Raw genomic sequence first — 57064 nt, 5'->3', positions numbered from 1 at the left:
GACGCCGAACTCGACGCGGGCAGCTATTCGCCCGACGTGCGCGAGCGGCTGATCTGGGGGCGCGACCTGGTCCAGGGGCTCGTCGACCCGGCCCGGCAGGCCGGCCTGTCGCTGACCTGCACCGGCCACACGCCGGTGCGTGCGCCGCAGCGTATCGGCGCGCAATGGTTCATCGACACCGGCGCGTTCGCACCGTCGGGACGCCTGACGATCGTCGAGCCGCGCACGGGCGACACGTGGTCGCTGACGCAGGCCGACGCGCGCGCGCGTCATGCGGGCGACCTGCCGCTGCCTTAGGCCCACGTTCACGCCGATAACGGGCCTGCGCAGGCCGCGGGCCGGCAACCCTCGGCGGACTCACGCTCACGCGCGCGCGTTTGCGTGCGCGAGCACTGCGCTAACCCACCTGGTTCAGCTCGAACACCGCGTCGATCGCGGATCCGTTCCAGTTGTATTCGAGATACGCAGCGTGATGACAATCGCGCAGCAGCGTCGTGCGAAACGCCGCGAGGCACTCGCCGCGCGGGTCGCGCACCGACGGATAGACGATCCCCGCGCCGCCCGCGTTGCGCACCGCGCGGCCGAGTGCCTGCCCCGCGCCGTAATCGAGCGGATCGAGCAGCGCCGGGCTGCGCTGCGGCCACGTGCGCACGTCGGCGACGTCGCCCTGCGCATACACCGTGTAGAGCCGCATCTGCTGACGCATCGGCGCCTCCTTCGTCGCGGCCAGGAACAGCCCGCTGTGATAGCGCGTTTCGGCGATCGCCGTATCGCGCGACCGCCCGCAGTAGAACACGCCGTAGCTGCCGTCCGAGAAGCGGCTGCCCTGCGGATTCAGATGCGTGAACGCGGCCATGATCGGCCCCCAGCCCGTGCCGTAGCGACGCTCCGCCGGCGGCACGAGTTCGAGCGTGCCGACTTCGTTGCGGATGCGATCGTTGGTCAGCGATTCGAGCGCATAGAGCGCATCGAAATCCTCGGCGGACGCGACGCGGTCGAACAGGTTGATGGCTGGAAAACGAGTGGGAATCACGCGATAGGCAGGTGCCCAGTCGACGACGGTCATGGGCCAGTGCTGTACTGCTTCGATCGGCATCGTCACGCCCAGCCACCCCGCATCGCGTCGAGATATTGACGGACGGCGACCAGGTCGCCGACGTTGCCGGCGAGCATCCGGTCGAGCGCGCGCTTGCCGCCGAACGGCGCGGCGTCGTTCGGCCGCTTGACCCAGGTGTCGGCCGCGGCCGGCTGCGGCAGCAGGATCTGCAGCGCCTTGTAGATGCCGAGCAGCAGCGATAGCCGCTCGAGCGTATCGCGCGGCAGGCGCGCCGATTCGGGCGACGCCTTCCACTTGAAGAACGTCGAGCGGCCGGGCGAGCCGAGCAGGACGATCTGTTCGTCGATCGTCAGTTCCCAGTCGCGCGCGATGTTGAAGAACGCGCGCAAGCCGGCCGCCGACATCTGCGCGACCGAAGCCTGCCGCGGGGCGGAATGCGGATCGAAGGCGGGCTGTGACATGATCGTTAGTCTCGAAACGAATTTACTAACAAGATTAGTCCATTTTCGTATTTTTGCAAGGGTCGTCCCCCGACGTGCCGGCATTCCTCCCGAAGGATCGATATTTTTTGTCCATTCTGGACTGCGATTTTATTTTCTGCGTTAATGTCCGTGCGGACAGCGCACCGGGACGCGGTGCGTCCCCGCAGCAACCGTGTCGCCCAGAACCGGATAGACCACGCCAAGGAACCACCATGAAGAGACTGATTGCCGCCGTTTCGATCGCCCTGCTCGCGGTATCGACGGGCCCCGCCGTCGCGAAGGACTGGACCACGCTGCGCTTCGGCACCGACGCCAGCTACGCGCCGTTCGAATCGAAGGCGCCCGACGGCAAGCTCGTCGGCTTCGACATCGACCTCGGCAACGAGATCTGCGCACGGCTGAAAGCGAAGTGCGTGTGGCTCGAGAACGATTTCGACGGGATGATCCCGGCGCTGAAGGCGAAGAAGTTCGACGCGGTGCTGTCGTCGATGTCGATCACGCCGCAGCGTGCGGAACAGATCGGCTTCACGACGAAGATCTACAACCAGCCGACGCGGCTCGTCGCGAAGAAGGGCTCGCCGCTGCTGCCGACGGCCGAATCGCTGAAGGGCAAGTCGATCGGCGTCGAACAGGGCACGACGCAGGAAGCGTATGCGAAGGCGTACTGGGCGAAGCAGGGTGCGAACGTCGTGTCGTACCAGAACCAGGACGGCGTGTATGCGGACCTGACGTCGGGCCGCCTCGACGCCGCGCTGCAGGACGAGGTGCAGGCCGCGATCGGGTTCCTGAAGTCGCCGCGCGGCGCGGGCTACCAGTTCGTCGGGCCCGAACTCGTCGACGAGAAGGTGCTCGGCATCGGCGCCGGTATCGGGCTGCGCAAGGAAGACGCCGACCTGAAGGCGAAGATCGATCGCGCGATCCTCGACATGGTCAAGGACGGCACCTACAAGCGGCTCGCGTCGAAGTACTTCGACTTCGACATCTACGGCGGCTGAAGCGGCGCCGCGCGCGCACGGGTGCGATGCCCGTCGCGCGCGGCCCGACCGCCCCTCCCCTGCTCGCCGGACGGCGACGCCTCCCTGACGTCTGCCGTCGCACCGGTTTCATCGTCCGTATCGCGCAACCGGATGCCGCACATCATTCGCATGGCAAACGGATCGCCTGCGCTGGCGACCGCAGGCGCTCGACGTCGTCAATAAGCGAAGACCGGGCGCCGGGGTATCGGCGCCCGCGTGCACATCCCCATGCGGACCGGATTGGCGAGCGGGAAAGCACCGGCCCGGCGCGGATGACCGGGTATCAGCCGGATCCGCCTCGCACCGGGCGCGGAGAGGTGGCCTGTCGACGCGTGCCGGCCGGCAGCAAGGTGCGCGGTCGACCGGCGATGGGTCGAATCACTGCGATCGCGGCCTGCCGGCCGCGGCGTGTTGAGATCGTTCATTTTTCTACCCCGTATTCGAGTCGTTGCTTGTGCCGGCAACCGGACACCGCCGGTGCTCCGACGATCCGACGACGACGGCCCATGCCGCCCGGAACGGGGCCATGTTGCCCGTCCGGCCGTCATCCCCGCGGACTGCGTCCTAGCCGGTTCTCGAATGGTTCGCTGCCGAACCGGCCGGACGTCGCGTCGTCGACTCTCGCACCCCAACCTGTGCAAGGAGCGCGCCAGCTTCGTTCGGGGCCGGCGGCACAAGCCTTTCATCGGACCAGTGTGCGGCCCGGACGGGCAGGACATGCCGGACGTTGCGAAACTGAAACATGCCGGGCGCGAGCGGCCTCGGTCGCGTGGCGGCAACGCCTTGCCGGACAAGGCGCGCGGACGAGCCGGAAAATTTTCCCGGCCCGGGCCGCGCGTCGCCGCCCGCGTTTGCCGGGGCTTTTTGCACAGCCGCCGGCAGGAAACGTTTCACGCCCTTTACATGCCGCCGGACGCCCGCGCACGGACCGGCCGCGGACGCTTCCGGGCCGCCTTCAGCCGACTCGCTGGTGGTCGGCGTCGTCGGGCGGCGAGCCGTCCTTCCCGCCGTTGTCGCCGGTGTTGTCGTGGTCGTTGAGTCCGTGCTCGATCATCATCCGGTACAGCGTCACGCGCGAGATGCCGAGTTCGGCGGCGGCCTTGTTGATCCGGTGATCGTTGCGCAGCAGCGCGTTCTCGATCGCGACGCGCTCGGCGAGCGAACGCGCCTGCTCGAGGGTCACGGGCTCCGTTTCACCCGGAACCTCGAGCCCGAGATCGTGCGGCGTCAGCAGCCGGCTCTCGGCCATCACGATCGCGCGGCGCACCCGGTTGATCAGCTCGCGCACGTTGCCGGGCCACTCGTAGCGGCGCATCGCGTCGAGCGCGGCCGACGTGAAGCCGCTGATCTTGCGGCCGCTGTCACCCTTGAATTTCTGCAGCACGTAATGCGCGAGGATGTCGATGTCCTTGCCCCGCGCGCGCAGCGGCGGCTCGTGAATGCGCAGCACGCAGAGCCGGTGATAGAGGTCCGCGCGGAAGCGGCCGGCTTCGACCGCGCCGTCGAGGTCCACGTGCGTCGCCGAGATGATCCGCACGTCGACCGGAATCGATTCCTGGCCGCCGAGCCGCTCGATCTTCCCTTCCTGCAGGAAACGCAGCAGGCTCGCCTGGCTTTCGACCGGCATGTCGCCGATTTCATCGAGAAACAGCGTGCCGCCGTTCGCCGATTCGATCCGGCCCGCGCGCCGCTGGTTCGCGCCGGTGAACGCGCCGCGCTCGTAGCCGAACAGTTCCGACTGCAGCAGGTGATGCGGGATCGCGCCGCAGTTGATCGCGACGAACGGCCCCTTGCCGCGTGCCGAGCGCTCGTGGATCGCGAGCGCCGTCAGCTCCTTGCCGGTGCCCGACTCCCCGGAGATGAACACGCTCGCGTCGGTTTTCGCGACCTTGCGGATCGTGCTGAACAGCTGCTGCATCGCTTCGCAGTTGCCGATCATCCCGTGCTCGCCGATCGATGCCGCGTATGCGGCGCCGTCGACGCGATCGAGCGCGGCCATCCCGCGCGCGTGGCCGAGCACGTGCGAAATCCATTCGTACGGCAGCGGCAGCGTCACGTAATCGAAACAATAGCTGCGGATCAGTTCGCGCACGGCAGCGCCGATCGTGATGCCGGCCTGCGCGATGGAAATCCAGCCGATCGCCGGCTGGCTCAGGCACGCCTTCAGCGCGGGATAGTCGCGCGACGTGAAGCCCGAGAAATCGATGAGCCCGGCGGCGACGTTCACGCCGGACGTCATGTTCTGCGCTGCGCCGGCCGTCTTCGCGACCGAGATATCCCAGCCGAGCCCGCGCAGTTGCGCCAGCAACGGCTCGTCCGGCGAACGCATGATCACGAACAGCTTGCGTCCGGCCTCGGGAGCGGTGACGGATACGAGCGGCGTCTCGGACGCCGCCGTCCCGCTTGCGTCGGGTGACCTTGCAACCATCGTTGTTCCCCGCTTGGCGTTGGTATCGTGCGCTGGCTCGCCGCCGCGTCCGACGGACGTCGATCGAACCGACATATTGGCCGCATTTTCGTCCGAATAAAATCCCCCCGGGGAATAATCGCGTGCCGGGCGAACCCTTTCATGAACGGTATATCGACGCCGCCGACGCGCGGCTAGATGGGTGTTATCCCGGTGGCGCGGCGGGCGCGAAGCGAGGCCGGACCAATCGCGAACACCCGACGCCGCGCCGGTGCTGGCGCGCGGGGACGGCACGCGAGGCCGGGCACACGGGATCGGACCGGCGTCACGGGCCGGCACGCCCGGTCGGCCGCACCGGCCCGGTACCCGCAACCGTTTCCGCTTGATGCCGGTCAATCGTCGGATAAAACGGGGATGATGCAGGAATGCAACACGCGCCGGGCAGCGCGGCGAGCGGCTCAGCGTCCCGATGCGAGCGGCGCGAGCGCGTTGGCGCGACCACGGCCGGCCGACGCGCCGTCGTGTTCGCCGTACGCGGCGACGAGCGCGTCGACCCGCGCGAGGTGATGGCGGTTGTCACGGTCCCACGGGTGGAAGCCGGGCCGGAAAAAGCTCAGCCACTCGCCCGCGATCCGCGGAAACAGCCCACGACGCGGCCCGTACAGGAACGCGAGCATGCGCAGCATGCCGCGCACGCGATGCTCGATGTCGCGATCGCGCGACAACAGCGTCGCGTGCAGCAGGAACACAGTCGGCCAGAACGTCAGCGTCGTCAGCAGATAGACGCCGATGCGGATCAGATAACGGCGCAGGCCCGGCTTCATCGCGACGTTCCAGACGTCGAACGACACGGCCTTGTGTTCGGTTTCCTCGAGCGCGTGCCACACCCACATCTGACGGTAGCCGTCGACCGAGCCTTCGAGGCGCGTCGGATCGCGCAGCAGCCAGTCGGCGAGCATGGCCGTGTAGTGCTCGGCGGCGACCGTATGCGCGAGCTGCACCGAATGCGGCAGCTTGCGCTTCATGTAACCGAGCACGGTCCAGATGCGCTTGTCGAGCTTGCGCGCGGGCAGGCGGTTCGCCTGCATCAGCTCGTTGTATTCGACGTGCTCGCGCGTATGCATCGCCTCCTGCCCGATGAAGCCGAGCACCTGCCGCTTCAGCACCGGATCGTCGATCCGGTCGCGATAGTGGCGCACGGAATCCATGAAGAATCGTTCGCCGGCCGGAAACAGCAGCGACAGCGCGTTGAAGAAGTGCGTCACGTGCGGGCCGAGCCCGTGCCAGTCCTTCGCGCGTTCGACCGGCAGGTCGAAGCGCAGGTCGCGGCGCACCGGCATCACCTCGGCCGCGGTGGCGGAAGCGGCTGACTTCATGTTCGTCGTTCTCCTTGTTTCCGGGCGGCCCGGCCGGCCGTTGCGGCCATTGCGACGTACCGGCGCGGCCCGGGCAGCGCATCGCGCAACGCCCGGATCTTGACATCGATAGCTGTAAAGATAGGCGCCGGCGAACGCCGCGCGCAAGCCGCGCGGTAGATGCGCGCTTCCAAACAGGGCACGTTCGGCAACGCGACAAAAGCGGCGTTCGGGTGGCGTTCGGGCGGGTCGCGATTCGAACGCGCGCATCCGTGCGCAACCGGCAGGCGGGCGACGCGCGCGCGAATCGCAATCGGCGCGCAAGCCCCGTGCGACGGGCGTTTGCGGCGTCGCGCGACGTTTTTTCGACGCGACGCCGAGCGGCCGGATAGCGCCGATTCATACGCGCGCGACGTTCGCGCGGCGCAGCCCCTTCGAGCCGGTCCGCGAACGATTCAAACATGCGTTCCATTCGCGTGTCGCGCGAGATGCGTGAGCACCGCCGCGACCGGCGCGCGACAGGCGCGCGGCCGTGCCCTCGCCGCCTGCGGCGGCCCCCTGCGCGCTCGCCTACAATAGCGGTTTTACCCAACCCCTTTCAGGAGAAGTCATGTCTGTCACCACGACCGCATCGGGCCTCAAGATCGAAGAGCTGACCGAAGGCACCGGCGCGGAAGCGCAAGCCGGCCAGACCGTCAGCGTCCACTACACGGGCTGGCTGACCGACGGTCAGAAATTCGACTCGAGCAAGGACCGCAACGACCCGTTCGCGTTCGTGCTCGGCGGCGGCATGGTCATCAAGGGCTGGGACGAAGGCGTGCAGGGCATGAAGGTCGGCGGCGTGCGTCGCCTGACGATCCCGCCGCAACTCGGCTACGGCCCGCGCGGTGCAGGCGGCGTGATCCCGCCGAACGCGACGCTCGTGTTCGAAGTCGAACTGCTCGCCGTCTGACGACGCCGTCGGCCGACGTCCTTCCGATGGAACGCATCCCGTCTCCCGCCATCGCGCTGCGCCGTTACGACACGTGCGAAGCGTCCGACGTGCACGACTTTCACCAGGTCGTGCTCGGCGTCGACGGCGCGATGGTGATGGCGGTGGACGGCGTCGGCCAGCGCATCGACCGGCACGCGGCCTGGCTGATTCCGGCCGGCTCGCGCCACGATTACGCGGGCCTCGGCGACAATCGCCAGCTCGTGCTCGACCTGCCCGCCGCGTCGCTCGCGGTGCCGCAGCGGCTGTTCGACAGCGCGCGTGCCGTGTCGATCGACCCGGCGCTGACGTCGCTCGTCGCGCAGGTCGCGACAGCGGCCGCGCAGCTCGACGGCCCGGCCGGCGACACGCGGCACGCGCATCGCTTCCAGTGGCAGGCCGCCGCGCGTCTGTGCGACGCGCTGCTCGGCGACGCCAGCCTCGCCGCGCCCGCGGCGGGCCTCGATTTCGCGCGCATCGACCGCTGGCTGCGCGCGCGGCTCGCGGAGCCGCTGCGCATCGCCGATCTCGCCGCGCACTGCGGCTACGGGATGCGCCGGTTTCACCAACTGTTCGTCGACGCGTTCGGCGAAACCCCGCATCGCTACCTGCAGCGGCTGCGGCTCGACGCCGCCGTCGTGCTGCTCGCCGACGGCCGCCATCCGCTCGTCGACATCGCCGGCATGGTCGGCTTCGCCGACCAGAGCACCTTCACGCACGCGTTCACGAAGCGCTTCGGCGTCGCGCCGGGGCGCTGGCGCGGCGAACGGCACTGAGCGGCCGGACGCCACCCGTTTTCCTGCAATAGCGAACGCGACTGCGCCGATCGCGCCCCTGCGTCATGGCCGGATGGTTTTCGACAGTCGTTGTCATCGCGCGCCACATCGTGGCGCGCATGAAAGCGGTGCGCATCGGGCGGGGTCTGCAGCCGCTTGAACGGGACTCTCGGCCGCCACCGGGCGCGCGACCGATGCGGCGACGCCGCGCAACGGTAAAGACACGGCCCTTGCGTCGCACGGCGTCCTGGGCACGGCGTCCGGGGTCATCACGCCCGGGGCATCACGTCCGTATCACGCCCGCTCGTCGCCCACTTTCCGCACGACCGTATCCGCCGCCTTCAACGGCCGACCATCGTCGTGCCGCAGCGCGAGCTTGCGGATCGCACGCCCCGTCTTGCGCTCGACCAGGACCGAATGCGGCTCGCCGCGCTCGAACAGGTTCGCCTCGCCCCACTGCCGCAGCATCACGATCACCGGAAACAGCCCCTCGCCCTTCTTCGTCAACGCGTACTCCTGATACGCGCTGCCGTCCGACGCGGGCACGACGTCGAATACGCCCGCGTCCACCAGCATCCTGAGCCGGTCCGACAGGATGTTGCTCGCGACGCCGAGGCTCGCGCGGAAATCGCCGAACCGGCGCACGCCGTCGAACGCGTCGCGCACGATCAGCAACGCCCAGCGATCGCCGACGATATCGGTCGCCCGCGCCACCGGGCACGGCGAATCCGCAAGACTTTTCTGCCTGGCCATGTTGTTCTCCGCTGTCGCGCCGGTCGCCTTCGCGCGCGCCCGGCACGTCGGTGCGCGGGCCCGTTGCCCGCCGCCTCACAAGTTGCATTTTAAAACCACTTTTCCTACACTCACACTGGTTTCAAATTGCAACTACTTAAGCGAGTGCGAGGCAACCCATGGAATCGTCTTGTCGTTCGGAAACCGTCGTGTCCAACGCGACATCGGGTGGCGTGCGCCGGGCCGATGGCGCGCGCGTATCCACGGCGCTCGTCGCGCTGCTGGCCGTCTGCTGCGCGGCAAGCGTCGCCAACGTGTACTACGCGCAGCCGCTGCTCGATTCGATCGCCCGCGATTTCCGCGTATCGCAGGCGACGGTCGGCGGCGTCATCACGGCGACGCAGCTCGGCTGCGCGCTCGCGTTGCTGTTCGTCGTGCCGCTCGGCGACCTGCTGAACCGCAAACGCCTGCTCGCCGTCCAGCTTCTGCTGCTGACGGCGGCCTGCATCGGCGTGGCCGCCGCGTCGACGCGCGTCGCGTTGCTGGCGGGCATGGTCGCGGTCGGGCTGCTCGGCACCGCGATGACGCAAGGGCTGATCGCCTGCTCGGCCGCGCTTGCGGGGGCCGGCGAGCGCGGCCGCGTGGTCGGCGCGGCACAGGGCGGCGTCGTCATCGGTCTGCTGGCCGCACGTTCGCTGGCGGGTGTCGTCACGGATATCGCCGGCTGGCGTGCGGTCTACCTGGTGTCGGGCGCACTTGCGATCGTGATGCTGATCGCGCTGGCGCGGCTGTTGCCCGATGCGGACGCGCCGCGCGAGCGCATCGGCTACGCAGCGCTGCTCGGTTCGATGGTCACGCTGCTGCGCAACGAGCGCGTGCTGCGTGTGCGCGGGGCGATCGCGCTGCTGATGTTCGCGGCGTTCAGCATCTTCTGGAGCGCGCTCGTGCTGCCGCTGAGCGCGCCGCCGCACGTGATGTCGCATACGCAGATCGGCGCATTCGGGCTCGTCGGCGCACTGGGTGCGGCGGCCGCCGCGCGCGCGGGCCGGCTCGCGGATCGCGGGCTCGGCGAAGCGACGACCGGCGCCGCGCTCGCACTGCTCGCATGCTCGTGGCTGCCGCTCGCGTTCACCGGTACGTCGATCGCACTGCTGGTCGTCGGCATCGTGCTGCTCGACGTCGGCGGGCAGGCCGTCCATGTCGTGAACCAGAGCATGATCCTCGGCGCGCGGCCCGATGCGCATGCGCGCCTCGTCGGCTGCTACATGCTGTTCTATTCGATCGGTAGCGGACTCGGCGCGATCGCGTCGACGATGACGTATGCGCACGCGGGATGGATCGGTGTCTGCGGGCTCGGCGCGGCGGTCAGCGCGGCCGCGTTCGGCGTATGGGCCGTGACGCTCGGGCGTGCCTGAACGAAGCGTGTCGAGCACGGAGCGCGGGCGCCGCATGCCCGGCTTCGAACGACAAAAGGCCGGCTCGCCCGGATCGGGCGGCCGGCCTGCGAACCGGACGTGTATGCCGGCTCGACCGTCGCGGCGACGCGCCGCGTTCGCTTACCCCGCCGCCTGGATCGCCTCTTCGTACACGCCGGCGACGCGTCGCGCGATCACCGCGTTGTCGAAATGGTCGCGCGCGTAGCGCTTGCACGCCGCTTCGTCCGGCAACGCGATCGCGCCCGACAGCGCGCCGCCGAGCCCTTCCGCGATCGCGTCCGCGCCCGTCGACGGCAGCACGAGGTCGTTGGACAGCCCGGCGACCGCCTCCGGCAGCCCGCCGACCGGCGTGACCAGCACCGGCGTGCCGGACGCGAGCGATTCGACGGTGATCAGCCCGAAGCCTTCGAGCGCGACGGTCGGCACGACGCTGACCGTCGCCGCGCGGTATAGCGCCGCGAGATGGTTGTCGGGCACGAAACCGAGCAGCTTCACGTTGTCCTGCAGCCCGGCTTCGTCGATGCGCTGCTGCAGTTCCTCCCCGATCTTGCCCTTGCCGGCGATCAGCAGCAGCACGTCCGGGTGACGATGCTTGACGAGGCCGATCGCGTCGATCAGGTCCTCCAGCCCCATGCGCCGCACGAGCCGGCGCACGGCCAGCACGATCGGCCGGTCCTGCGGCAGTTGCAGCTTGTGCCGCGCCTCGGCCGGCGTGAGCGGCGTGTCGAACTGCGCGGTATCGACGCAGCCGGGAATCACGCGCACGCGCGACGGATCGATCCCGTAGCGGTTCGTCAGGATCTGGCCGAACGCCTGCGACAGCACGATCAGGCGCGACGAGCGCGTATAGACGGCCTGTTCGAGATAGCGCTTCGCGCGCTGCCCGAGCGATGCGGCGCCCTCGACCTGGCTTTCGTCGGCCCACGGCCCCTGGAAGTGCGACACCTGCGGAATCCCGCGCGTGACGTCGAGCCCCGGGAACGTGTACAGCGCGAAGTGCGACGAAATCACGTCCGGCCGCTCGCTGCGGATCTCGTCGCGCAGCGCGCGGCGCGCGGCGAGCATGCGGCGCGCGAGCGGCTGCGACGCAGGTCCGAAGCCCTGGATCGCACCGCCCGTGTCGTCGGCGACCTTCGGCGAGCCGGCGACGAGCCCGCGCACCGCGACGCCCGCGCCCGGCAGCGCGCCGACGAGCGAGTAGTACATCCGGTCGAGGCCGCCCGCGCGTTCGGGGAACCAGTGCATGCCGATTTGCAACGATTTGATCGGCCGGGAAGATTGAGACGTCACGGTTGCTCCTGCGTGATTGCATGCTCGACCCGCTCGAAGGCGGACGGCTGCGTGGGTTGGCCGATGCGCCGGTAAAGCGCGACGTACTGGGCGCCCATGTGGGCCCAGCCGAAACGGGTCATCAGTTCGCGGGCCGCGTCGCCCATCGCGCGACAGGTGTCGCGCGACGCCGCGAGCGAGCCGATCGCCTGCGCGAGCGCGGCCGGATCGTCCGGGTCTTCCAGCACGATCCCGCAATCTCGCGTGATGATCTCCGCGCCGCCGGCGGTGCGCGCGGTGACGACCGGCAGCCCGGCCGCCATCGCTTCCAGCAGCGACAGGCTCATCGCTTCGTAGCGCGAAGGAAACACATACGCGTCGACCGAGCGCATCAGCGTCGGCATGTTCTTCACGAGCCCGAGGAAATGCACGCGCGACGCGATGCCGAGCGCGCGCGCCTCGTCCGGATACGGGCTGCCGGGCAGATAGCCGGCCACCGCGAGATGGACGTTCGCCGGCAGTTTCGTCAGCGCCTTCAGCACGGTGCCGAGGTTCTTGCGCGGCGTGCGCAGGTCGCCGACGAACAGCAGCAGGAACGCGTCGTCCGGCAGCTTGAACGCAGCGCGATCGGGCTGCGCGCCCGCGAACGCGCTGCCGTCGACGCCGTTGTAGATCACGCTGATCTTGCGGCTGTCGATGCCGAGCCCGGCGATCTCGTCGGCCACCTTCTGCGACACGGCCGTGATCGCGCGCGAACGCTTGTACGCCCAGCGCTCGAGCGCCGTATTCACGCGCGTATAGACGTACTGGTACGCCGACCACAGCCCCTTCGTCGGGCCGAACGGGTAGTACGGGCTCTTGAACCAGCCGCCGTGCACGAAGTGCGCGGTGTTCACGTCGGCCTTGATCCACGAGATGAAGCCGTTCACGTGCAGCACGTCGTATTCGCCGCGATGCGCGCGCAGCCAGGCCGCGCTCTTGAGCGCGAACACCTGCTGCTTGACGAGATTCGACGGCCAGAAACCGCCGACCTTGACCGGCACCCAGCGCACGCGCGGGTCGGCCAGCAGCTCGGGCGCGACGTGCGACGCGACCAGCGTGACCTCGTAGTGTTCTGCCAGCGCCGCGCGCGCGATTTCGTAATTGACGCGGCCCTGCCCGTCGTTATGTCGCACGACGTGCGTGACGATCGCGATTCTCAATGGTCGCCTCCCCGTGAACGCGCGGCGGCCAGCAGGCGCTGTGCCTTTTGCCAGTGCGCCGCGGATAGTATGGAAAAAATGGCCGTGAACAGCAGCAGGCCGCCCGTGCCGATCAGCGAGTTCGTGAACACGAGCATCGCGAACACCGACAGGCACAGGCTCAGGCATGCGCCGACGAACTTGTCCTTGCGCAGCTTGAACGCCGCGCGCAGCGTGCGGGCGAGCAGCATCACGACACCCGACAGGTACAGCAGCGTGCCGGGCCAGCCGAGCACGAACGGCACGTTCATCACGCCGCTGTCGAAGCTGCCGTACTTGCCGAGCTCGCCGCTGTCGCTCGACAGCTTGGTGGACGCGCCGGTCGCGCCCATCCCTTCGCCGGCGACGTCGGTGAACGCCGTTTGCGCGAAGGTTGCGTAGAACTTGTTGCGGTCGTCGTAGCTGCGGTCGTCCTTCAGGTTCGTGATCGACTGCAGGCGCGCGCCGAGCCGGTCGGCCACCGGCCCGACGGTCAGGAGCGGCACGCACAGCCCGACCAGCACGACCCCGCTGATCAGGATCCGCATCCGTACGCGGTTGCTCGACTGCACGAGCTGGATCGCAAGCGCGATCACCCAGCCGCCCCAGGTCGAGCGCACGAGACACAGCGCGAACGACACGAAGCCGGCGGCGCCCGCGAACCAGCGGACCTTCTGCGGCGCCGCGAACACGAACACCAGCGCGCCCATGATCGCGAACGCGAACGGCCCCGACGAGTTCATCGTGCTGAAGACCCGCACGCCGTACGGCACCGGCTCGCCCTGCGAACCCATGTCCGAGCCGATCATCCACAGCACGTCCCACTGCGGCATCACGAAGTACTGCACGACCCCGTACACGCCCATCACGAGCATGCCCCACATGAACGTGGACAGCAGCACGTCGCGGTACTCGGGATAGTCGCGCGCGTTGACCATGATGTGAAAGCCGATCAGCACCGGGTACACCCAGTTCGCGAGGTCGTAGGTCGCGGCCATCACGCCGCTCGACACGATCCCGACGAGGTACGCGTACGTCAGCCCGAACAACATCAGCAGCACGGGAATCCCGCGCCGCTGGGCAAGCACGCGGTAATGCCTGAGCAGCCCCAAGCCGGCGATCATCGTCACAGCGAGCGGCGCGACCTGGATCAGGCTCGTCGGCGTGAACGCGCCCTTCGACCAGTCGGCGAGACGCCGCACTTCGGGGCTCAGGAACCACACCCACCACATGAAGCCGACGTAGCGCGCCGGGCTCTTGAAATACAGCCAGATGCCGACCGCGATCGCCAGCACCGGAAACGCGAGCGTCAGCACCTTGCCCTGGTGAATGGCGATCAGCGCGGCGGTCAACGTCCACAGCCCGGCCTGCCCGACCCAGTGCTTCGGTTCGGGTAACCGGCTGCGGTTGCGCGACGGTGCGCGTTCGGCGGTAATCGTACTCATCGATCCGCTCTCACCGCGACGACGGGCGCGAATCCGCGAGCGGCATCGCGAGACCGGCGGCCGCCGGCGTGCGACGCCGGCGCAGCAGGTCGCGTGTGATCCGCACGTGCTGCTCGGCGAACGCCTGCGTGGTCAGGTCGCGCTCGCGCAGGCACGCGGCCGCGGCACGCGCGCATTCGAGCGCGGCGGCCGGATCGGCCACGAAGCGATCGGCGGCCTGGCGCATCGCCGCTGCGTCGAACGCCGGCACGTAGGCGGCCGTGTCGTGCGGGAAGTAGTCGCTGAGGCCGCCCACGTCGGACACGATCATCGGCTTGCCGACCGCCGCCGCCTCGAGCATCACGGTGATGCCCGACGCATGGAAGTTCGGCCGCAGCGGCACGACGATCACGTCGGCCCATGCGTACAGCTCGTGCTGCTTCGCGAGGCCCGATGCCGAGCCGATCTTCACGTTCGGCGCATGCCACTCGCGCGGCACGCGGCGGCGCGTCGCGAGCCGCACGTCGTAGCGCTCGTCGCCGCCGAACGCGGCGAGGAACGTGCGCCAGTCGCGGTCGCGGTCGTTGCCGATCGCGGCGATCCGCAGCGGCCGGTTCGGCTTCCATTGCCGCGGTTCGGCCGGCGGGAAGTCCTGCGTGTTCAGCCCGTAGTAGACGAACTCGGCTTCGCGCCCGAGATAGCGGCGGCACAGCTCGGCGTTGTCGCGGGCGAGCGTCGTCAGCGCGTCGGCGCGCGCGAGCAGCTTGCGGTACAGCCAGCGGCGCGGGCCGCCGAAGGTGTTCCACTTGTCGAACAGCCACACGCTCTGCGCGAGCAGCAGCGGGCGCTTGCCCTGCGCGCCGGCGAGCTTCAGGACCAGCGCGGCGGCGAGGTGCTCCTGCTCGGTGTGCGTCCAGATCACGTCCGTGCTCAGCAGCGCGGCGCGATTGCGCCATGCGTGCACGACGTCGAAGCCGAGCGCCGCCTTCAGCGCACGGCGCGCGAGGCTCGCGACGCGGTTCTCGCGGCGGTCCTGCGAATAGGTCAGCCGGAATTCGTCGGATTCCGCGTGGTGATAGCCGTACAGGCAGCCGATGTTCTCGCCTTGTCGATAGGTACGCGGATCGGCACCGTAAAACAGGTGAACGTGAACCTTCGTCGAAGTCATGTCAGCCTCCGCCAGGCCGTCGGATGCACCGACGGGCAAGCTTCAGGGAGCTGGAGGGGCTGCGCCCCTCCAAGCGAATCAAGTGAGCGCGGGAGTCGGACCATTTCATGCCCTTCGCGGGTGGCCGTGCATCGTGCGCGCGGCCCGTTCAAGACGTCACCGGCGGCATCGCCGCACGGTGGGGGGCAAGATTCGCGCGGCGCGCCTCGCGCGCGCCGCGGCGCACCGCGCGCCAGTGGTCGCGCACGCGGTCGCGCCGCGCGGTGTGCAGCGACAGCAGCACGTGCGCGAAACCCGGGTAGACGCGCGTGCCGACCAGCGTCCACCACCACCACGCGATCTCGCGCCGCAGCGGCGGCAGATGCTCGCGCAGGATCAGGTGCAGGTTGTACGCGCCGTTGCTGATCGCATTCAGCGACGCGGCGTCGCGCCGGTCGTCGTCGAAACGCTCGGCCGGAAAATGGTCGACCGCGATCGCCGGGTCGTAGACGAGCTTCCAGCCGTCGCGCTGCACGTGCATGCTGAAACCCATGTCGTTGTGCACCTGCGCACCGGCGCCGCGCAGCCGCGTGTCGAAGCGCAGCCGCTCGATCGCGGCACGGCGGTAGCTCATGTTCGCGCCCTTGAGCATGTCGACTTCGCGCGCGCCGCCGACGCCCAGGTGATGGTTGCCGACGATCTTGCCGGACAGTGTGAGCTGGCCGACGAGTTCGCGCGATTCGTCGAGCACGCGACCCTTCTCGTGCACCCAGTCGCGGCCGCCCACCGCGCCGACGCGCGGGTCGGCGAGGAACACGGCCTCGATGCGCGCGAGCCAGTCGGCGTGCGGCGCCGCGTCGTCGTCGGTGATCGCGACGATGTCGCCATGCGCCGAGTCGAGCCCCTTGTTCAGCGCGGCGACCTGCCCCGGCACGTCGACCGGCACGATCCGCAGCGGCAGCGCGCCGCCGACCGACGGATCGGCGAGGCGCTCGTGCGTGGCATCGTCCTCCGGGCGCGCGACGACGATCACCTCGTCGGGCAGCCGCGCCTGGCGCTGCAGCGCCAGCAGGCAGCGCGCGAGGTCGGCGGGACGCCGGTAGGTCGGAACGAGCACGGAAATTTTCATCGAAAGTTCTCCAGTCGGCCGGGCCGATGCGGCTCGCGCCGGCCCGGTTTCGTGCAATGCGGTCAGGCGCTCAGGTATTCGTGGACGGCCGCATAACCGCGGCCGTAGCCGCGTGCCTTCGGCGGCACGCCGTTGAAGATCCCGCCTTCCAGATCGACGCCCGCGGTGCGCAGGCGCTTGATCGCGTCGGCGATCTCGCCTTCGGTATGCATGCCCGAGCGCAGCACCAGGAAGGTCGCGCCGGCCATGCGGCCGATGATGGTCGCGTCGGTCACCGCCAGCACCGGCGGCGAGTCGATCAGCACGACGTCGTAGCGCTTGCCGAGCCCTTCCAGGTATTGCGGCAGACGGGCCGACATCAGCAGTTCCGACGGGTTCGGCGGGCGCGTGCCGGCCGAGATGAACGACAGGCCCTGCACCGGCGTCTCGCGGATCGCGTCCTCGAGCGACGACTGGTCGCTCAGCAGCTCGGACAGGCCCGGCTGCGCGGTGAGGCCGAAGTAGCGGTCGAGCATGCCGCGCCGCATGTCGGCGTCGACCAGCAGCACACGCTTGCCGGAATGCGCGAGCAGCACCGCGAGGTTGACCGTCAGGAAGCTCTTGCCGATGCCCGGCGTCGGGCCGGTCAGCACGACCACGCGGTTCTTCGCGTCCATCATCGCGAACTGCATCGCGGTGCGCAGGCTGCGCATGCTTTCGACGCTCAGGTCCTTCGGACGCAGGCTCGCGAGGATCGGCCGCGCGCGGCCGCCGCCCTTCTCGGCCATGGCGTCGAGCTTCACCTGCTCGGCGCTTTGCGGCACCAGCCCGTACAGCGGCAGGTTGAACGTGCGCTCGACGCGGTCCGGATCCTCGATGCCCTGGAACAGGTTGCGACGCAGGAACACGATGCCGGTGCCGAGGATCAGCCCGAGGAACACCGCCGCCGACAGGATCAGCACCTTCTTCGGCTTGACCGGATCGCCCGGGCGCAGCGCCGAATCGACGAGGTGGATGTTGCCGCCCGTGCCGGCCTTCTGCACCGACAGCTCCTGCACGCGGTTCAGCAGCAGCACGTAGATGTCCTCGGCCACCTTCGCGTCACGCTGGAGCTGGACGGCCTTCACTTCGGTGGCCGGCAGGCTGCGGAAGCGGTTGCTGAACTTGTCCTTCTCGCCCTGCAGTTCCGCGAGCTGCTGCTTCGCGGCGATCACCATCGGGTGCGAATCGGTGAAGCGCTGCGCGAGCGACGCGAGCTGCAGGCGCTGCGCGGCGATCTGCTGCTCGTACTGCACGCTGCCTTCGAGGTAGACCTTCGCCTCGTCGCTCGCGTTGATCGAGCCGGACGTGCGCTGGTACTGCGTCAGTGCGGCTTCCGCGCGCTCGAGGTCGGACTTCAGGCGCGGTTCCTCGCCCTTCAGGAAGTCGAGCATCTTGGTCGCTTCGGCCTGCTTCGCGATCACGTGCTGGTTCAGGTACGACTGCGCGAGCGCGTTCGCGATCGCGGCGGTCTGGTCCGGGTCCTTGCCTTCGAGCGAGATCTGGACGACGCCCGTCTGCTTGCCCTGCTCGGACACCTGGATGCCCGACTGGAAGCCGGTGATCGCATCGAGATCGTTGTAGCGGACCACCGTGAATTGCGTGCCCGGACGCGCGACGAGCTTCTGCACGAGCAGCGTCACGCCGCCTGCCTGCTCCGATTCGCCGACACGGCCCGACAGAAGACGGTTGCCGTTCTGGTCGACCAGCGTGTAGGTGCCGTTCGGGCCGGCCGTCAGCGTCAGCTTCTTGCCTTCGAGCGCGGGCACGACGTTGATCGTGTCGATGTCGGCGACTTCGCCGCCCCATGCGTACGAGCGCAGGCCGAACCACGCACGCGCCGGTTCGCCCGGCGTCGCGACGCGCGCGGCCAGGCTGCCGAGCACCGGCAGCGTCTTCGGCGCGACCGAGAAGTTCAGCTTGAACTGCTCGACGACCGGCGCGACGACGCCGCGGCTCTTGATGATCTCGATTTCCGCTTCGGTCGGCGCCTGCTGCGGACCGCTGTTGATCATCGCGCCCGTCTGCGTCTGGGTGAGCGCCTGCGACGTGTTGTCGTTGCCCTCGACCCGCACGTGCACGTCGGCCTGATAGACCGGCTTCGCGATGTAGCAGTACAGGCCGGCCATCGCGATGACGGTCACCGCGATGCCGAGCAGCAGCCAGATGTCGTCCATGAGCACCTGGAGCAGCTGGCCGAGGACGACGTCCTCTTCCTCGGTTTTCGCGGTCAGATCCGCGTAGGAGTGTTTCGCTTGCGTGTTCACCATTCGTTCCCGCTTGAGTGGTGCCGGGGGGCAGGCGCCGCCCCGGCGGGCTATCAGCGCGTGATTTGCCGCATGTAGAAGATCGTCTGGATCGTCGGCAACACCTGCTGCAGCACGCGGTTGAACTGCACCGAGCCGGCCGTGCTGACGTAGACGACGTCGAGCGGCTGGAGCGGGAAGCGGCTCGACAGCATCAGCGCATCCGGCTGCGTCATGTCGAGGCGGAACACTTCCGGCTTCGTCGGGTTGTCGCGCATGCCGCGCATCACGTAGATCTTGCGCGGGTTCGCATCGGTGTCGAGGATGCCGCCGCCGGCCGTCAGCGCGTCGGCGATGGTCAGCTTGCCCTTGAGCATCGGCACGGTGACCGGCGTCTTGACCTCGCCCATGATGAACACGCGGCTGTCGCTGCGGTCCGGCACGTTGACGATGTCGCCCGGCTGCAGCATCACGTTCTGCTTCACTTCGCCGCGATCGAGCACGCCGTTCGCGTCGAGCGTGTAGAGCTTGCCGTCGCGCGTCAGGCGCACGCGCTGCAGGTCGGCCTCGTTGGTCGAACCGCCCGAGCGCGAGATCGCGTCGACGAGCGTCAGCGGCACGTCGCTCACCGCGAGCGGGCCCGGCTGCTTCACCTCGCCCGTCACCTGCACCTTCTGGCTGCGGAACGACAGCACGCGCACGTCGAGCTGCGGATTCTTCACATAGCGCGCGAGGGTCGATGCCATCTGCTCGCGGATCTGCGCGACCGTCTTGCCCGCCACGCGGATGCGGCCGACGAACGGGAAGAAGATCGTGCCGTCGGCGGCGACGGTCTGGCCGTACGGATCGGCCTGGCCCGGCAGCGCGGTCGTATACGGCTGCTGCAGCGCGCCCGCGACCGACTGCGTCGTGTTGCCGCCGCTCGAGAACGACTGGCCCTGCGGCGTCGTCAGCTCGGGGTGATCCCACACCGTGACGCCGAGGATGTCCTGCGGACCGACGCGGTACACGTACTCCGACGGATCGGTGTATCGGCCCGGCGGCAGCGGATGCTCGACCTGCTGCTTCTGCAGCTGATCCATCACCAGCTTCGCGTCGATGTAATGAACCGGATAGGTTTCGGCCTGCCCTTGCCGGCCTTCGTCCTTCAGGTTCGACGAGTCGAGATAGTTGCCGGGCGCGCTCGCGCAGGCCGACAGGAATGTCGTCATCGCGACGGCGAGCGCCAGCGGGCGCATGGGACGTTTCAGCATAGTTTTTGCAGCCATCCTTGAACCAGACGTTCGATCAATGAGTAGCTCTCGCGATAGTCGGCCTCGGGGCCGCCATGCGGATCCGCGATCTCGGCGTCCTCCCACTTGCCCAGCAGGTGGACCTTGCCGCGCGCGAACGGATCGACCGCCTCGACGGCCTTGATCTGTTCGCGCTCGCTGACGAGAATCAGGTCGGCGTCGCGCACGATCCGGCGCGACAGCCGCCGCGAACGGTGCGTCGTCGCATCGACGCCGCGCTCGGCGAGAAGTTGGCGCATCACCGGATCGATGCCGTCGCCGTCGTTGGCACGCACGCCGGCGGAGTGGAACGTCACGCGCGGGCCGCCACGCGACGCCGCGTGCGACTTGAACAGCAGTTCCGCCGCCGGGCTGCGGCAGACGTTCGCGTGACAGACGATCAGGATGTTGCGGAACATGGCGTCTCGATTCGGTAACGGGTAACGACGGGTAACGGCAACGCGCCGGTTACGCGTTCGCGCGCGCGGCGCCCGGCACGCGCGCGGCGACGGCCTGGCGCGAGCCGGGGCGGCCGATCGGGTGGTATTCGATGCCCTGCTCGCTCATCGTCTCCGGCTCGTACAGGTTGCGGCCGTCGAAGATGACCGGCGACTTCCACAGGCGGCCGAGCGCGACGAAATCCGGGCTCTTGAATGCCTTCCATTCGGTGACGATCACGAGCGCATCGGCGTCGCGTGCGGCCTGCGCCTCGTCGTCGACGAAGCTGAGGCGCTCGAGCCAGCTCGGGTGGTCCGCGAGATCGAGCGCGAGCACGCGGCGCGCTTCCTGCTGCGCGACCGGGTCGTACGCGGCGATGCGCGCGCCGCGCGACAGCAACTCGGCGATCAGCTCGCGGCTCGGCGCTTCGCGCATGTCGTCGGTGTTCGGCTTGAACGCGAGACCCCAGATCGCGAACGTGCGACCGGTCAGGTCCTCGCCGAAGCGCGCGACGATCTTGTCGGCCAGCACGCGCTTTTGCGTCGCGTTGACCGACGACACGGCCTTCAGGATCTGCAGCGCCTGGCCGTGCTCGTCGGCGGTGCGGATCAGCGCCTCGACGTCCTTCGGGAAGCACGAGCCGCCATAGCCGCAGCCCGCGTACAGGAAGTGATAGCCGATGCGCGGATCGGAGCCGATCCCGCGGCGCACGGCCTCGATGTCGGCGCCGAAGCGGTCGGCCAGGTTCGCGAGCTCGTTCATGAACGAGATGCGCGTCGCGAGCATCGCGTTCGCCGCGTATTTCGTGAATTCGGCCGAGCGCACGTCCATGTACAGCGTGCGTTCGTGGTTGCGGTTGAACGGCGCGTAGAGCTTCTTCATCAGCTCGCGCGCGCGTTCGCCCGGCACGTCGTCGTCGCAGCCGATCACGATGCGGTCCGGCCGCGTGAAATCGTCGACCGCCGCGCCTTCCTTCAGGAATTCCGGATTCGACACGACCGAGAACATCGGCGCGTCGCCGCCGCGCTTCGCGAGTTCCTCGGCGACCGCCGCACGCACGCGCTCGGCCGTGCCGACCGGCACCGTCGACTTGTCGACGATCACCTTGAAGCCTTTCATATAGCGGCCGATGTTGCGCGCCGCCGCGAGCACGTACTGCAGGTCGGCCGAGCCGTCCTCGTCGGGCGGCGTGCCGACCGCGATGAACTGCACGTCGCCGTGCGCGACCGCGGCCTCGATGTCGGTCGAGAAGCGCAGGCGGCCGGCCGCGCGATTGCGCGCGATGACTTCCTTGAGGCCCGGCTCGTGGATCGGCACGCCGCCGTTGTTCAGGACGTCGATCTTCGCCAGATCGACGTCGAGGCAGAACACGTCGTGCCCGATGTCGGCGAGACAGGCGCCGGTGACAAGACCTACGTAACCGCTGCCGATGATAGTCAGATTCATGATGTGTCGGACCTCGTGACCAATGATTCGAAATTCGTGAAACCGGGGTGTCCGCGCGCGTTGCGCGTCAGTAAGCGTTGCTGCCGGTGAAGCCTTTCCAGAGCGTCAGCACGACGATCTTGATGTCGAGCCAGAACGACCAGTTCTGCATGTAGTACAGATCGAGCTTCACGCGTCCCATCATCTTCTCGATCTGGTCGGTCTCGCCGCGAAAGCCGTTGATCTGCGCCCAGCCGGTGATGCCCGGCTTGATCCGGTAGCGGAACATGTAGCCCTTCACCAGATCCTTGTAGATGTCGTCGTGCGCGAGCGCATGGGGCCGCGGGCCGACGACCGACATCTCGCCCTTCAGCACGTTGATGAACTGCGGTAGTTCGTCGAGGCTCGTGCGGCGCAGGAACCGCCCGACCGGCGTCACGCGCGTGTCGTTCTTGGTCGCCTGCGTGACCTGTCCCGCGACTTCGTGATGCACTTTCATCGAGCGGAACTTGTAGATCTCGAACTCGTGCCCGTCGATGCCCTTGCGCTTCTGGCGGAAGAACACCGGCCCGCGCGACGTGAGCTTGATCAGGCACGCGATCAGCACCATCACCGGCGCGAGCGCCGTGAGCGCCGCCAGCGCGAACAGCCGGTCGAACACGAACTTCGGCAGGATCCGCACGTCGGTGATCGGCGACGCCGCGAGGTTGATCGCCGGTACGCCGAGCACCTCGACCACTTCCTGGTTGAAGAACGACAGCGTGCGCACGTCCGGGATGAAACGGATATTCACGAAGTCGTGGCGGAACACCGTCACGATCTGGTGAATCCGGCGCTCCTCCGTGATCGGCAGCGTGAGCCACAGCTCGCTGATCGCGCGGCTGCGCACCAGCCACACCAGCGATTCGAACTGCCGCTCGATGCGCACGTCGTCGAGCGCGACTTCGCCCGGCGCTTCGCTTTCGTCGTATACGCACACCGGGTTGAAGCCCGCTTCCGGCCGCGAGCGCATCTGCGCGATCAGCCGCCGCGCCGCCGGCGTGCCGCCGACGATCGCGACCGCCTTCAGGTTGTAGCCGCCGCGGCGCAGTTGTCGCAGCACGACGTGCACGCAGGTCTTCGAGCCGGCGAGCAGCGCCATCGTCACGACTGCCCAGTAACCCAGCCACAGCCGCGACAGGTCGCCCGACTGGTGAAAGCTGAAGCTCATCAGGATGCCCGCGAGCTCGACCACCAGCCACGCGAACGCCACGCGCCCCACCAGCCCGACGAGACGCTTGCCGCGCCACGACTGGTAGATGCCGATGGCCGGAAAGAACACGACCACCAGCAGGCAGTCGAACAGCACCGTCGTGCGCTGCAGGTCGTTGAGCCAGATGCTGCCGCCGTGCAGCGCGGCGGCGATCAACGCCCCCAACACGACCATCGCGATATCGATGACTCTCGCCAGCACGCTCAACATGTCCGCTTCCTCTTTGAACAGGCGTTTGCCGAACAGCTCCTCGTGCAGCCCGTGCCGCACCTTCGATTCAAACGTTGCATGACGCTATTGAAGCGGTAAGAAAATCCCTTCTCAAGCGCACAAGTATTTCGAAAAATAATCGGAAATTCTTGCCGCGACATTCTCGAATTAATTCGGCACGTTTTCCCGAATCGATCGTGAATCGGGATTTTTTCGGAAACTTTACGGTTCCCGGCATCCCTTTACGGGAAAGGACTCCAGCGCGCTCACCCGAATTATTTTTTATTTTTTTATTTGCAGCGGATGCTATCGCGGAAAATTTTCCCGGATCCGTGCGCGACGAATATCTTGCAAAAGGTCCGGTTTTATTGTCGATTTACTTCATGCTACAAACAGGCACTGACTTCAATCGAGGAGAGTGTCATCATGAATGCTCCGGCCGTGGCAGCCGATACGCGCCCTTCTTCTTCCGCCGCCAGCGACGCCAGCCTGCGCGTCGCGGTGCAGCCGGTGATCCTTGCCGGCGGTTCGGGCACGCGTCTGTGGCCGATGTCGCGCGAACACTATCCGAAGCAGCTGATCGGCCTGCTCGGCGAGCATTCGCTGCTGCAATCCACCGCGCTGCGGCTCGACGGCCTCGCGACCGGTCATCCGCTGAACGACGACGTGCTGATCGTGTGCGGCGAGGATCACCGCTTCACGACCGCCGAGCAACTGCGCCTGACCGGCAAGCGTGCGTCGATCATGCTCGAGCCGCTCGGCCGCGACACCGCGCCCGCGCTGACGCTCGCCGCGCTGCGGATCGTCGCCGGCGGCGGCGATGCCGTGATGACCGTGATGCCGGCCGACCACGCGGTGGCCGACCAGCCGCGCTTTCATGCGGCCGTCGCGGCCGGCGTGCACTGCGCGGCCCAGGGCAAGATCGCGACGATGGGCATCGTGCCGGGCCGCGCCGAGACCGGCTACGGCTACATCCGCGTCGGCGCGCCGCTCGGCGATGCCGGCACCGGCAACCTCGACGTGCGCCGTCTCGACCGCTTCGTCGAAAAGCCGCATCTCGAACTCGCGCAGCAGTACGTCGCCTCCGGCGAATACTGGTGGAACAGCGGGATCTTCATCGTGCGCGCGTCGGTGTGGCTGAACGCGATCCGCCAGCTCGAACCCGAGATCCTCGCGGCCTGCGAGCAGGCCGTCGCACGCGGCAAGGACGACGGCGACTTCTTCCGCGTCGACCGCGACGCGTTCGCGTCCTCGCCGTCGAACTCGATCGACTACGCGGTGATGGAGCGGCTCGTGAACCTGCCGCAGCTGTGCGAAAGCGTCGTCGTGCCGCTCGACGCAGGCTGGTCGGACGTCGGCTCGTGGGACGCGATCTGGCAGATCCTGCCGAAGGACGATGCCGAGAACGTCGGCCGCGGCCACGTGCTGTTCGAGAATGCCGAATCGACCTTCGCGCATTCGGAAAGCCGGCTCGTCGCATGTGTCGGCACGCAGAATCTCGTCGTCGTCGAAACGCCCGACGCCGTGCTCGTCGCCGACAAGTCCTGCGTGCAGGACGTGAAGAAAATCGTCGGGCGCATCAAGGCCGAACGCGGCGCGGAAGCGACCGATCACCGCAAGGTCCATCGCCCGTGGGGGCACTACGACTCGGTCGACACGGGCGAGCGCTTCCAGGTCAAACGCATCGTCGTGAAGCCGGGCGCGCGACTGTCGCTGCAGATGCACCACCACCGCGCCGAGCACTGGATCGTCGTGCGCGGCACCGCGCGCATCACGCGCGGCGACGAAACCTTCCTGCTGTCCGAGAACGAATCGACGTACATCCCGCTCGGCGTGTCGCACCGTCTCGAGAATCCGGGCAAGATGCCGCTCGAGCTGATCGAAGTGCAGTCGGGCGCGTATCTCGGCGAGGACGACATCGTCCGCTTCGACGATACCTACGGACGCCAGTGACGCAATGCCTGCCGGGCGCGCCGTCGCGGCGGTGCGCCCGGCATCACGGGCAATGGAAGCGACAAAAAACAACGCGCGGGCGCCGTGACACACGACGGCCCGCGCGTTTTCTTTTCGTGCGGACGACGATCAACCTACACGGTACGCGTATTCGCGGCGGTCCGACTGCACCGAGTCGTTGCGGCTCTCGGACAGCGCGCCCGCGCGACGCTCGGCGATGAAGCGCTTGATGTCCGACTCGGCCCGCGCCAGCGCGGACAGGCCGGCCAGCACCTCGCTTTGCGGCGCACGCACCGGTTCGTCGCTCGCACCGTGGCGATCGATCCACTGACGCGCCCAGTCGAGCGCGTACTGCTCGGCTTCCTCCGCATCGGTGAAGCGCGGGCCGATCAGGCCCGAGCGCTCGACGCGCCGATCGTCCTGCATGATCTCGGCCCATGCGCGATACATCAGGTTCTGCACCGGCTGCGCACTGCCGCAGATCGTATAGCCGCGGTATTCATCGACTTGCGGCTCGGCCGCGGCAAAGCTCGCGGCGGACGGACGCCCGTGGCGCAGCCCCGCGGGCTGAGCGCCCGGGACCGCGAACGACGCTCCGGACGACGCGTGCGCTGCGTCGTTCGGCATCGCGGACAGCGTCGCGCCCTCGCCATCCCAAACGTTTGCGTGCGCGACCGGCAGTTGCCACGACTCGGGGTTCTGCCAGAACACGCCGCGCAGACGATCGTTGTCGGGCGCCGGCTCCGCACGGCATGCCGGCGCGACCGGCGCCGGCGGCGGCGGCACATACGCGAACGTGCGCCCGCTGAACTGGGTCAGCACGTCGATCATCTGCAGCAGCGTGCCGTTCGCGAGCCACTCCTCGTAGCGGCGGCGGCACGTCGGCCCGGACGGATAGCGCCCGGGCAGTTTGGACCACGCTTCACCGGTCGTCAGGATCCAGAGGACCGCGTTGGCGACGACGCGCGGTTCCGCGCGTGGACGGCCTCGACGGTTCAGCCGAATCGGCTCGTCGGCGATCAGCGTTGAAAGACGAAACCACTCTTCATCGTTAAGCTCATCGAAGAACATAGTTGTTTCTCCACACAGCCAGGCCGGGGCTGCGATTGTCGGCGCCGCCGTCACGCATCGCGTCACGGGGCGGCCCGGTTGCACATTATGGTTATCCGCTTGTTGTGCATGCCGGCGCGACACCGCACTTTCACGGTGCCGCCATTCCCGGCAATGGCGCACAAATCACGGTCTCACTCCAATGTGGGAATTTTTGTGCACGAAGCATACCATCCTCAGGGTTTATCTCAATATGACAATGACTTAATGTTACGCACTGAAACAACCTGCCATGGATGCGCAATCCATTTACCGTTGAATTTTTTTACGCGATCGTTATGCGCAACGCTGGGAAGCCACGTCTGGCGGGGCTCTGCGGGGTGCGGCCGCACCCCGATCGGCAAGCGATCCGCCATGTTCCGACCCTTGCCGGCAACCACCCCGCGAATGCCCGGCCAAAATCGGTAAATCAGGGAAAATTTCGTAACAAGATATTCACGGATCGGTAAATCATTCAAATTGCCTTGAACCGAAATTTCTCCGTGCACAATCTTTTTATTGTTCCTCGGCGAGTAATGAAAGCGATCGGACAGGCGATGCACATTGTTTCCCGGCATGCAAGCGTGGACGGGCCTGTTACATCTTCGGCGGTAATGGGCAGGCGACAGCGGCGGGCGCGACGGTCGGGCGCTGCGTTTCGCGGCCGGACGACGTGCGATCCGCGCGATATGGAGCGCGGCGCCCGGCCGCGCGTCAGCGCAGATCGCCGGCCAGCGACGCGGCCACGTCCGCCGCGATGCGTTGCGGCGACACCGTATAGGCCGGGTGATCGCAGCCGATCGACAGCGTCGCGCCGTCCTTGAGCGCCGCGCGCATCGGCCCGCTCAGTTCGAAGCGCACGAAATGCACGGCCGAGGTCTTCTCCGCGTTGTCGCGGTCGAGATCCTCGTCGGCGATCGCATAGACGTCAGGGTGCCCGTCGACCCGCAGGTACACGCGATCCTCGACGCCGATCAGCCGCGCGAGCGCCGCGCGCCGCTCGGCTTCGTGCTCGTATTCGATCTGCAGCGTCGCCTTCAGGTTGGTGCCGTCGGGCACGAGCGGCAGATAGGCTTCCAGTTCGCCTTCGATGCCGGCCTCGTCGAAGATCTTCTCGATGTGCAGCATTTCCTGGATCTGGTAGCGGATCGTGGTCTCGTCCTCGAACAGGAGGCGCAGATGGTTGCCGAGCGCCACCGCGCGGCGGCGCTTGTGCGCGACGAGCCGCGCATGTTCGGTCTTGCGGATCTTCGCGTACGCTTCGAGCGTCAGCAGCGAGTCGCGGGTGAGCGTCATGGGATGTCCTCGGATAGCGTCGATGTCGTCGTGAAGCGGCCGGTTCAGATGCCATACGCGCGGCGCAGCAGCGTCAGCGGATGCGCGAGCGGCGCGGCCGGCAACCCTTTCTCGTCGATGCCCTGCACGATGTGATGGCCGGCGAGCGCGCAGTCCGACGACACGAAATCCGGCTTCGGCTCGGCCATCGCCTTGAACACCGGCGCGCCGATCCGCATCGCGTCCGCATGGAAGGCCTTCTTCACGCCGAACGTGCCCGCGTGCCCGGAACAGCGCTCGACGACGTTCACGCGCGTATCCGGCACGAGCGAAAGCGTGTCGGCCGTCTTGCGGCCGATGTTCTGCACGCGCGCGTGGCACGGCACGTGATACGACACGGTGCCGAGGCCCTGCTTGAAATCGGTCTTCAGCAACCCGTCGCGATGCCGCGCGATCACGTACTCGAACGGATCCCAGAATGCATCGGCCACCGCGCGCACGGCTTCGTCGCCGGGGAACATCAGCGGCAGTTCGCTCTTGTACATCAGCACGCAGCTCGGGATCGCGCCGATCAGCGCATAGCCTTCGCGCGCATAGCGCTCCAGCACCGGCATGTTCACGGCCTTCTTCGCGGCGACGCCCGCGAGATTGCCCTGCTCGAGCAGCGGCATCCCGCAGCACGCTTCGCGCGTGACGAGCTCGTACGGGATCTCGTTGTGCGCGAGGATCGCGAGCAGGTCGTGGCCGATGCCCGGCTCGTTGAAGTTCACGTAGCACGTCGCGTAGATCGCGACCTTGCCGGGCGTGCGTTCGCCGTCGCGAACCGGCGGGCCGTCCGAGCGCTTCGCCGCGCGCCGGAACTTGCGCGGTGCGAACTCCGGCAGCCATGCGTTGCGATCGACGCCGAGCGCCGCTTCGAGCGCGTGGCGCGCGGGCGGCGTGCGATTGACCGCGTTCACCGTCTGCGTGACGATCGGAATGCCCGCGAAATGGCCGAGCGCGTCGGTGTTCGACAGCACCTTGTCGCGCAGCGGCGCCTCGCCGCGCTTGTAGCGCGCGGCCTTGCCGCGCAGCATCAGGTGCGGGAAGTCGACGTTCCATGCATGCGGCGGCACGTACGGGCATTTCGTCATGTAGCAGAGGTCGCACAGGTAGCACTGGTCGACGACCTTGCCGAACGCGTCCTTCGGCACTTCCTCGATGTCGCCCGTCGGCGTGTCGTCGACGAGATCGAACAGCGCGGGAAACGCGCCGCACAGCGACACGCAGCGCCGGCAACCGGCGCAGATGTCGAACACGCGCGTCATTTCCGCATCGATCGCGGCCTGGTCGTAGAACGCTTCGGACTGCCAGTCGAGCGGATGCCGGGTCGGGGCTTCGAGACTGCCTTCCTTGTGGGGCATGAGGCGCTCCAGCGTGGCGCGCATGCGCGCGAACGCGCCGCCCGCGCGGCGCGGGCGGCGATCAACGCACGGCCGGCCGCGGGACCTGCCCGGCCGGGCCGTGCGGCCTCGGGGCGACGCCCGCGTCAGTCGACGAGTGCGTCCAGCGCTTTCGTATAGCGGTTCGCGTGGCTGCGTTCGGCCTTCGCGAGCGTCTCGAACCAGTTCGCGATTTCGTCGAAGCCTTCTTCGCGCGCCGTCTTCGCCATGCCCGGATACATGTCGGTGTACTCGTGCGTCTCGCCGGCAATCGCCGATTCGAGGTTCAGCCGCGACGAGCCGAACGGCAGACCCGTCGCCGGATCGCCGACTGCTTCGAGGTATTCGAGGTGACCGTGCGCATGGCCCGTTTCGCCTTCGGCAGTCGAGCGGAACAGCGCGGCGACGTCGTTCTGGCCTTCGACGTCGGCCTTCGAAGCGAAATACAGATAACGCCGGTTCGCTTGCGATTCGCCCGCGAATGCGGCCTTCAGATTCTCTTCGGTCTTGCTGCCCTTGAGTTGAGCCATGTGCGCCTCCGTTCGAGTCGGCGCGGCCGCGTGCGAAGCCGGGCCGATGATGGATATGGGGAACGATGCGTACGCCGGACACGCACGCTTCGTGCCTTTTAATCTAGGCGCTGGCGTTCGCATCCCCCAATAGGCTTTTTCAATCCGTCCGATAGCGGGAAGCGGGAATGAGGGACGGGTGGAGGCGGGGCGCTGGCGTTCGATGCGACGCGCGGTGTACGCACACCGGCGTCGCCCGTCTGCGTCACGCATCCGTCGCGCGCTTCAACAGCAATTCCCTTTCGCGCTCGTTGCGGGTCAATTCCGCCGCGCGGCGGAACTCGACCTTCGCCTCGTCAGCGCGGCCGAGCTTCGCGAGCAGGTCGCCACGCACGCTCGGCAACCAGTGATAGCGCGCGAGCGCCGGATCGTCGCGCAGCACGTCGACGATTTCCAGCGCCGCGGCAGGCCCGAACGCCATCCCCACCGCCACCGCACGGTTCAGCTCGACGACCGGCGACGGCGCGACTTCGGCGAGCGCGTCGTACAGCGCGACGATCTGCCCCCAGTCCGTGTCCGACGCGTGCCGCGCGCGCGCATGACACGCCGCCAGCGCGGCCTGCAACGCATACGGGCCGCGCACGCCGCCGAGCTTCGTCGCCCGCTCGAGCGCGGCGAGCCCGCGCCGGATCAGCAGCGGATCCCAGCGGGAGCGATCCTGGTCGAGCAGCAGCACGGGCCGCCCCTGCGCATCGGTCCGCGCATGCATGCGCGACGCCTGCAGCTCCATCAGCGCGACGAGCCCGAGCACCTCGCTCTCGTCCGGCACGAGCCCGGCCAGCACGCGGCCGAGCCGCAGCGCCTCGTCGCACAGCGCCGGACGCGTCCAGTCGTCGCCCGCGGTCGCCGCATGGCCTTCGTTGAACACGAGATAGATCACTTCGAGCACCGACGCGAGCCGCGCGGGCCGCGCGTCGGCGGCCGGCACCTCGAACGGCACGCGCGCCGCCGAAAGCGTGCGCTTCGCGCGCACGATGCGCTGCGCGATCGTCGGCTCGGGCGACAGGAACGCACGCGCGATCTCGCTCGTGGTCAGCCCGCCGAGCAGCCGCAACGTCAGCGCGACGCGCGCATCGGTCGACAGCACCGGATGGCACGACGTGAAGATCAGCCGCAGCAGGTCGTCGCCGATATCGTCGTCGCGCGCGTCGGCGAGCGCCTCCGCGATGTCGGGGACGACGTGCGCCTCGAGCGCGTCCATTTCATGGCCGAGCTGGTCGCGCTTCGCCGCATGCAGCGACTCCTGCCGCACCCGGTCGAGCGCGCGCCGCTTCACGGCCGTCATCAGCCACGCGGCCGGATTGTCGGGCACGCCGTCGACGGGCCAGTGCTCGAGCGCCGCGACGAGCGTGTCCTGCGCCAGTTCCTCGGCCACGCCGACGTCGCGCACCACGCGCGCGGCGCGCGCGATGATCTTGGGCGCCTCGATCCGCCAGACCGCTTCGATCGCACGGTGAGTCGCCTCACGCGTCACGACGCTTGCCCCTGGGCGGACACATCGAGCGGCATGGCCATCAGCTCCCATGCGTGGCCGTCCGGATCGTCGAACCCGTGGCCGTACATGTTCGGATACTCGCGCGGCGCTTGCGGCGCGGACCCGCCGGCCGCGAGCGCCTTCGCGACGATCGCGTCGACCTCGGCGCGGCTGTCGCACGACAGGCACGACAGCGCTTGCACCTGCGTCGCCGGATCGACGATGGTCTTGCCGGTGAAGGTCTGGAAAAACGGCCGCACGAGCAGCATCGCGAAAATCGTGTCGCTGATCTTGATGCAGGCAGCCTGATCGTTGGTATAGGCCGGTACGACTTCGAAACCGAGTGCCTGGTAGAACGTCTTCGAGCGCGGCAGGTCGGCCACGGGCAGGTTGATGAAAACCATCTTGTGCATGACGGGTGCTCCGGTGAGATTGGCTTGGGGTGGAGTCAGGCGTGGCCGTGCCCGACATTGAGTTCGCGGAACCGCTCGACCGCCTCGCTGGGCGTCAGGTCGTCGAGTTCGAACAGCGGCCGCACCTCGATCTCGCAGTCCATCTCCGCACCGAACGGCGCGGGAAACCGGCGCGTCCATTCGAGCGCCTCGTCGCGCGAGCGCACCTGGATCAGCGTATAGCCGGCAATCAGTTCCTTCGTCTCCGCGAACGGGCCGTCGACCACCGTGCCCTTGCCACCTGAGTAGCGCACGCGCCAGCCGCGCGCGCTCGGCCGCAGGCCGTTCGCATCGAGCAGCACGCCGGCCTTGGCCAGCTCCTCGTGATAGACCGTCATCGCCTCGACCAGCCGGTTGTCCGGCAATGCGTCGGATTCGCTGACGGCGTTCGCCCGGATCATGATCATGAATCGCATCGTTCACTCCTTGTCATCGGTGGAAAGGGGCGTCCGTTCGTCGGCGCCTTATCCCTACGACGGGCGGCAGACTGCCGGATCGACGTACGGCGCGACGAATCCGGGTTAACACCGAGCCGTGGCCGTCACAGGAAGCACGGGCCGACCGCGCGCACTTCGACCGTGCACCATTGCGCGGCCGGGCACTGGCGCGCGATCGCGATCGCTTCCTCGCGCGTGTCGACGTCGACGATGAAGAACCCGCCGACCATTTCCTTCGCCTCGGCGAACGGGCCGTCGACGAGGCGCGTCTCGCCGTCGCGCACCTGCACACGCGTCGCGCGCTCCGAGCGCTCGAGCGACTCGACGCCGCGCAGCACGCCGCGCGCCTTCAGCGTCTGAGCGAAATCGACCATCCGCGCGTACAGCGCCTGCCCCTCCTCGAGCGTGCGTTCGGCGCGCTGGCCGGTCGGTTCGACAATCAACAGCATGTAGGACATGGAACTCTCCAGTGGGGGGCCGTGCGCAAGAAGCGTTCGGATCGCAGGCCGGAATGACACGTCAGATGCGAAGCGTAACAGCCGCGGGCGGCCCTGCCGTCATCGTTGGCCGTTCGACACTGGCCTGATGGCCAATTCGATCGCAGCACGCGATTTTGCCGTCAAGATGCTTGCCCGAACCTTCGAATTTTCTTCCTGTGGAGCACTCCATGTCACGCCTGCCGCCGCCGCTCGCGCTCGCCGCATCGCTCGCCCCGCTTGCCTCGTTTGCCTCGTTTGCCTCGTTTGCCTCGTTTGCCGCATTTGCCGCATTTGCCCTTTCAGCGCCGGCCGCCACCGCCGCCGCCACCGCGCCTCCGGTCAGCGCGGGCTGCGGCGGCCCCACGACGGCAATCGCCGACCTCCGGCATTCCGGCGGCCGGTCGCCGCTGGCCGGGCGCTCCGCGTCGATCGAAGCGATCGTCACCGCGGCATTCGGCGGCGCCGACGGCTTCGGCGGATTCTTCGTCCAGCAGGCGGATGCGCAGCGGCGCCACCGGCCGGGCGTCCCGGAAGGCCTGTTCGTCTACGCGCCGCACGCGCGTGTCCGCCCGGGCGAACGCGTGCACGTCACCGGCAGGATCGAGCAGAAGTACGGCCGCACGCAACTGGCTCTGTCGGGCCGCGTGGCCGTCTGTGCGCGCGGGCAGACCGTCACGCCGGCCGCGCTCGTGCTGCCGGTCGACAGCGAGTCAGTATTCGCCGCGCATGAAGGCATGCGCGTGCGCTTTCCGCAAACGCTGACCGTCAGCGATACCTACGACCTCGGCCGCTACGGCAGCATCGTGCTCAGCCACGGTCGCCTCTACATGCCGACGCACGTGGTGCCGCCGGCCGACGCCGCCGCGCAGGCGGCGGCCAATGCCCGCAACCGCATCGTGCTCGACGACGGTTCGAGCCGCGTGAACCCCGCGACCGCCCGCTATCCGCCGCCTGCGCTGGGCGCCGCCAACACGCTGCGCGCGGGCTACACGGTGCGCGGCGTCGAAGGTGTGCTCGAGCAGCGCTACGGCACGTGGCGAGTGCAGCCCGTGCCGGCGTCGGCGCCGGTCTTCGACGCCGCATCGAATCCGCGGACCGATGCACCGCCGCGGCATCCGCAAGCCGACGTGCGGATCGCGTCGTTCAACGTCTTCAACTATTTCAACGGCGACGGAAGCGGCGGCGGCTTCGACGACCCGGCCAATCGCGGCGCGAAGACGCCCGCCGTCTTCGCCCGCCAGGAAGCGAAGATCGTCGCCGCACTGCGCGCACTGCGCGCCGACGTGATCGGCCTGATGGAAATCGCGAACAACGGCCACGGCCCCGCGAGCGCCGTGCAGCGTCTCGCGGCGCGGCTCGGCGACGGCTGGCGCGCGGTCGACCCCGGCACGGCGCGACTCGGCCGCGATGCGATCGCGGTCGCGTTGCTGTACGACAGCCGGACGATCGAACCCGTCGGGCGCGCCGCGACCGTCGCGCTCGACGGCGGCAATCGCCCACCGCTCGCGCAGACGTTCCGGCGCATCGGCGGCACCCGCGCATTCACGGTCGCGGCCAATCACCTGAAATCGAAGAACTGCCCACGTGCGACCGGCCCGGATCTCGACCAGTCGGACGGTCAGGGCTGCTGGAACGCGACGCGCACGCGTGCGGCCGAACGCATCGCCGCGTGGCTCGCCACGTCGCCGACCGGCGCCCCGGCCGACGGCGTGCTGCTGATCGGCGACCTGAACAGCTACGCGAAGGAGGACCCGCTACGCGCGCTCGAATCGCGCGGCTACACGAACCTCGTCGCCCGCTTCGCCGGCAACGCCGGCTACAGCTACGTATTCCGCGGCGAAGCGGGCAACCTCGATCACGCACTCGCCACGTCGCCGCTCGCCGCGCGCGTGAAGGCCGTGCATGCGTGGCACATCAATGCCGACGAACCGGTCGCACTGCAATCCGTGCCCGATTACAAAACCGCGGCGCAACGGGCGGCCTATTACGCACCCGATGCCTATCGCTCGTCGGATCACGACCCCGTCGTCATCGACCTCGCGTCGGACGAAGGCGCCACCTGAGCCATCGCGGGCACAAACCGTGCTCCATTAAGAGACGGGCGATTAGTGCAATTGCATCAGCATGATGCGTGCAACGGCACTATTTACCTGGCGCATCGGGCGACGCCATATTTACCGGACTTTCACGTCGCGCCAACGGCTTGCTGGTCGCTTCGCCCCAAAGCGCGAAATTTTTTCAACCGCCGCCCCGCCCCATTGCGCGGGGCTTTCCGGGAAATTTGCCGGCGAATTGAAAATTTGTCTCGAAACTCAATTGGCTGATGTGAATCACATTGGTTGCTGGGATTCGTCTTATCTTCAAATTGGCCTGCAAATCAAATCGAAGGAGGATAAACACCATGGCGCTCACCGACTCGATCGAACACAAGCTGGACCGCGGCCTGTCCGACATCCGTCGCACCGGCCGGCGCGTGGGACGCACGACGCGCTCGGCGGCTCGCGACCTGCATGCGGACGTGTCCGACGATCTGCGCGGGCTGGTCGATGAACTGGAAGACCTGCTGAAGAACGACGGCGACGGCGATATCGCCGCGTTGCGCAAGCGCGTGCAGGCGCGGCTCGACGAAGCGCGCAGCACGCTCGACTACGCGTCGGGCACCGCGGTCGCGCGGCTGCGCGATTCGGCCGAACGCGTATCGCAAGCCGTGCACGACAATCCATGGCAGACCGCAGGTGTCGTCGCGGGCCTCGCGTTCGTCGCCGGCCTGCTCCTTTCCCGCCGTTGAACGGGGCGATCACCCCGTCCTTCCTCACCCCGACAACGAAGGAGAAACGCCATGCAGAAGTCCCTCGCCCTGAAAGCCGCCGCCGCCGTCATGCTCGCCAGTCTCGCACTTGCCGGCTGCACCACCACCCCCAACAAACCCGACAACGCGTCGGCCAGCGCGTCGAAACGCGAGTCGATCGACGCGAGCGTGAACGCGACGTTGTCGCGCCTCTATTCGACGGTGCCGGGCTCGCGTGAACTCGTCGCGAAATCGCGCGGCGTGCTCGTGTTCCCGAACGTGCTGCAGGCCGGCCTCATCGTCGGCGGCCAGTCCGGCAACGGCGCGCTGCGCGTCGGCGGCAGCACCGTCGGCTACTACAACACGTCGTCGCTGTCGGTCGGCCTGCAGGCCGGTGCGCAATCGAAGGCGATCGTGTTCCTGTTCATGACGCAGGATGCGCTCGACTCGTTCCGCAAGTCCGAAGGCTGGTCGGCCGGCGCCGACGCCTCCGTCGCGGTCGTGAAGATGGGTGCGAACGGCGCGATCGACTCCAACACGGCCACCGCACCGGTCGAGGTGCTGGTGCTGACCAACGCGGGCCTGATGGGCGATCTGTCGGTCAGCGGCACCAAGGTCACCCGGCTCCACATCTGACGATGCGGCACGGCCCCCGGGCCGGTTCGCTTCCCGGCAACGCCGCGGCCCCGGCCGCGGCGTTTTCTCGTGCGCCGCGCGCGGCGGGTATGATGGCGGCACCTTTGCGGGCATACTGCCGATCGGGCCGCCCTGCCGCGCTGCGCCGCGACATCCGTGACGTTCGCGAGCCGATCGCGCCCGAGGCAACGAAATTCAATCAAACCAGGCATCAATCTGCGCGAACCATCCATGGATAGCGGACACGATCACCAAAAATTCTTCTATTTCCTGCTGTTCGCGGTCACCGTCGGACTGTGCTGGATACTCGCGCCGTTCTCCGGCGCCGTCTTCTGGGGCACCATTCTCGCGATCCTGTTCCAGCCGGTGCAGCGCTGGCTCGCCGCGCGCTTCGGCAAGCGGCGCAACCTGGCCGCGCTCGTGACGATGTCGCTGATCATCCTGATCGTGATCCTGCCGCTCGTGTTCGTCATGGCGACGCTCGTGCAGGAAATCGCGTACGTGTACCAGGAACTGAAGAGCGCGCAGCCGAATTATTCGCAGTACTTCCATGACATCATTCATGCGCTGCCGACGTCGATCCAGAACCTGCTGCAGAAATACGGGCTGACCAACATCCCCGGCATCCAGAAGAAGCTGACCGACGGCGCCGCGCAGATCAGCCAGTTCGCGGCGACCCAGGCGCTCAGCATCGGCCAGAACACGTTCCAGTTCGTCGTCAGCTTCGGCGTGATGCTGTACATGGTGTTCTTCCTGCTGCGCGACGGCGGCGAGATCGGCCGCCGCGTGCGCCGCGCGATGCCGCTCGACGAAGAGCACAAGAACCTGCTGCTCGCGAAGTTCACGACGGTTGTGCGCGCAACCGTGAAGGGCAACATCGCGGTCGCGCTCGTGCAGGGCGCGCTCGGCGGCCTGATCTTCTGGATCCTCGGGATCGAGGGTGTCGTGCTGTGGGGCGCGCTGATGGCGTTCCTGTCGCTCCTGCCGGCGATCGGCGCGAGCCTCGTGTGGGTGCCCGCCGCGCTCTACTTCCTCGCGATCGGCGCGATCTGGAAATGCGTGATCCTCGTCGCGTTCTGCGTCGGCGTGATCGGCCTCGTCGACAACCTGCTGCGCCCGATCCTCGTCGGCAAGGACACGAAGATGCCCGACTGGGTCGTGCTGATCTCGACGCTCGGCGGGATGGCGCTGTTCGGCATCAACGGCTTCGTGATCGGGCCGCTCGTCGCTGCGCTGTTCATGGCGAGCTGGGACATCTACGCGCGCGCCGAACAGGGGGAGTGACGCCGCGCGTCACGGATGACGAATCCTGATCACGACGGGCGCCACGGCGCCCGTTTCCATGTCCGGCCCCGCGATCGTCAGCACGCCGCCATACGGCCCGACACGATGCGCGCGCCCCGCTTCCAGCGGCACGGCTCGATCGTCGCGCGCATCGTGCCAGATTGCGCGAACCGCCGCGCCCGCAGGCTGCGAAAGCGGCTGGCCGTCCGGCCCCACGAGCGCCAGATGCGCACCGGGCAAGCGCCGGCCATGCGCATCGAAGCGGAGTGCCGCCGCGCTCGCGCTGCCCGACGCCCCGAGCGACGGCGTGTCGAATGTCACGTCGTACCGATCGACGAGCGCGCCGGTGAAGCGCACGATGCCAGCCGCGCCCGCGTGCCCGGCCGCACCGGCGCTCGACACTGCGAGCGCGATGCCGATCCCCGCTGCCGCCATCCGCGCCCGGACACCGATGCGCCGCTTCGTTCGATCGCGCGCCGCCGTCGGTGCCGCCCATGTCGTCTTCATCTGCATGTTCCGCCTCCCTTCCCGCTTCTCGCCGCGCAAATGAAAACGGCGGCGTGACGCGCAGGTCACGCCGCCGCTTGCCGGCAATTACTTTAGGGAGAGCGGCCGGAACAATAAATGAGACAAGTCCTAAACTGATACCGGAATATTCGGACTCAATGCGCGCGAGCGCGACGGCTCATGCGTCCGGATCGACGCGCAGCACGAGCTTGCCGCGATGGTCGCCGTCGAACAGGCGGTTCAGCACGTCGGGGGCGTTTTCGAGCCCGTCGGCGACGGTTTCCTCGGCCTTGAGCCGGCCGTCGCGCAGCCATCCCGCGAGCGTCTGCACCGCTTCGCGGCTCTTGCGGTAGTCGAGGATCAGGAAGCCGCGCATCGTGATCCGCTTCGAGATCAGCACGCCGACGTCGTCCGCCGCGCGGCCGCTGTTGTAGTTCGAGATCACGCCGCACAGCGCGACGCGCCCGCCGATCACCATCCGCGACAGCACCGCGCGCATCACCTCGCCGCCGACGTTCTCGAAGTTCACGTGCACGCCGTCCGGCGTCGCCGCCTTCAGCTGCTCACGGAAATCGTCGGCCTTGTAGTCGACGGCCGCGTCGAAGCCGAGCGTCTCGGTCAGGTAGCGGCACTTGTCCGCGCCACCCGCGATGCCCACCACGCGCGCACCGTGGATCTTGCCGATCTGGCCGGCGATCGAGCCGACCGACCCGGCCGCCGCCGACACGACGAGCGTCTCGCCAGGCTGCACCGGCGCGATGTCGGTCAGCCCGTAGTACGCGGTCAGGCCGCTCATCCCGCACGCGCCGAGCAGCGTCGGCAGCGGCAGGCCCGACTGCGCGGGCAGCTTCACGAGTTGCGCGGCCTGGTCGGCCGGCACCCGCGCATAGTCCTGCCAGCCGAGCAGCCCCTGCACGAGATCGCCTTGCGCGAACCCCGCGTGGCGCGACGCGACCACGCGCCCGATGCCGAGCGCACGCATCACTTCGCCGATCGCGACGGGCGGCAGGTATTGCGGCACGTCGCTCATCCACACGCGGTTGGTCGGATCCATCGACAGATACAGCACACGCACGAGCACGTCGCCGTCGGCGAGCGCCGGCACCGGCGTTTCGACGAACGAAAAGTGTTCGCGGCCGACCCGGCCTTCCGGGCGTGTCTTCAGCAGCAGCTGGCGGTTCACGGGTGTCGACACGATGTTCTCCTCCGGTTGTGTTTATCGATGCGCGTCAAACTGCGCACATGCCGCCGTCGATCACGAGTTCGGCGGCCGTCACGAAGCGGCTTTCGTCGGATGCCAGATAGACGGCCGCATGCGCGACGTCGTCCGGTTCGCCGAGCCGGCGCAGCGGAATGCCGCGTGCGAGCTTGCGCGTCGCATCGCGTTCGCCGAGCGACTGGAACAGCGGCTCGACGATCCCCGTGCGAATGAACGCCGGGTGAATCGAGTTGCAGCGCACGTCGAGCTCGCGGCGCGCGCAGTCGATCGCGACCGACTTCGTCAGCGACGCGACCGCGGCCTTCGACGCGTTGTACGCGGTGAAATCCGGCTCGACCTTGAACGCGGCCACCGACGAGATGTTGATGATCGATGCGGGATGGCTCTCGGCCAGATACGACAGCGCATGCTTGCAGCCGAGCACGATGCTCTCGACGTTGACCGCCATCACGCGCCGCCATTCGTCCAGTTCGATCTGCGCGGGCGAGCCGATCGAGCCGACACCCGCGTTGTTGACGAGCACCGACAGCCCGCCCATCGCATCGACCGCCTGCGCGAGCAGCGCTTGCCAGCGCGCTTCGTCGCGGACGTCCTGCGTCGCGGCAAACGCGACCGGCGTCGCGTGGCCCGCGTTGAGTTCGTCGGCGAATGCATCGAGCACCGCCGCGTCGGCAACGTCGGTCAGGAACACGCGCGCGCCCTGCTCGACCATCCGGCGCGCGATCGCGCGGCCGAGGCCGCCGGCGGCGCCCGTGATGTACGCGCACTTGCCTGCGAGGCGCGTGGAAACGATTGTCATGGGACCTGCTCCTGTCGTGAGTCGTCGCGGCGGACCGGTGCCGCGACGGCGGTTGCCGTGCGCCGGCCGACGGCCGCGCGGTATGCGCGAGTATAGCGAGCCGGCCGCACCGGGCCGGACGAATCCGGCGGCCGGCCGCTGCCGGCCCCGCTCGAACGAACGCCAGCGTACGCGATTGCCGCCAATCGATGAAATGAATCTTCGTAATGCCCGGTCATAGACATCACTCATGACCTTCGGATCCGCGGGCGGCGGGACGGGCGGGCGGACGGGCGGACGGGCGGACGGGCGGGCGGGCGGGCACAGCAACAGCACAGCACAGCACAGCACAGCCGATCATCGCCGATGTCGGCTCGATAACGATCGGGAAACGGCTTTTGACAATAACCAAGAAGGAATGGGACGGGACTCGGGGGGCCACCGCCGCGGCGACGACCGCATCCGGCACCGGCGCACCGACGCGCGGCAACGAACAGCCGTCAGAACCCGTCGCCGGACGTGCGCATGAACGCGCAGAACTGCGGGGAATGCGTGTCGATCATCTGCTGGAACGGTGCGCGATGCCCGTACGCGATGCCGGACACGAGGAGCAGGCAGACGGCCGCGATGCGCGGCGAGAACGCGCGCTTGTGCGCCCGCCGGTAGGCGCGCAGGAACACCAGCGCGACCAGCGCGCCGAGCAGCCAGCCGACGACGACTTCCGGGACCGTGTGCGAATGGTCGAACACGCGCGCGACGCCCGTCAGCGCGCCGACGACGAGACCGGCCGCCACGCCCGGCTCCTTGCCCGGACGGAATGCCTGCCACAGCATCGACAGCGCGACGGTCCACACGGACGTCGACAGCATCGTATGGCCGCTGATCACGCGGAAATCGAACTGCGGGATCTCGACCCCGCAGCCCGCATAAAGAATCTTGGTCGCCCCGACCAGGCTCATGCCGGCCGCGAGCAGCACGATCCAGCGCACCGCGAGCCGCCAGTTGGACAGCGCGAGCCAGACGGCGCAGGTCAGCGCGACCGGCAAGGTCAGCGCGGCATCGCCGATGTTGCTGATTTCACTCCACATGACGGACGTCGAACGGCTGGCAAAAGGCGCAGTTTAACGCAGGCGCGCCACGCGCCTGTTTCAGCCTGTGACAAGCTGTATCAGCCCGCGACACCCGTGATCAGCAGCAGGTTCGTGCCGGTTATGACGGCGAACAGTACCCAGGCGGCGGCCTGCATCCCGCGACCGATCGCATGCTCGCCCATCGTGTTGCGATCGCTGACCGACCGGATCAGCGGCCACATCGCGAACGGCAGCTGCAGGCTCAGCAGCACCTGGCTCCAGACGAGCAATTGCCCGACCGAGTTTTCGCCGAGCCACAGCACGCCGATCAGCGCGGGCACCAGTGCGAGCCCGCGCGTGATCAGCCGGCGCTGGTAGCAAGGGATTTTCGTATGCAGGAAGCCGTCCATGATCACCTGGCCGGCGATCGTGCCGGTCAGCGTCGAGCTTTGCCCCGACGCGAGCAGCGCGATGCCGAACAGCAGCGCGGCCGCGCCGCCCGCGATCGGCGTGATCAGCCGGTACGCCTGTTCGATGTCGGTCACGTCGTGCTGGCCGGTCGCATGGAACGCCGCGCCCGCGACGACCAGGATCGCCGCATTGACGAGCATCGCGACGAACAGCGACACGCAGGTGTCGATGCGCACCAGCGCGAGCGTGTCGCGGATCAGGCCGCGCGCGCCGCCGACGACATGGCGCGTCTGCACGACCGACGAATGCAGATACAGGTTGTGCGGCATGATCGTCGCGCCGACGATGCCGAGCGCGAGCACGATCGCGTCCTTGCGGTCATGGCCCGGATTGCCCGGCACGAGCCCCTTCGCGACCGCATGCCAGTCGGGCGGCGTGATCGCGACCTGCGCGACGAAGCAGAACGCCATCGTCGCGATCAACCCGAGCACGATCGCCTCGATCTGCCGGACGCCCTTGCCCTGCAGCCCGAGCACGATCACCGTGTCGAGCGCGGTCAGCACGATCCCCCACGCGAGCGGCACGCCGAGCAGCAGCTTGAACGCGAGCGCGCAGCCGAGCACTTCGGCGATGTCGCACGCGATGATCGACACCTCGGCGGTCACCCACTGCACGATGCGGCCGAAGGTGCCATAGCGGTCGTAGCTGGCCTGCGCGAGATCCTTGCCCGCGACGAGGCCGAGCCGCGCGGCGAGCATCTGCAGGAAGATCGCGGCGAGGCTCGAGAACGCGACGACCCACAGCAGCGAATAGCCGAATTGCGAGCCGGCCTGGATGTCGGTGGCCCAGTTGCCGGGATCCATATAGCCGATCGCGACCAGCAGGCCCGGGCCGAAGAAGCGCTTGAGCTTCATCCAGCGCGACGCGCCGGCGTCGATCGTGATGCTGCCCTTTACTTCCGACGGGCAGAAGGGGGCTGTGGCGGTAGTGGGAAGCAGGGGCATGGAAACCGGGGATCGTGATCGCGACACGGTGATTTTACGTTCATCCGCCCCGCTTTCTCCCGCGCATCGCCGCGCACACCCCGGCTCGCCCGCTCGCCGTCGGCAGTCGCGAGCCGCGGCGCGGGCTGCCGATCGGCCTGCGGGTGCGGCGTCCCGGCACCGTTCGTCAGGATCCGCTCGCGCTCGGCGACGCGAAATTCGGTCGGCGACACCAGCAGGCGCTGGCGAAACAGCTTGGCCAGACGCTCGCCGCTGCCGAAGCCCGTGCGCCGCGCGACCTTGTCGGCCGGCAGCGTCGTGTGGACCAGCATGTGGCAGGCGCGCTCGAGCCGCACGTGCTGCACGAACTCGGTCGGCGTCACGCCGATTTCCTTCTTGAAGCGCCGCAGGAAATTGCGCTCGCTCATCGCGACCGTCTGCGCGACTTCCGCAACCGAAATGCGGTTCGCGCTCTGCGCGCGCAGCCGCTGCACCGACATCCGGATCGACGGGCTCGCGCTCAGTTCGCGAAACGCCCACATCGACTGCGCATAGCGCTGCTCGACCGGCTGCATCAGGTTGCTGGCGATCTCCTGTGCGGCGCTGTCGCCGAGATCGGCGCGGAACATGTCGAGCACGGTCGCAAACACGTCGGCCTCGCCGGCCTGCAGTTCGATCGTGGCCGCCGCACCGCGGGCGCGATCGGTTCGCGCGCGATCGGCTTCCGTCTGCCGCTGCGACGCGGCGAGCGTCGACAGGCCCATCGCATCGACGATCCAGCGCGCATGGCGGCGGATGTCGCTCAGGCGGCGCCGCAACGCATCGTTCCAGTTGATCGACGCGCGCTCACCATGAAGATGAAAGAACGCGTGTGCACGATGGCCATGCTCGTCGCCGAGCGAATCGGCGACGATCTGCACACCGGACGACGACTGCAGCAAGCCCCCCTTTTCGGATACGTACTTCAGCTGGTAATCCGCATTGAACGCGTTCAGGCGATTCGCCAGGTTGAAGGCCTCGCTCAGACGCGCGGCCTCGGCCAAGGAAAACCCCGTACTCAAATAGATTACGACCCACCTCTGATCTGCTGCTTCCACTGGCCAAGCCCCCGGACTGTTTCGACTTCTTTTAATTGCCGTCGAACTGTCAGGCTTATATTTGGTTTGAACACGTGCGACAGGGACGGCTATCTCGAAATATGAAGCGACGGCATCTTAGCCGAACTAGCCGAACGGGTCGTCTCTTTGTCACGAAATGGCCGACCGGGACAGCATGATGGCGGATTTTTACAGGCTATCGCCGACCGATGATCTGGCCGCGCGGAAATGCGCGTGTCGACGGGCGGACTCGGATCGTGACGCCTGCCTCGTATCGCGCATCGGCTCCACGCACGCTCGCGTAGCGGGACGATCGTCATCGGCATGCATCGGACGGCATCGGTCGCCGGTACAACGCGCACCCGCGTTCCGTTGTTCGCGCATCCATTAGAATCGCCCCACCGCCCACCACGCCGCCTTCGTCCGTGCCCGCCGACCATCGTCTCGACCTGAACCTGTTCCGCGTGCTCGATGCGGTCTACGTGCACGGCGGCATCGGCGCGGCCGCCCGTGCGCTGCACCTGACGCAGCCGGCCGTCACGCATGCGCTCAACCGGCTGCGCGCGCATTTCGACGACCCGCTGTTCGTGCGCCAGGGCAACCGCGTCGTGCCGACCGAGCGCACGCGCGCGATCATCGCGGACGTGCAGCTTCACCTCGCCGGCCTGCAGCGCGCCGCGCGCGACCCGGCGGCATTCGACCCGGCGACGCTCGACCTGAGCATCGCGGTCGGCATTCGCGACGTGCTCGAATCGATCGCGCTGCCGCAGATCGTCGCCGCGTTCGCCGGCGCAGCGCCGGGCCTGCGATTCGTGAGCCGCCGCGTCGCGGTGCACGACATCGAACGCGAACTCGCGTCGGGCAATCTCGATCTGGCCGTCGATCGACGCGTGCAGACCGGCCCGCGCATCGTGACCGAGCACCTGCTCGACGATTCGCTCGTCGTCGCGATGCGGCACGATCATCCGTTGGCCGGTGGTCCGCTGCGGCGCGGCGACTATTTCGCCGCGCGGCATGTCGCGGTGTCGTCGCTCGGCGAACCGCAATCGCTCGACGTGCTGCTCGGCAACGACGGGCGCTTCCGTCACATCCAGCTCGTCTGCCAGCATTACTTCGCCGCCTGCCAGATCGCCGCGGCGGGCGACCTGCTGCTGACGCTGCCGCGCACGTATGCGCTGCGCATGGCGGCGATGCTGCCGATCGCAGTGCAGCCGCTGCCGCTGCGGCTCAAGCCGTTTCCGCTGCTCGCGTACTGGCACGAGTCGCGCGAGACCGACCGCGCGCACCAGTGGGTGCGCGAACGCGTCGCCACGCTCGTGCGCCGGAGTGCCGGCGTCGCCGGCTGATCCCGGCGAGCCCCGTCGACGCGCGTGGCGCCCGCGTTTTTCGTCGAGACGGTATGCTGACGGCTCGCACGCCGCGCATCGTCGCGGCCGCCTCTTACCCGCTTACCGGAGACTTGCCATGCCGCTCATCCACGCTGCCGCCACCCTCGCCGCCGACGCGCCCGACTACGTCGTCCAGCTGCAGGCCGGCACGCACGCGCTGACCGGCGACGAAGCGCCGCGCGAAGGCGGACAGGCCCTCGGGCCGGCGCCGTTCGAGTTCGTGCTGGCCGGCCTCGCGCAATGCACGGCCGCGACGCTGCGCATGTACATGCAGCGCAAGACGTGGCCGGCCGCGCGCATCGACGTGCGCACCGAACTGCATGCCGATCGTGAAGGGCAGCAATACGTGCGCCGCGTCGTGACGCTCGACGGCCCGCTCGACGACGCGCAGCGCCAGCGGCTCGCGGAAATCTGCGAGAAGACGCCGGTGACGCTGTTCATCAAGCGCGGCACGCGCATCGAAACGACGCTGAACTGACGGGCGGCGTACCGCGCCGCACGCGATCGCCGCGTCACAAGCAAAACGGGCGGGCCGCGCGCGATGCGCGGCCCGCCCGTTTGCGGATGTCGTCCGGCGCTCAGAGTCCGAGCGCGGACAGGTCCAGCTTGCCGTCCTTCACCGGCGGACACCAGAAATACGCGCCCGTCAGCGGTCGCGTGAAGCGGAACAGGCCGTCGACGATGCCGTCGTCCGCGCCGCTCATCCGGCGCATCTGCACGTCGAACGCGCGGAACGAACGGCCGAACGCGACGAAGTAGAGCCCCGCGCGGCGCGCATCGGACCACGGCGACGAACGGCGCAGCATGAATGCCTCCGGCTCGAAGCTCTCCTGCGCGGTGCGCTTCACGTGCGCGAACTCGGGCGCGTCGTCGAGTTCCTCGTTGTCCGAGCGGCGGCGGCCGATGATGTGATCCATGTCGCCCGACGCAATGCGCTCCATCTGGTCGAAGTCGTGCAGCCATTGCTGAACCGCGACGAAGCTCGAACCGTCGAGCCCCGCGCCCTGCCCCGTGACGACCGACGCGGCCAGCGCGTCGTCGCCGGTCGGGTTCTCGGTGCCGTCCTCGTAACCCGACAGGTCGCGATCGGTCGAATAGCGGAACCCGTCGACCGCGTCCTGCAGCACGAACGCCGGCGCGAGCGCCCGCTCGATCGCCCGCGCGCGCAGCACGAGTGCGCCGCGATCGTCGCCGCGCAGCCAGACCCAGACGTCGGCCGGCGTGATCGGCAGCGTACGGTCGTTCACCGCGAACGCCGGGTATTCGGTGAGCCCCGGAACCGGGCGGCCGAGATGCGCGGCCAGCGCCTGCCCGAAGCCTGCGACCGCGTCGCGCCCGTCGATGAGCTCGCGCAATGCCGCGAGCGCCGCGGCCACATTGACGTTGTTCGAAATCGTGAAAGTGAGGTATCGGGCCGCCGTGTCGATCGGAGCCAGGATGCCTTGCTGAACGTCGCTCATCGTTTCCTCAGGAGTGTATCGGGGTGAATCCGCGGGGCCGCAGCGGCCGGCGCGCAACGGCAGAGTGTAATCGATGCCGCCCGCCGCCCCGTGCGGCACCGCACCGCGGAACACGCACGAAAGAGGGCCAAAACCCCGAATACTAACCGCATCGCTGCTGCAACGCCGTATTCGTCAGACGTTGCGGCGCGTCCGGCTCTGCTGATAAAATTCCTTCACGTCTTTTTCGGCGTCCTTTCAACCGTTCACTTCAGGGAGGTGCAGATGTTCCGAATGCCAGCAACCTTCCCGAACGTGGTCCCACGGCGCGGCTGATCCAGCCCGTCGTCCGCGCCGGCTTCCGGGTGCTCCGCTAACCCGCCCGCCCGCGCAATTTCCCGACAGCCCGTTTCGTTTCGCCCGCGTCGTGCGCGCGGTCCGGCTGTCGCGTTTTCGACGTTCTCCGAACCGGAAAGTCCCGTCGCGCGATGCGCCGGGCAACGATACATGACCAGAAAAACCACCCATCTGGGCGGCCAGGCATTCCAGGCCGTCTTCGGCTTCACGTTCCGCTACTGGCGCAAGCAGCCGGTGCGCATCGCGACGATCACGACGCTGGCGCTGCTCGGCGCGCTTGCCGACGTGCTCACGCCGCTGTTCGCCGGGCGCCTCGTCGATGCGCTGTCGAGCGGCCCGACCGACCGCGCCGCCGCGTGGCATGCGGCCGTCACCGCGTTCGGCACGCTGGCCGCGCTCGGCATCGGCGCGACGCTGCTGCGGCAGGGCGTCTACCTGAACATCATCACGCTCACGCTGAAGATGATGAGCGAGATCGCCGCGGCGTCGTTCCATCGCGTGCAGCGTTTCTCGACCGACTGGCACGCGAACAGCTTCGCGGGATCGACCGTGCGCAAGATCACGCGCGGGATCTGGGCACTCGACCTGCTGAACGACACGGTGCTGATCGCGCTGCTGCCGTCGGTCACGATGCTCGTCGGCGCGACCGTGCTGCTCGGCACGCACTGGCCGGTGATGGGGCTCGTCGTCGGTGCGGGTTCGCTGCTGTACATCTCGGTGACGGTCGCGGTATCGCTCGGCATCGTCGCGCCGGCCGCGCGGCTCGGCAACCTGTGGGACACGCGCATGGGCGGCGCGCTCGCCGACGCCGTGAGCTGCAACGCGGTCGTCAAGGCGTTCGGCGCGGAAACGCGCGAGGAAGCGCGGCTCGATCGCGTGATCGGCAAGTGGCGCCAGCGCACGCGCCGCACGTGGGTGCGCGGCACGTTCAACGGCGGGCTGCAGGGCGCGATGCTCGTCGCGATGCAGGCGGCGATGATCGGCGTCGCGCTGCGGCTGTGGGCGAACGACGAAGCGAGCGTCGGCGACATCGCGTTCTCGCTGACGATGTTCTTCATGCTGCAGGGCTACCTGCGCGACGTCGGCATGCACATCCGCAACCTGCAACGCTCGGTCAACGACATGGAAGAGCTCGTCGCGCTCGAGCGCCAGCCGCTCGGCATCGACGATCGGCCCGGCGCGCCCGCGATCCGGATCGGGCAAGGCGAGATCCGCTTCGAGCACGTGACGTTCCGCTACGGCAACCATCCGGTGCCGCTGTACGACGACTTCTCGATGCGCATCGCGCCCGGCGAACGCGTGGGCCTCGTCGGCCATTCCGGGTCGGGCAAGACGACGTTCATCAAACTGATCCAGCGCCTGTACGACGTGTCGGGCGGCCGCATCACGATCGACGGCCAGGACATCGCGCAAGTGCGGCAGGATTCGCTGCGCAGCCAGATCGCGATCGTCCAGCAGGAACCCGTGCTGTTCCACCGCACGCTCGCGGAGAACATCGCGTATGCGCGCCCCGACGCGAGCCGTGCGGAGATCGAGCGCGCCGCGCGTCTTGCCAGCGCGCACGACTTCATCGTCGCGCTGCCGGACGGCTATGACACGCTCGTCGGCGAGCGCGGGATCAAGCTGTCGGGCGGCGAACGCCAGCGCGTCGCGATCGCGCGAGCGTTCCTCGCCGATGCGCCGATCCTGATCCTCGACGAAGCGACGTCGAGCCTCGACAGCGAAAGCGAGGTGCTGATCCAGCAGGCGATGGAGCGGCTGATGGTCGGGCGCACGACGCTCGTCGTCGCGCACCGGCTGTCGACGGTGCGCGCGCTCGACCGTCTGATCGTGCTCGAGCGCGGCAAGGTGATCGAGGAAGGCAGCCACGACGCGCTGATCCGCATCGACGGCGGGACGTATCGCCGGCTGTTCGAGCGGCAGGCGCTGGAACTCGCGAAGGGCCTGATCGATCCGCCGCGGCGCACGGCGGACGATAATGCCGGGCCGCTTGGGGAGCCGGCGCAAGCCTGATGGCAACCCGATCGCAACCGGACGCGCGGCACACCGCCGCCGCGCCCGGTTGCGCCACACGGTACGTCGATGCGATCGTCAGGAATTCACCAGGCCGTTGCGTGCGTCGTCGATTCCATTCGACGGCGCCACGCGAGCCGCCGTGCGCTGCCCGGCAAACCCGTTGCGAACGAGGCGAGCCGGGATCACTTATCATACCGGCCAGGCAATTTGCGACGAAAGGCGGATCATGTTTACAGGCATTGTTCAGGGTGTTGGCGTCATCAAGGCCATCAAGGATCACGGCGAACTGAGAACGTTCAGCATCGAATTCCCCGAGCGGTTCACCACCGACATCGAGATCGGCGCAAGCGTCTCGGTCGACGGCGTCTGCCTGACCGTGACGACCATCCACTCGCCCGAGCTGATCGACTTCGACGTGATGTTGCCGAGCCTGCGCATCACCACGCTCGCCGACCTCACGACCGGCGCCCGGATCAACGTCGAGCGGGCCGCGAAGGACGGCGCTGAAATCGGCGGACATCCGCTGTCCGGACACGTCGACTTCATGGGAACGATCGCGAACATCGCGTCATCCGAACACAACCGGATGATCCGCATCGGCGTGCCGGCCGATTTCAGGCGCTACGTGTTTGCGAAAGGCTATATCGCGATCAACGGCTGCAGCCTCACCGTGTCGGATGTCAATCGCGAAGAAGGCTGGTTCGACGTCTGGCTGATTCCCGAAACGCGACGCGCGACCACCTTCGATGCGAAGGGCGCCGGCGACAAGGTCAATATCGAGATCGAGCGCGGCACGCAGGTCGTCGTGGATACGATCCGCGAATCGGTCAAGGAAACCCTCGGGGAATTGACCGGCGTCGTCACGACGTTGCTCGCGGAGAAGGGCATCGATATCGAGGAACTGCTCGCGCGGAACGTCACGAAGCTGCCGAAGGCGTAACGGCGAAGAGCGCCGCCGTTCCCGCTGATGCCCGGTATCACCGGGCGTCGGCTTCCGTCGCGATGCGGCCGGCCGCCCCGCACGCCGCCTTACTCCACCTCCACCTGCGCCCCCTTCCCCACCGCCACCCGCTGCGCGCGATAAATCCCCGCGTGTCCGGAAAACAGATAGGCGACCACGCAGGCGACGATCGCATACACGCCGACATCCGCGCCGAACAGTTCGATCGCCATGATCGTCGACGCGATCGGCGTGTTGGCCGCGCCCGCGAACACCGCGACGAAACCGAGCCCCGCCAGCACGGGCACCGGCAGCGCCAGCACCTGTCCGAGCGCGTTGCCCAGCGTCGCGCCGATGTAGAACAGCGGCGTCACTTCGCCGCCCTTGAACCCCGACGCGAGCGTGACGACGGTGAACGCGAACTTGCCCGCGAAATCGTAAGCCGGCAGCGGCCCGTGAAACGCGGCTTCGATCGTCGGGATGCCGAGGCCGAGATACTGCGGCACGTTCAGCACGGTGGCGGCCACCGCGACCAGCAGGCCACCGAGCACCGGCTGCAGCGGCGCATAGCGGATCACGCGGCGGAACCACGCGGTCAGCGCATGCGTCGCGAACGCGAACAGCCGGCCGACGACGCCGAACGCGACACCCGCGACGACCGTCGCGGCCAGCCCCGTCGCCGACACGGCCGGCACGAACGGAATCGCATAAGCGGTGTGATGCACGCCCCACGCGCGGCACACGACATCCGCGACGATCGCCGACGCGACGCAGGTCAGCAGCGCGTCGTACCGTACGCGGCCGATCGCGAGCACCTCGAGCCCGAACACGGCGCCCGCGAGCGGCGTACCGAACACCGACGCGAACCCGGCCGCGATGCCGCCCATCAGCAGCACGCGCCGGTGCTCGCGATCGAGCCGGAACAGGTGCGTGACGCGATCGGCGAGCGCGCCGCCCATCTGCACGGCCGTGCCCTCGCGGCCGGCCGACCCGCCGAACAGGTGCGTGACGACGGTCGCGACGAGCACGAGCGGCGCCATCCGCTTCGGCACCAGCGCCTTCGGGTCGTGAATCTCGTCGATCAGCAGGTTGTTGCCGCGCGCGACCGACTGGCCGAACCGGTGGTAGACCCAGCCGGTCGCCAAACCGGCGGCCGGCAGCCCCCACAGCAGCCAGGGATGCGCGACGCGCGTGCCGGTCGCCCAGTCGAGCGCGATCAGGAACAACGCGGAAGCCGTGCCGGCCAGCGCGCCGAGCAACGCAGAGAGCGCGAGCCAGCGGCACACGTAGCGCACGGTCGCGAAAAAATCGGCAGAAGTCGAGAAAAACATGATTTCCAGATTCGACGGGACATCAAAACCTGGGCGGCAGAATACCGCATGGACGGCCTGCGACCTCCTGACGACCCAGGAACACGCAGGCATCATCAGCCGGGCAAACCGGCGGTTGAGGGCCGAACCGCGCGCGACGCGCCGGGATCGACCGCAGGGAGGCATGCCATCTCCGCAGGCGGCAATTGTACGCGACGCCGCACGGCGCGCGCAATGCGGCCCGCCGGGGCCGCGGCGCGCCGTCAGTCGAGCGGCATGCGCGTCACGCGCGAAATCAGTTGCGGCGCGATCCGGTCGAGCGGCAGGATCGCCGACGCCGCGCCGATCGCTGCGGCCGCCTTCGGCATCCCGTAGACGGCGCTCGTCGCCGCGTCCTGCGCGATCGTGTAGCACCCCTTCGCGCGCATCGCCTTCAGCCCGAGCGCGCCATCGCGCCCCATCCCGGTCAGCAGCACGCCGAGCGCGTCGCCCTCCCAGCCGTCGGCGACGCTGTTGAAGAACACGTCGATCGACGGCCGGTACGGCGTCTCGGCCGGATGCCGCGTATAGCCGAGCACGCCGCGCGGCGAGATGTACAGGTGATCGTTGGTCGCCGCGAGCAGCACCTCGCCCGCCTGCGGCACGCTGCCCTGCCGCGCGACGCGCACGGGCAGCCGCGTATAGCCGTCGAGCCACTCCGCCATGCCGACCGCGAACGCCTGGTCGACGTGCTGGACGATCACGAGCGCAGCCGGAAAATCGGCCGGCAGCGCGCGCAACAGCGCGGTGAGCGCGGTCGGGCCGCCCGCCGACGCGCCGATCGCGATCAGCGTCGGCTGGCCGCGCGCGGGTGCGGGCCCGGGCGGCACGAGCGTCGTGGTCCGGCTTTCGAGCAGCCGGCCGATCTGGTCGATCTTCGCGAGCAGCGGCTGCGGCGCCGCATCCGACGGCAGGCCGAGCGCGAGCGTCGGCGTGTCGACCGCGTCGAGCGCGCCGGCCCCCATCGCCTCGTAGACCGACGACGTGTTCGCGCTGACGCTCGCGGTCACGATCAGGATCGCGCACGGCGCGCGCGCCATGATCTGCCGGGTCGCGGCCACGCCGTCGAGCTTCGGCATCACGAGATCCATCAGCACGAGATCGGGCGGATGCGCGACGCAGAAATCCACTGCCTCGTCGCCATCGGTCGCCACCCACAGCACGCGGTGATCCGTGCGCAGCGCGATCACGCGGCGCAGCGCCTCGACGGCAAGCGGCAGATCGTTGACGATGCCGATGTTCATCCGCGTGCGTCCCCGATCAGGTCGTGCACCGCGTCGAGCAGCGCCTCGTCGTGGAAACTGCTCTTCGCGAGGTAGTAGTCGGCACCGGCATCGAGCCCGCGCCGGCGATCCTCGTCGCGATCCTTGTACGACACGATCATCACCGGCACGCGCTTGAGCGTCGGATCGCCCTTGATCAGCGTGACGAGTTCGATCCCGTCCATGCGCGGCATGTCGACGTCGGTGACGACCAGGTCGAACGCGTCGCTGCGCACCGCATTCCAGCCGTCCATCCCGTCGACCGCGATGGTCACGTCGTAGCCGCGCTTTTCCAGCAGCTTGCGCTCGAGCTCGCGCACCGTCAGCGAATCGTCGACGACGAGCACGCGGCGGCGCCGGTCGGCGAGCGCGAGCTGCCGGTCGCGCGTGAGTTTCGCGAGCTGTCCGCCGCGCACGAGCTTGTCGACGGAGCGGATCAGGTCCTCGACATCGACGATCAGCACCGGGTCGCCGTTCTCGAGCAACGCACCGGCCGCGATGTTCTGGATCTTGTGCAGGCGGCTGTCGAGCGGCTGCACGACGAGCATCCGTTCGCCGAGGAAGCGGTCGACGGCGACACCGTAGAGCTCGGGCTCGCCGCCGACGACCACGACCGCCGTGCTCGCGCGCGCGACGCCGGGCTCGCCGGCATCGAGCAGCTGGTGCGCGGCGACGAGGCCCGCGCGCCGGCCGTCGAACGGAAAATGCGGCTGGCCTTCGAGCACGTCGATGTCGTCGTGCGACAGTTCGAGCGTGCGGCGCACGTGCGCGAGCGGGAACGCGTACGGCTCGCCGCCGACCTCGACCAGCAGGCTGCGGATCACCGACAGCGTGAGCGGCAACTGCAGCACGAAGCGCATGCCCGCGCCGGGCTCGTTGAAGATGCGCACCGCGCCGCGCACGCCGCGCACCATCTCCTGCACCGCGTCGAGGCCGACGCCGCGCCCCGACACGTCGGTCACCGCATCGCGCATCGAGAAGCCCGGCAGCAGCAGGAATTCGAGCAGTTCGGGATCGGACAGCCGCGCGGCCGTCTCGTCGTCGGTCAGGCGCTGGCGCACCACCGCAGCGCGCAACGCATCCATGTCGACGCCCGGCCCGTCGTCGATCACGCTGACGAGCAGCGAGCCGGCGCTATGCCGCGCTTCGAGCGTCACGCTCGCCTCGGCCGGCTTGCCGCGCGCGAGGCGCGCGTCGGGCGCTTCGACACCGTGGTCGATCGCGTTGCGCAGCAGGTGGCCGAGCGGTGCGTCGAGCAGGTCGAGAATGTCGCGGTCGACCTGCGTGCCTTCGCCGACGATCGAGAAGCGCACCTGCTTGCCGAGCGAGCGCGCGAGATCGCGGACGATCCGCGGATACGCGCGCGTCGCGTCGCCGAACGGCCGCATCCGGCACTGCAGCGCCTCGTCGTACAGCTGTTCGGCGATATGCGTGCTGCGCCGCTCGAAGCGGTCGAATTCGTCCATGCGCTCGGCGAGCGAACGCTGCAGGTCGTTGAGCATGTGCCGCACTTCGTTCACCGATGCGAGCACGCCCGCGTCGAGATCGTCGGCAAACTGTTCGTACAACAGATCGAGCGAACGGGCCGCGTCGCGCTGCGCGCGCTTCACGCGCAGCATCGACTCCGCGAACGGCTTGAGCCAGCGCGATTCGACGAGCGACTCGCCGGACAGGCTCAGCAGCCGGTTCAGCGTATCGGCCCGCACGCGGCGCATCGCGCCCGCGCCGGCCGCGCGGCCGGCCTGGACCGGATCGGGCACGGCCGCCGGCAGCGCGAGCGGCGGCACCGCGGCGCCGGCCCCCACGGGCTCGTTCGCGGCGCCGTCGTGCTCGCGAGACGGCACGACGGACGGCGCCGCGGCCGCCGGCGGCGGCGCGAAAGCCGGTGCCGGCATCGCGTGCGCGCCGTCGGCGCCTGTCAGCGCCAGCGCGAACGCCTCGATCTCCGCCGGCGACACGGGCTGCGCCTGCGGATCGGCGACGCGCACCAGCAGGTCGACGCCGGCCAGCAGCACGTCGACATGCGTGGCCGTCAGCGCGATCGTACCGGCCTGCGCCGCGACGAAGCATTCTTCCATGCGCCCCGCGATGTCGACGCCGAGCGGCACGCCGACGATGCGCGCGGCGCCCTTCAGCGAATGTGCGGCGCGCATGCACGCCTCGAGCGCGACGGAGTCGGGCTCGCCCGATTCGAGCGCGAGCAGGCGCTCGGACAGCGCCTGGGTCTGCGTGCGCGTCTCCTCGCGATACAGCTCGAGCAGCGACAGTTGGCTCAGATCGTCATCGCCGCTCATCGCATGCTCCGTGTCACGGCGTCGAACAGCCGATCGTCGTCGAGCAAGCCGATCGACTTGCCGCGCCACGACAGCACGCCGCGCGACAGGCCGGCGCTCGCGCGCCCGACCGTCGCCGGCACGGGCACCCATTCGGATGCGCCGAAGCGCAGCACGCCCTCGACTTCGTCGACCGGAAACACCACCGGCTCGCCGTGATGCGCGGCGACCAGCAGCCGCGTGAAACGGCCGTCCGCGCCACCCTCGCGGCCCTTGCCCGCGTCGAGGCCGAGCAGCGCGCCGATCGAGATCGCGATGCGCAGCGTGCCGCGAATGTTGACCACGCCGCGCACGGCCGAATGGCGACGATGCGGCAGCGAATGAATCGGACGCGTGCCGGCGATCTCGCGCAGCACGCCGATCGGCAGCGCGAGCCATTCGTCGGCGACGCGAAACGCCAGTGCCGCCTGATGCGTATCGTCGTCGCCGTGCGCGCGGGTCGCGTCGAACGCGCTGATCCGCTGCGTCGCGTCGGCCAGCTCGGCGGCGCCGAGCGGGCGTTCGAGCAGTTTCGCCGCGTGATACGCGTAGACCGGGCAGTTCAGGCAGCGCAGGCAATCGGCCAGCCGCTCGCACGAGCGGTCGCCGTGCGTGCCGATCCGGTTCCAGCAATCGTCGACGCCGATCGTCGTGTCGTCAGTGGCAACGGCGTCGCGGTTCATTCGTTCCTCGGTCATCCCGATGTCGGCTCCCAACCCGTACTCTCATTATCCGGCCGAGCGCCGCGCACGCTCGAGCAGCCATTGCGCGCCGGCGCCGTCGCCGCCGACGTCCAGCAAGGTCGCGAGATGCGTCAGCGCTTCGTGGTGCGTCGGCCGCAGATACAGCGCCTTCCGGTAGAAATCGCCCGCTTCCGCGACCCGCCCGCGCGCATCCGCGATCAGCCCGTTCAGGTAGAACGCGTCGGCGTGCGGCCCGGCGTGCGCGGAGAACTGCGCGAGCACGCGCTCGGCCTCGTCGAATGCGCCCGCATTGGCCAGCGCCTGCGCTTCCTCGAGCGTCGGCGCGGCGCCGTCGGCGGCCGCCGGCGCGGGCGCGGGCGTGTCGGCCACGTTCGCCGCATCGCCCAGCGGATCGACGCGCGCGTCGGCCCGCGGCCCGAACGCCGTCGGTCGCCCGGCCGGTTCAAAGGCAGCGCGCGACGGCGCGGCATCGCTCCACGCCGGCGGGACGACGGCCAGCAGCGGGCGCGTCGCAGCCGGCGGCGCCACGGCGAAACGCTCGGCGCGCCGGTACGGCGCAATCGCGGGCAGCGGTGCCGCATGGCGGGCCGCGTACCCGTCCGCCGCGGCGCCATCGCGCCCGCGATGAAACGCGAACGCGAGCGGCACGCGTGCCGAACGCATCCCGTGCCGCATCGCGACGCCCGTTTCGGCCGGCCCGACGAACAACATGCCGTCATCGGCGAGCGCGCTTTCGAGCGAACCGATCACACGGTCCTGCGCGTCGCGGTCGAAATAGATCAGCACGTTGCGGCAGAACACGAAATCGTAGCGGATGCCCGTATCGGTGCCCGGTTCGACCAGGTTCGCCTGGCGAAACTGCACGCACGCGCGCACGCGCTCGTCGAGCAGCCAGCCGTCGGCGACCGGCGTGAAGTAGCGGCCGCGGAACTCGGTCGCCGTGCCGCGAAACGCATTGCGCCCGTAGCAGCCGAGCCGCGCCTGTTCGATCGCGCGCGGGCTCAGGTCGAGCGCGTCGATCGTGAAGCTGGCCGGCTCGAGCCCGGCGTCGAGCAGCGCCATCGCCGCCGAATACGGCTCCTCGCCGGTCGAGCACGGCGCGCTCAGCACGCGGATCACGCGCCCGGGCGTCGCGGCGAGCCGCTCGGCCGCGTGCCGCGCGAGCGTCGCGAACGCCTCGCGATCGCGGAAGAACCACGTCTCCGGCACGATGAACAGCTCGATCAGTGCGCGCCGTTCGTCGGCCGACGCGTTGAGGTGCTGCCAGTACGCGTCGAGCGCTTCCGGCGTGACGGGCGGCCGCGCCGCCGACGGCAGCCGCTCGCCGTCGCCCTGCAGCGCCTGCACGCGCTCCGTCAGCGCGCGGCTCAGAAAATCGTTGCCGAGCGAATCGGGGTCGATGCCGGTCTCGCGCAGCAGCCAGCCGCGAAATCGCGAATCGGATTCTTTCATGCGGATTCCCCTCCGTGGCCCGGCAGGCCGTCGAACAGATACAGGCGCGCAACGTCGTCGATCAGGTCGGACACCGAGACCTGCTGCACGATCCCGTCGGGCGTGTTCGCGACGCGCCCGAGCCAGCGCGTGCGCGCGGTCGATACGCCGCTGGCGCGGAACGCCGTGCGGTCGATCCGCAGCGTCTGCGTCGCGCGCTCGATGATCAGGCCGATCACGCGCTCGCGGTCGAGCTGCCCGGCGCGGTAGCGGACCATCACCAGCCGCGTCGAACGCAACGCATGTGCGCGCCGTCCAAGCGCGAGCATCGGCACGTCGATCACGGGCACCGGCTGGCCGCCGCGCATCAGCAGCCCGGCGATCCATTCGGGCGCGCCGGGCACGGCCTTGGCGGTCGCGAGCGGCAACACCTCGTCGATGTCGGCCGCGTCGAGCGCGTAGCGCTCGCCGTCGAGCTCGAACATCAGGAACAGCGCGTGCGCGGCGCCGTGCGACTCGACGCGCGTCACGCGTCGACCTTGAAGCGCGACACGCTGGTGCGCAACTGGTTCGCGACGAGCGTGAGGTCGTCGATCGCCTGCGACGACTGGCGCAGCGATTCGGCCGTCTGCTGCGCGGCTTCCGACAGCTGCGACAGCGCCTG

At 68.6% G+C, this 57064-nt stretch carries 51 protein-coding genes and 1 riboswitch (1 of these 52 cut by a window edge); of the genes, 14 read left to right on the top strand and 37 right to left on the bottom strand.

Annotated features, from left to right (window positions below; all coding sequences use genetic code 11):
• Positions 1-297, top strand: the 3' end of a protein-coding gene (locus DIE04_RS25755) for a metallophosphoesterase (protein WP_044846585.1). 429 nt of this gene lie to the left of the window's left edge; 297 of the gene's 726 nt are visible here — the last part of the coding sequence; the start codon falls outside the window, past its left edge; it ends in the stop codon at positions 295-297.
• A gap of 100 nt (positions 298-397) precedes the next feature.
• Here the strand turns inward: DIE04_RS25755 and DIE04_RS25750 are convergent, their stop codons facing one another.
• Both DIE04_RS25750 and DIE04_RS25745 read right to left on the bottom strand, forming a co-directional pair.
• Positions 398-1096, bottom strand: coding sequence for an RES family NAD+ phosphorylase (locus DIE04_RS25750; protein WP_124486450.1), 699 nt, complete (start codon positions 1094-1096; stop codon positions 398-400).
• Positions 1097-1098: 2 nt separating this feature from the next.
• Complete coding sequence (locus DIE04_RS25745) at positions 1099-1518, bottom strand: MbcA/ParS/Xre antitoxin family protein (protein WP_044846587.1); 420 nt, start codon at positions 1516-1518, stop codon at positions 1099-1101.
• A gap of 233 nt (positions 1519-1751) precedes the next feature.
• On the opposite strand from DIE04_RS25745, the gene DIE04_RS25740 reads away from it, so the two are divergent.
• The gene (locus tag DIE04_RS25740) at positions 1752-2534 is read left to right on the top strand and encodes an ABC transporter substrate-binding protein (protein ID WP_124486451.1); all 783 of its coding nucleotides are present in this window, start codon (positions 1752-1754) and stop codon (positions 2532-2534) included.
• A gap of 976 nt (positions 2535-3510) precedes the next feature.
• On the opposite strand, the gene DIE04_RS25730 is transcribed toward DIE04_RS25740, so the two are convergent.
• Together DIE04_RS25730 and DIE04_RS25720 are read right to left on the bottom strand one after the other, a co-directional pair.
• Positions 3511-4983 (bottom strand): sigma-54 dependent transcriptional regulator, encoded by a 1473-nt coding sequence (locus DIE04_RS25730; RefSeq protein WP_124486452.1) that lies wholly within the window; start codon positions 4981-4983, stop codon positions 3511-3513.
• 437 nt (positions 4984-5420) lie between these two features.
• Positions 5421-6338: a metal-dependent hydrolase gene (locus DIE04_RS25720; protein WP_124522642.1), complete on the bottom strand. Its 918-nt coding sequence runs from the start codon at positions 6336-6338 to the stop codon at positions 5421-5423.
• Between the two features lie 589 nt (positions 6339-6927).
• On the opposite strand from DIE04_RS25720, the gene DIE04_RS25715 reads away from it, so the two are divergent.
• Together DIE04_RS25715 and DIE04_RS25710 are read left to right on the top strand one after the other, a co-directional pair.
• Complete coding sequence (locus DIE04_RS25715) at positions 6928-7269, top strand: FKBP-type peptidyl-prolyl cis-trans isomerase (protein ID WP_044846591.1); 342 nt, start codon at positions 6928-6930, stop codon at positions 7267-7269.
• Between the two features lie 26 nt (positions 7270-7295).
• On the top strand, positions 7296-8063 hold the full coding sequence (locus tag DIE04_RS25710) for an AraC family transcriptional regulator (RefSeq protein ID WP_124522640.1): 768 nt from the start codon (positions 7296-7298) through the stop codon (positions 8061-8063).
• Between the two features lie 294 nt (positions 8064-8357).
• Here DIE04_RS25710 and DIE04_RS25705 read toward each other — a convergent pair whose 3' ends face one another.
• Positions 8358-8816: a helix-turn-helix domain-containing protein gene (locus DIE04_RS25705; protein WP_124522638.1), complete on the bottom strand. Its 459-nt coding sequence runs from the start codon at positions 8814-8816 to the stop codon at positions 8358-8360.
• Positions 8817-8974: 158 nt separating this feature from the next.
• Here DIE04_RS25705 and DIE04_RS25700 point away from each other — a divergent pair, with 158 nt between their 5' ends.
• The gene (locus DIE04_RS25700; RefSeq protein ID WP_124522636.1) at positions 8975-10210 is read left to right on the top strand and encodes an MFS transporter; all 1236 of its coding nucleotides are present in this window, start codon (positions 8975-8977) and stop codon (positions 10208-10210) included.
• A 141-nt stretch (positions 10211-10351) separates the two neighbouring features.
• Here the strand turns inward: DIE04_RS25700 and DIE04_RS25695 are convergent, their stop codons facing one another.
• The 10 genes from DIE04_RS25695 to DIE04_RS25650 form a co-directional block, all read right to left on the bottom strand.
• Positions 10352-11476, bottom strand: coding sequence for a glycosyltransferase family 4 protein (locus tag DIE04_RS25695; protein ID WP_124486456.1), 1125 nt, complete (start codon positions 11474-11476; stop codon positions 10352-10354).
• A 41-nt stretch (positions 11477-11517) separates the two neighbouring features.
• Positions 11518-12702, bottom strand: coding sequence for a glycosyltransferase family 4 protein (locus tag DIE04_RS25690; protein WP_124522634.1), 1185 nt, complete (start codon positions 12700-12702; stop codon positions 11518-11520).
• Positions 12699-14165 (bottom strand): O-antigen ligase, encoded by a 1467-nt coding sequence (locus tag DIE04_RS25685; protein ID WP_124522632.1) that lies wholly within the window; start codon positions 14163-14165, stop codon positions 12699-12701. The genes DIE04_RS25690 and DIE04_RS25685 overlap by 4 nt, the downstream gene beginning before the upstream one ends.
• 10 nt (positions 14166-14175) lie before the next feature.
• Entirely contained in the window at positions 14176-15312 is a 1137-nt protein-coding gene (locus DIE04_RS25680; protein WP_124522630.1) for a glycosyltransferase family 4 protein, read from the bottom strand.
• Positions 15313-15460: 148 nt separating this feature from the next.
• Complete coding sequence (locus DIE04_RS25675) at positions 15461-16420, bottom strand: glycosyltransferase family 2 protein (protein ID WP_044846599.1); 960 nt, start codon at positions 16418-16420, stop codon at positions 15461-15463.
• Between the two features lie 62 nt (positions 16421-16482).
• Positions 16483-18708: a polysaccharide biosynthesis tyrosine autokinase gene (locus DIE04_RS25670; protein WP_044846600.1), complete on the bottom strand. Its 2226-nt coding sequence runs from the start codon at positions 18706-18708 to the stop codon at positions 16483-16485.
• A gap of 50 nt (positions 18709-18758) precedes the next feature.
• Entirely contained in the window at positions 18759-19937 is a 1179-nt protein-coding gene (locus tag DIE04_RS25665; protein WP_044846601.1) for a polysaccharide biosynthesis/export family protein, read from the bottom strand.
• A complete protein-coding gene (locus tag DIE04_RS25660; RefSeq protein ID WP_124486461.1) occupies positions 19931-20374 on the bottom strand; it encodes a low molecular weight protein-tyrosine-phosphatase in 444 nt (147 codons plus the stop codon). The genes DIE04_RS25665 and DIE04_RS25660 overlap by 7 nt, the downstream gene beginning before the upstream one ends.
• A 49-nt stretch (positions 20375-20423) precedes the next feature.
• Positions 20424-21839, bottom strand: a complete 1416-nt coding sequence (locus DIE04_RS25655) for a UDP-glucose/GDP-mannose dehydrogenase family protein (protein ID WP_124523264.1) — start codon at positions 21837-21839, stop codon at positions 20424-20426.
• Between the two features lie 67 nt (positions 21840-21906).
• Positions 21907-23280, bottom strand: a complete 1374-nt coding sequence (locus DIE04_RS25650; RefSeq protein WP_124523262.1) for an undecaprenyl-phosphate glucose phosphotransferase — start codon at positions 23278-23280, stop codon at positions 21907-21909.
• 426 nt (positions 23281-23706) lie between these two features.
• Here DIE04_RS25650 and DIE04_RS25645 point away from each other — a divergent pair, with 426 nt between their 5' ends.
• Positions 23707-25233, top strand: coding sequence for a mannose-1-phosphate guanylyltransferase/mannose-6-phosphate isomerase (locus tag DIE04_RS25645; RefSeq protein ID WP_124523260.1), 1527 nt, complete (start codon positions 23707-23709; stop codon positions 25231-25233).
• Between the two features lie 129 nt (positions 25234-25362).
• Here DIE04_RS25645 and DIE04_RS25640 read toward each other — a convergent pair whose 3' ends face one another.
• The 9 genes from DIE04_RS25640 to DIE04_RS25600 all read right to left on the bottom strand — a co-directional run bounded on the left by DIE04_RS25640 (position 25363) and on the right by DIE04_RS25600 (position 32408).
• On the bottom strand, positions 25363-26304 hold the full coding sequence (locus DIE04_RS25640) for a transposase (RefSeq protein WP_124486465.1): 942 nt from the start codon (positions 26302-26304) through the stop codon (positions 25363-25365).
• A gap of 227 nt (positions 26305-26531) precedes the next feature.
• Positions 26532-26885, bottom strand: a complete 354-nt coding sequence (locus DIE04_RS25635; RefSeq protein ID WP_185500427.1) for a hypothetical protein — start codon at positions 26883-26885, stop codon at positions 26532-26534.
• A 151-nt stretch (positions 26886-27036) separates the two neighbouring features.
• Entirely contained in the window at positions 27037-27618 is a 582-nt protein-coding gene (locus DIE04_RS25630; protein WP_124486466.1) for a DUF3501 family protein, read from the bottom strand.
• A gap of 44 nt (positions 27619-27662) precedes the next feature.
• A complete protein-coding gene (locus DIE04_RS25625; protein ID WP_124486467.1) occupies positions 27663-29000 on the bottom strand; it encodes a heterodisulfide reductase-related iron-sulfur binding cluster in 1338 nt (445 codons plus the stop codon).
• Between the two features lie 125 nt (positions 29001-29125).
• On the bottom strand, positions 29126-29548 hold the full coding sequence (locus DIE04_RS25620) for a rubrerythrin family protein (RefSeq protein WP_040140994.1): 423 nt from the start codon (positions 29546-29548) through the stop codon (positions 29126-29128).
• A gap of 244 nt (positions 29549-29792) precedes the next feature.
• Positions 29793-31061, bottom strand: a complete 1269-nt coding sequence (locus DIE04_RS25615; protein WP_124523258.1) for an RNA polymerase sigma factor — start codon at positions 31059-31061, stop codon at positions 29793-29795.
• The gene (locus tag DIE04_RS25610; protein ID WP_124486469.1) at positions 31058-31474 is read right to left on the bottom strand and encodes a VOC family protein; all 417 of its coding nucleotides are present in this window, start codon (positions 31472-31474) and stop codon (positions 31058-31060) included. The genes DIE04_RS25615 and DIE04_RS25610 overlap by 4 nt, the downstream gene beginning before the upstream one ends.
• Before the next feature lie 35 nt (positions 31475-31509).
• Complete coding sequence (locus tag DIE04_RS25605; protein ID WP_044846609.1) at positions 31510-31929, bottom strand: YciI family protein; 420 nt, start codon at positions 31927-31929, stop codon at positions 31510-31512.
• Between the two features lie 125 nt (positions 31930-32054).
• Positions 32055-32408 carry a YciI family protein gene (locus DIE04_RS25600; protein WP_044846610.1) on the bottom strand — a complete coding sequence of 118 codons (354 nt, stop codon included), beginning with the start codon at positions 32406-32408 and terminating at the stop codon, positions 32055-32057.
• Between the two features lie 209 nt (positions 32409-32617).
• On the opposite strand from DIE04_RS25600, the gene DIE04_RS25595 reads away from it, so the two are divergent.
• From DIE04_RS25595 to DIE04_RS25580, 4 genes are all read left to right on the top strand, one after another.
• A complete protein-coding gene (locus tag DIE04_RS25595; RefSeq protein ID WP_124523256.1) occupies positions 32618-34492 on the top strand; it encodes an ExeM/NucH family extracellular endonuclease in 1875 nt (624 codons plus the stop codon).
• Between the two features lie 338 nt (positions 34493-34830).
• Complete coding sequence (locus tag DIE04_RS25590; protein WP_044846611.1) at positions 34831-35217, top strand: YqjD family protein; 387 nt, start codon at positions 34831-34833, stop codon at positions 35215-35217.
• A 51-nt stretch (positions 35218-35268) separates the two neighbouring features.
• A complete protein-coding gene (locus DIE04_RS25585) occupies positions 35269-35853 on the top strand; it encodes a YSC84-related protein (protein ID WP_124522622.1) in 585 nt (194 codons plus the stop codon).
• 231 nt (positions 35854-36084) lie between these two features.
• Positions 36085-37137 (top strand): AI-2E family transporter, encoded by a 1053-nt coding sequence (locus tag DIE04_RS25580; RefSeq protein WP_044846613.1) that lies wholly within the window; start codon positions 36085-36087, stop codon positions 37135-37137.
• A gap of 9 nt (positions 37138-37146) precedes the next feature.
• On the opposite strand, the gene DIE04_RS25575 is transcribed toward DIE04_RS25580, so the two are convergent.
• The 6 genes from DIE04_RS25575 to DIE04_RS25545 all read right to left on the bottom strand — a co-directional run bounded on the left by DIE04_RS25575 (position 37147) and on the right by DIE04_RS25545 (position 43148).
• Positions 37147-37650: a thioesterase gene (locus DIE04_RS25575; protein WP_124522620.1), complete on the bottom strand. Its 504-nt coding sequence runs from the start codon at positions 37648-37650 to the stop codon at positions 37147-37149.
• A 172-nt stretch (positions 37651-37822) separates the two neighbouring features.
• Positions 37823-38839, bottom strand: coding sequence for an NADP-dependent oxidoreductase (locus DIE04_RS25570; protein WP_124523253.1), 1017 nt, complete (start codon positions 38837-38839; stop codon positions 37823-37825).
• Positions 38840-38873: 34 nt separating this feature from the next.
• Entirely contained in the window at positions 38874-39662 is a 789-nt protein-coding gene (locus tag DIE04_RS25565) for an SDR family oxidoreductase (RefSeq protein ID WP_124486474.1), read from the bottom strand.
• A 479-nt stretch (positions 39663-40141) separates the two neighbouring features.
• A complete protein-coding gene (locus DIE04_RS25555; RefSeq protein ID WP_124522618.1) occupies positions 40142-40729 on the bottom strand; it encodes a phosphatase PAP2 family protein in 588 nt (195 codons plus the stop codon).
• A gap of 80 nt (positions 40730-40809) precedes the next feature.
• Complete coding sequence (locus tag DIE04_RS25550; RefSeq protein ID WP_124522616.1) at positions 40810-42126, bottom strand: Nramp family divalent metal transporter; 1317 nt, start codon at positions 42124-42126, stop codon at positions 40810-40812.
• On the bottom strand, positions 42075-43148 hold the full coding sequence (locus DIE04_RS25545) for a helix-turn-helix domain-containing protein (protein WP_124573298.1): 1074 nt from the start codon (positions 43146-43148) through the stop codon (positions 42075-42077). The genes DIE04_RS25550 and DIE04_RS25545 overlap by 52 nt, the downstream gene beginning before the upstream one ends.
• Before the next feature lie 479 nt (positions 43149-43627).
• On the opposite strand from DIE04_RS25545, the gene DIE04_RS25540 reads away from it, so the two are divergent.
• Positions 43628-44548: a LysR family transcriptional regulator gene (locus DIE04_RS25540; protein WP_124522614.1), complete on the top strand. Its 921-nt coding sequence runs from the start codon at positions 43628-43630 to the stop codon at positions 44546-44548.
• A gap of 118 nt (positions 44549-44666) precedes the next feature.
• A complete protein-coding gene (locus DIE04_RS25535; protein WP_124522612.1) occupies positions 44667-45068 on the top strand; it encodes an OsmC family protein in 402 nt (133 codons plus the stop codon).
• A gap of 100 nt (positions 45069-45168) precedes the next feature.
• On the opposite strand, the gene DIE04_RS25530 is transcribed toward DIE04_RS25535, so the two are convergent.
• On the bottom strand, positions 45169-46050 hold the full coding sequence (locus DIE04_RS25530) for a Dyp-type peroxidase (protein WP_124522610.1): 882 nt from the start codon (positions 46048-46050) through the stop codon (positions 45169-45171).
• A gap of 486 nt (positions 46051-46536) precedes the next feature.
• Here DIE04_RS25530 and DIE04_RS25520 point away from each other — a divergent pair, with 486 nt between their 5' ends.
• Together DIE04_RS25520 and DIE04_RS25515 are read left to right on the top strand one after the other, a co-directional pair.
• Positions 46537-48399 carry an ABC transporter ATP-binding protein gene (locus tag DIE04_RS25520; protein ID WP_124522608.1) on the top strand — a complete coding sequence of 621 codons (1863 nt, stop codon included), beginning with the start codon at positions 46537-46539 and terminating at the stop codon, positions 48397-48399.
• 229 nt (positions 48400-48628) lie between these two features.
• Complete coding sequence (locus DIE04_RS25515; protein WP_124522606.1) at positions 48629-49342, top strand: riboflavin synthase subunit alpha; 714 nt, start codon at positions 48629-48631, stop codon at positions 49340-49342.
• 89 nt (positions 49343-49431) lie between these two features.
• Here the strand turns inward: DIE04_RS25515 and DIE04_RS25510 are convergent, their stop codons facing one another.
• The 6 genes from DIE04_RS25510 to DIE04_RS25485 form a co-directional block, all read right to left on the bottom strand.
• Positions 49432-50673: a voltage-gated chloride channel family protein gene (locus DIE04_RS25510; RefSeq protein WP_124522604.1), complete on the bottom strand. Its 1242-nt coding sequence runs from the start codon at positions 50671-50673 to the stop codon at positions 49432-49434.
• 79 nt (positions 50674-50752) lie between these two features.
• A riboswitch (Fluoride riboswitch) is annotated at positions 50753-50856 on the bottom strand.
• Positions 50857-50915: 59 nt separating this feature from the next.
• A complete protein-coding gene (locus tag DIE04_RS25505) occupies positions 50916-51935 on the bottom strand; it encodes a chemotaxis response regulator protein-glutamate methylesterase (RefSeq protein WP_044846626.1) in 1020 nt (339 codons plus the stop codon).
• Positions 51932-54247 (bottom strand): hybrid sensor histidine kinase/response regulator, encoded by a 2316-nt coding sequence (locus tag DIE04_RS25500; protein ID WP_124486484.1) that lies wholly within the window; start codon positions 54245-54247, stop codon positions 51932-51934. The genes DIE04_RS25505 and DIE04_RS25500 overlap by 4 nt, the downstream gene beginning before the upstream one ends.
• Complete coding sequence (locus DIE04_RS25495) at positions 54244-54948, bottom strand: chemotaxis protein CheW (protein WP_124523282.1); 705 nt, start codon at positions 54946-54948, stop codon at positions 54244-54246. Before DIE04_RS25495 ends, DIE04_RS25500 begins: the two co-directional genes overlap by 4 nt.
• A 45-nt stretch (positions 54949-54993) precedes the next feature.
• Positions 54994-56421 (bottom strand): protein-glutamate O-methyltransferase CheR, encoded by a 1428-nt coding sequence (locus tag DIE04_RS25490; RefSeq protein ID WP_124523249.1) that lies wholly within the window; start codon positions 56419-56421, stop codon positions 54994-54996.
• Positions 56418-56930: a chemotaxis protein CheW gene (locus tag DIE04_RS25485; RefSeq protein ID WP_124486486.1), complete on the bottom strand. Its 513-nt coding sequence runs from the start codon at positions 56928-56930 to the stop codon at positions 56418-56420. Before DIE04_RS25485 ends, DIE04_RS25490 begins: the two co-directional genes overlap by 4 nt.
• Positions 56931-57064: the final 134 nt, after the last annotated feature.

Source organism: Burkholderia sp. Bp8994 (assembly GCF_003853805.1).
In the GTDB taxonomy this organism is placed as follows: domain Bacteria; phylum Pseudomonadota; class Gammaproteobacteria; order Burkholderiales; family Burkholderiaceae; genus Burkholderia.
This window is presented reverse-complemented; position numbering and strand designations above follow the sequence as displayed.

Bases quoted from the DNA above. Each gene is read 5' to 3' on its own strand.
- DIE04_RS25620 (WP_040140994.1), bottom strand. From the start codon at position 29,548: ATGGCTCAACTCAAGGGCAGCAAGACCGAAGAGAATCTGAAGGCCGCA.
- DIE04_RS25680 (WP_124522630.1), bottom strand. From the start codon at position 15,312: ATGACTTCGACGAAGGTTCACGTTCACCTGTTTTACGGTGCCGATCCG.
- DIE04_RS25625 (WP_124486467.1), bottom strand. From the start codon at position 29,000: ATGCCCCACAAGGAAGGCAGTCTCGAAGCCCCGACCCGGCATCCGCTC.
- DIE04_RS25740 (WP_124486451.1), top strand. From the start codon at position 1,752: ATGAAGAGACTGATTGCCGCCGTTTCGATCGCCCTGCTCGCGGTATCG.
- DIE04_RS25670 (WP_044846600.1), bottom strand. From the start codon at position 18,708: ATGGTGAACACGCAAGCGAAACACTCCTACGCGGATCTGACCGCGAAA.
- DIE04_RS25600 (WP_044846610.1), bottom strand. From the start codon at position 32,408: ATGTCCTACATGCTGTTGATTGTCGAACCGACCGGCCAGCGCGCCGAA.
- DIE04_RS25510 (WP_124522604.1), bottom strand. From the start codon at position 50,673: ATGTTTTTCTCGACTTCTGCCGATTTTTTCGCGACCGTGCGCTACGTG.
- DIE04_RS25515 (WP_124522606.1), top strand. From the start codon at position 48,629: ATGTTTACAGGCATTGTTCAGGGTGTTGGCGTCATCAAGGCCATCAAG.
- DIE04_RS25490 (WP_124523249.1), bottom strand. From the start codon at position 56,421: ATGAAAGAATCCGATTCGCGATTTCGCGGCTGGCTGCTGCGCGAGACC.
- DIE04_RS25630 (WP_124486466.1), bottom strand. From the start codon at position 27,618: ATGACGCTCACCCGCGACTCGCTGCTGACGCTCGAAGCGTACGCGAAG.
- DIE04_RS25495 (WP_124523282.1), bottom strand. From the start codon at position 54,948: ATGAACCGCGACGCCGTTGCCACTGACGACACGACGATCGGCGTCGAC.
- DIE04_RS25595 (WP_124523256.1), top strand. From the start codon at position 32,618: ATGTCACGCCTGCCGCCGCCGCTCGCGCTCGCCGCATCGCTCGCCCCG.
- DIE04_RS25505 (WP_044846626.1), bottom strand. From the start codon at position 51,935: ATGAACATCGGCATCGTCAACGATCTGCCGCTTGCCGTCGAGGCGCTG.
- DIE04_RS25555 (WP_124522618.1), bottom strand. From the start codon at position 40,729: ATGTGGAGTGAAATCAGCAACATCGGCGATGCCGCGCTGACCTTGCCG.
- DIE04_RS25520 (WP_124522608.1), top strand. From the start codon at position 46,537: ATGACCAGAAAAACCACCCATCTGGGCGGCCAGGCATTCCAGGCCGTC.
- DIE04_RS25750 (WP_124486450.1), bottom strand. From the start codon at position 1,096: ATGCCGATCGAAGCAGTACAGCACTGGCCCATGACCGTCGTCGACTGG.
- DIE04_RS25575 (WP_124522620.1), bottom strand. From the start codon at position 37,650: ATGCAGATGAAGACGACATGGGCGGCACCGACGGCGGCGCGCGATCGA.
- DIE04_RS25565 (WP_124486474.1), bottom strand. From the start codon at position 39,662: ATGACAATCGTTTCCACGCGCCTCGCAGGCAAGTGCGCGTACATCACG.
- DIE04_RS25655 (WP_124523264.1), bottom strand. From the start codon at position 21,839: ATGAATCTGACTATCATCGGCAGCGGTTACGTAGGTCTTGTCACCGGC.
- DIE04_RS25700 (WP_124522636.1), top strand. From the start codon at position 8,975: ATGGAATCGTCTTGTCGTTCGGAAACCGTCGTGTCCAACGCGACATCG.
- DIE04_RS25610 (WP_124486469.1), bottom strand. From the start codon at position 31,474: ATGCACAAGATGGTTTTCATCAACCTGCCCGTGGCCGACCTGCCGCGC.
- DIE04_RS25585 (WP_124522622.1), top strand. From the start codon at position 35,269: ATGCAGAAGTCCCTCGCCCTGAAAGCCGCCGCCGCCGTCATGCTCGCC.
- DIE04_RS25675 (WP_044846599.1), bottom strand. From the start codon at position 16,420: ATGAAAATTTCCGTGCTCGTTCCGACCTACCGGCGTCCCGCCGACCTC.
- DIE04_RS25660 (WP_124486461.1), bottom strand. From the start codon at position 20,374: ATGTTCCGCAACATCCTGATCGTCTGTCACGCGAACGTCTGCCGCAGC.
- DIE04_RS25710 (WP_124522640.1), top strand. From the start codon at position 7,296: ATGGAACGCATCCCGTCTCCCGCCATCGCGCTGCGCCGTTACGACACG.
- DIE04_RS25580 (WP_044846613.1), top strand. From the start codon at position 36,085: ATGGATAGCGGACACGATCACCAAAAATTCTTCTATTTCCTGCTGTTC.
- DIE04_RS25665 (WP_044846601.1), bottom strand. From the start codon at position 19,937: ATGCTGAAACGTCCCATGCGCCCGCTGGCGCTCGCCGTCGCGATGACG.
- DIE04_RS25730 (WP_124486452.1), bottom strand. From the start codon at position 4,983: ATGGTTGCAAGGTCACCCGACGCAAGCGGGACGGCGGCGTCCGAGACG.
- DIE04_RS25745 (WP_044846587.1), bottom strand. From the start codon at position 1,518: ATGTCACAGCCCGCCTTCGATCCGCATTCCGCCCCGCGGCAGGCTTCG.
- DIE04_RS25605 (WP_044846609.1), bottom strand. From the start codon at position 31,929: ATGCGATTCATGATCATGATCCGGGCGAACGCCGTCAGCGAATCCGAC.
- DIE04_RS25645 (WP_124523260.1), top strand. From the start codon at position 23,707: ATGAATGCTCCGGCCGTGGCAGCCGATACGCGCCCTTCTTCTTCCGCC.
- DIE04_RS25685 (WP_124522632.1), bottom strand. From the start codon at position 14,165: ATGAGTACGATTACCGCCGAACGCGCACCGTCGCGCAACCGCAGCCGG.
- DIE04_RS25500 (WP_124486484.1), bottom strand. From the start codon at position 54,247: ATGAGCGGCGATGACGATCTGAGCCAACTGTCGCTGCTCGAGCTGTAT.
- DIE04_RS25550 (WP_124522616.1), bottom strand. From the start codon at position 42,126: ATGCCCCTGCTTCCCACTACCGCCACAGCCCCCTTCTGCCCGTCGGAA.
- DIE04_RS25650 (WP_124523262.1), bottom strand. From the start codon at position 23,280: ATGTTGAGCGTGCTGGCGAGAGTCATCGATATCGCGATGGTCGTGTTG.
- DIE04_RS25640 (WP_124486465.1), bottom strand. From the start codon at position 26,304: ATGTTCTTCGATGAGCTTAACGATGAAGAGTGGTTTCGTCTTTCAACG.
- DIE04_RS25715 (WP_044846591.1), top strand. From the start codon at position 6,928: ATGTCTGTCACCACGACCGCATCGGGCCTCAAGATCGAAGAGCTGACC.
- DIE04_RS25590 (WP_044846611.1), top strand. From the start codon at position 34,831: ATGGCGCTCACCGACTCGATCGAACACAAGCTGGACCGCGGCCTGTCC.
- DIE04_RS25535 (WP_124522612.1), top strand. From the start codon at position 44,667: ATGCCGCTCATCCACGCTGCCGCCACCCTCGCCGCCGACGCGCCCGAC.
- DIE04_RS25695 (WP_124486456.1), bottom strand. From the start codon at position 11,476: ATGCACTGGTTCCCCGAACGCGCGGGCGGCCTCGACCGGATGTACTAC.
- DIE04_RS25720 (WP_124522642.1), bottom strand. From the start codon at position 6,338: ATGAAGTCAGCCGCTTCCGCCACCGCGGCCGAGGTGATGCCGGTGCGC.
- DIE04_RS25530 (WP_124522610.1), bottom strand. From the start codon at position 46,050: ATGAGCGACGTTCAGCAAGGCATCCTGGCTCCGATCGACACGGCGGCC.
- DIE04_RS25705 (WP_124522638.1), bottom strand. From the start codon at position 8,816: ATGGCCAGGCAGAAAAGTCTTGCGGATTCGCCGTGCCCGGTGGCGCGG.